The organism is Mariniflexile fucanivorans (genome assembly GCF_004341235.1).
Classification (GTDB): Bacteria; Bacteroidota; Bacteroidia; order Flavobacteriales; family Flavobacteriaceae; genus Mariniflexile; species Mariniflexile fucanivorans.
This window is the reverse complement of record NZ_SLUP01000002.1, coordinates 576,714-634,384: the sequence shown is the minus strand read 5'-3', so window position 1 is coordinate 634,384 and position 57,671 is coordinate 576,714. Positions and strand designations below refer to the sequence as shown.

Below are 57,671 nucleotides of genomic sequence, written 5' to 3'. Positions count from 1 at the left end.
CTTCACCCCAAACTGGTTTCCAAGTGTCATCAAAAGTGCTAGTTTCTGTGTTTGAAATTGTAAAATCATCCAATAACGACTTTTTATCATTTTTCAGTTCTAAACCTAAATTGCTGGTTTTTATAACAGGGTTGCTTTTGAAATGCAATTGATAAGTTGGTGTGCCATCACTTTTAAGCGAAAATTGCATGGTTAATTCACCATTTGGTGATTTTAATTCTTGTGCAAAAACGCCATGAAAAGCAAGAAGCAAAACGGTTAGAATACTTAAGAATGATTTCATTTTTTTAGTTTTTATTGATTTAAAAATACGATTTATATGTTAAATTATTAAATGGCTATCAATCGTTTTTTTTGAAGCTGTATCGTTTTGTTATCAACATTAATTTCCAATTCGGTATCAGTTTCCAATTCAAAAGTGGTATATTTTTGAGTTACTGTAACCTTTAAAATATGGTTTCTAAAATTAATTTTAAATGAATAGGTTTTCCATTTTTTAGGTATTTGCGGATTGAATGTTAATTTATTATTTATAACACGCATACCACCAAAACCTTCAACAATGCTCATCCAAGTTCCTGCCATGGAAGTAATGTGCAACCCTTCATGAACTTCATGGTTGTAATCATCCAAATCTAAACGAGAGGTTCTTAAATAGAAGGTGTAAGCTTGTTCCATTCTGCCCAATTTTGCCGCTTGAATGCTGTGTACACAAGGCGATAACGAGCTTTCATGAACTGTAAAAGGTTCATAAAAATCGAAATGGCGTTCTAATTCTTCAGTTGTAAATTGGTCTTCAAAAAAGTACAGACCTTGTAAGGTGTCGGCTTGTTTTATATACGGTGAACGTAAAATTCTGTCCCAACTCCATTTTTGATTGATGGGGCGTTGTGAAGGCGCTAAATTGGCTACCGTTATTAATTCTTTATCTAAAAAACCATCTTGTTGTAAATATACTTGATGCTTTTCTGAATAGGGGAAATACATCCCATCTGCAACGGCTTTCCATTGCGTTATTTCAGCTTTAGATAATTTTGTTTTATTCATGATTCGGGTGTAATCTGATGGATACTCCGATTCAATTTTAGTTATATTTTCCAATGCATAATTAATACACCATTTTGCTAAATAATTAGTATAAAAATTATTGTTGATATTGTTTTCATACTCATTTGGTCCGGTAACCCCTAAAATTACATATTTGTTTTTATCGGTCGAAAACGTAGCACGTTGTTCCCAAAAACGAGCAATTCCTATCAAAACTTCCAAACCTTTTTCTGGAATATAACTGTAATCGCCAGTAAAACGGAAGTAATTGTAAATCGCAAATGCTATGGCACCATTTCTATGGATTTCCTCAAAGGTAATTTCCCATTCATTATGGCTTTCCTCCCCGTTCATGGTGACCATGGGGTACAAAGCAGCACCATTTTTAAAACCTAATTTTTCAGCATTTTCAATAGCTTTTTCTAAATGATTGTAACGGTATTCTAAAAGACTTTTAGCAACGTGTTGGTCTTTAGTTGCCATGTAAAAAGGGATGCAATAGGCTTCGGTATCCCAATAAGTGCTTCCTCCATATTTTTCACCTGTAAAACCTTTTGGACCAATATTTAAACGCGAATCTTTTCCTAGATAGGTTTGATTCAACTGAAAAATATTAAAACGAATCCCTTGTTGTGCTTTTACGTCCCCTTCAATAGTGATGTCTGCCATGTCCCAAATGTTTGCCCAAGCTTGTTTTTGGGTTTGCAATAAGTCATGAAAGCCTAAATCGGTAGCTTTTTTTAAAGCTTTTTTTGCAGCTGAAACTAATTCGGTTTTATCGTGGTATCTATCCACAGTATAACCACCAAATTTGTGAATGCTTAATATGTCTCCTTTTTTTACTTCTTGTGAATAGGTAAAAGATACAAAATTTTCAGTTTTTTCTGAAACGGGTTGTATAGATAAAGCTTTATCATTTAAAAATAGTTGAGACTCCATGAACGTACACGTATGAAACTCCGTTTTCATGGTTTTAGCTTGAATGAAAGCCTGACGGTTTTCGAGATTCACATCCAAGGTATTCCAAAATTTATCATCCCAATTAGTGTCTTTATTGGTTATGGCACTACTTAAGTAGGGTTGAAAAATGATGGTAGCATCATTGTTTACGGGTTTTACACTGTATTGAATGGCGCCAACTTCATCGAGTTCTAAACTTAGAAAGCGTATTGCTTCAACTTCAATCTCAATATTATTCTGAAGTGTTGCTGAAAAACTTCTAGACAACCATCCTTCTTTCATATTAAGTTCCCTTCTGAAATTTCCCACTTTTTTACAGGTAAACAAATCGAGAGCTTCGCCATTTACCGTTACGTTAATACCTATCCAACTAGGTGCGTTTAGTACTTTGGCAAAATACTCCGGATAACCGTTTTTCCACCAACCTACACGGGTTTTGTCTGGGTAGTAAACCCCAGCAATATAACTACCCTGAAACGTTTTTCCAGAATAGTGCTCTTCAAAATTGGCACGTTGCCCCATGGCACCATTACCGATACTAAAAAGACTTTCGGAAGATTCAACGCGCGACGCATCAAAACCTTCTTCTATAACTGACCAATTATTTGGTATGATATAATCTTGATTCATTTTATAATCTTTTTTTAAATACTGAATTTGCTAAAGAAATCTTCAGGTATTTCTGTTAAGTTATTGAAGTTGAAATCGGCAGCTTTAAGCGTTTCTTTATCGCCAATACCAACGGAAGTCATTCCAGCGATATTAGCAGCTTCCACACCAGCAATGGCATCTTCAAAAACAATACATTTTTCTGGCGATAGGTTTAGTTTTTTTGCACCTATTAAAAACACTTCGGGGTCTGGTTTTGCTTTTGAAACATCATTACCATCAACAATGCCATAAAAACGATGGTATAAGTTTACTTGCTTTAAAATTAATTCGGCATTTTTACTAGCAGATCCTAGCACATAATGAATACCTAAAGCATCTAGAGTGTTTAATAGTTTTTCAGCTCCTGGTAAAATTTCATTGGCATTCATTTTTGTGATGTAGCCCAAATAATCTTCATTTTTACTGATAAGCATTTTTTGTTTTTCGGTTTCCGATACGGTAACCTTACCAATACCTAGCAAAATTTCTAAAGATCGAACTCTACTTACACCTTTCAGCAATTCGTTATTGGCTTCGGTAAATTCAAAACCCAAAGCATCGGCAAGTTTTTTCCATGCCAGATAATGATATTTTGCTGTGTCTACAATAACACCGTCTAAATCGAATATTACTCCTATTGTATTCATTAATTATGATTTTATTACGTCGTCAACATCTTTTACTTTTGATACTAACATGGCAGCTATTAAAAAACTAACGCCACTTGTTAGTAATGCGAAAATGGCCTGGTTACCATAAGCGTATTTAACTAATGGGCCACCTATTAGCGCATTAATTATTTGTGGGATTACTATAAAAAAATTGAAAATTCCCATATAAACTCCCATTTTTTTAGGTGAAATAGAACCTGCTAAAATAGCATAAGGCATGGCTAGAATGCTAGCCCAAGCGATACCAACGCCTACCATTGAAACTATCAACCAGTTTTTGTCTGGCATAATATAAATGGAGAGTAAGCCTAAACCACCAATAACCAAAGATGTAGCATGGGTACGTTTTCTGCCTAATTTTTTAGCGATATAAGGCAATGCAAACGCATAAAATGCAGATACCAAATTGTAGACGCCAAATAGAATGCCTATCCAATCACCTGCATCTTGATACATCATGCTACTGCTATCTGTATAAGGCAATCCATAAATATGTTGCGCTATGGCAGGAGTTGCAAAAACCCACATACCAAAAAGACCAAACCAAGAAAAGAATTGCACCCAACTTAATTGGCGCATGGTAGATGGCATTTTTTTAAAGTCTTCAAAAATATCTAATAAACTTGATTTTTCTGTTTCATCAATATTAGAAATATCTGTATGAGCATGGTCATTTTCAAAACTAGCTAATTCGGCTGGCGAGTATTCTTTAGTTCCAACAATGGTTACCAAAATCGAAATGATTAAAATTACCGCACCAATAATAAAAGATAGAATTAAGTTGGTTGGTACTATGCCTGCGGAAGTTTCGTTTGATACTCCAAACCAATTGTGTAAAGCATAAGGTAACCATGAGCCAATAACGGCACCAAAACCTATTAAAGCTGTTTGTACGCTAAAGCCTAGTGTCCGTTGGTCTGTACGAAGATTATCACCCACCAAAGCACGAAAGGGTTCCATGGCAATGTTAAAAGAGGCATCCATAATCATGAGCATGCCAGCACCTACCCAAAGTGCGGGTAAAAAGGCAATAAAAATATCTGCCTGTGGCATTAAAACCAAACCAATAGAAGCTAAAATAGCACCAATTAAAAAATAAGGCTTTCTTCTTCCAAAACGACCCCAAGTTTTATCACTATAATAGCCTATAATAGGTTGAACAATTAAACCCATTAAGGGCGCAATTATCCAAAACCATGATAGTTCATGAACATCGGCTCCAAAGATTTGAAGAATTCTACTTGCGTTGGCATTTTGTAGGGCGAAACCCATTTGTATTCCCAAGAATCCGAAACTCATGTTCCAAATTTCCCAGAAACTTAACTTACGCTTTTCCATTAAATAGTATGTTAAAATTAATACTATTTGATAAGCGGTAAACTTATCAAAACTTATTCGTGAGAAGTGAAAATATAAGTTTTGATTTCAGCAAAGATATAAAAGTTTTTAATTCAACCTAAATAAAAATTTTATTTAGTAGAGTCCCTTTCAATAAGTTCGGTTTCAATTATAACTGTTTTGAAGTTTTCATTGCGCTCTGTTTCCTCAATATAATCAATGCTTTCGCTTTCTTCAAGTTCTAATCTATCAATTAATAAATCGGCCGCTTTTTCACCTATTTTTTGTCCGTGTTGGCTAACGGTTGTTAAGCTAGGCGTGGCATGTTTTGATAAAACACCGTCTGTAAAACCAATCACTTGAATATCGTCTGGAATTTTAAACCCAAGTTTACGAGCTACTTTCATGGCAGTTACAGCGTATAATTCGTTAACGGCAAAAACACCGTCTATTTTTTTGTTGCTTTTAAAGAATTTTTCAATTTCATTTTCCAAGACATCTAAATGGCCTTCAACGTCTAGACTATCATCAATTTTCAAAATTAAGTTTGCATCAGCATTTATTTTACCATCCTCCAAAGCTTCTAAATATCCTTGAGTTCTAAGTCTTCCAACACTTACATAATCCATAGTGGTAATGAGCCCTATGTTTTTGCAACCCGTTGATAGTAATTTGTTTACGGCTTTTAATGAGCCTTTAAAATCATCAACAATAACTTTGTCACAATCTACTTCATTCACCACTCTATCAAATAAAACAATGGGCATGCCTTGGTTGATAGTGGCATTAAAATGGTGATAATCTTGTTTCAGTAATGTTTCTTTTGAAATAGATAAAATAAACCCATCAATACTACCACCAGCGAGCATTTCCATGTTTATGATTTCTTTGGTGAACGATTCGTTTGAAAGCCCTACAATAACGTTGTATCCACGTTTGTTGGCAACCAATTCAATACCTCTAATAACGGTAGAAAAAAAATGGTGCACAATTTCTGGAATAATAATTCCAATGGTTTTTGTTTTCCTGTTTTTTAAGCTTAAGGCTATGTTATTAGGTCTGTAGTTATAGAGTTTTGCAAATGCTTGAATTTTTTGAGTGGTATCTTCACTAATTTCTTTGCTACCACTTAAGGCTTTAGAAACTGTTGAAATTGAGACATCCAATTCTTTTGCAATTTGTTTTAAGGTTATTTTTCGTTTCATTATAAAAAGTAGTCGTTGGTGAAGAGTGCATAAATATAAAAATCTTTATTTATAAAAAGGTTATAATTCAAAGCAATAAGGAAAAATTCTAGACATCAATTTTTGTATTCTTTAAAATCTCAAACGTTTTCGTAATTCCGTTAATTTTATGTATTTAATAAAATATGGTCGTTTTTATGAAAAGTTGTCAACACGAAAACGTTTTCGTTGTTTATTTCGTAATATCAGATTATTTCTTTACACAAAATTTGCATAATTTTAACATCGAGAAGTGAAAATATAACGAAACTAATTTACAGATTAATTTAACAAAATTATATGAAAACAACTATTAATAGTGTACTGTTTCTCCTGTTTTTTGCCCCTGCTTTTATGTTTGGGCAAAACACCATAACAGGAACAGTAACAGAACAAGCAACTTCAATTCCGCTGCCAGGAGTTAATGTTGTTATTAAAGGCACCACCACAGGAACAGCGACCGATTTTGACGGACAATATCAAATACAGGTTAAAAAAGGAGATGTATTATCATTTTCTTATTTAGGTTACTTACCTATGGAGATTACCTATAATGGGCAAAGTACTTTAAACGTACAGTTAAAAGAAGATGCAGCTCAGTTAGATGAGATTGTTGTAATTGGATACGGAACAGTGAAAAAAGAAGACTTAACAGGTTCTGTTAATGTAATATCTTCAAAAGATTTTAATCGAGGTGCCGTAGTTTCTCCCGATCAATTACTTCAAGGTAAAGCAGGAGGTGTAAGAATAACTACTGCAGGAGGTCAACCCGATGCAGCTCCTAATATTAGAATTAGAGGAGGTTCTTCACTTTCAGGAAATAATGCACCTTTAATCGTAATTGATGGTGTGCCCTTAGATAATGGAGGTATTGCTGGGGTAGGCAACCCATTAAGCCTTATAAACCCTAACGATATTGAGAGCTTTAGTGTTCTTAAAGATGCCTCTGCAACAGCTATTTATGGTTCTAGGGCATCAAATGGTGTATTGATAATTACTACCAAAAAAGGAACATCTGGTGAAGCTAAATTTAATTTTTCAGCTAGAACTTCATTAAGCAATGTTAGTAGCAACCAGCAAGTTCAGGTAATGAATGGCGATGAGTTTGTAAGATTTGCCCAAACGTACTTTCCAAATAATTTGGATGCTTTGGGTGTGCCGGTGGGTAGTGTACAAACATCACAAGCAGTTTCGCAAATAATAAGTACGCCAAATGGAGATAGAGCCATATATAATACAGATTGGCAAGATGTTATTTATAGAACGGCTGTTACAAAAGATTATAATTTTGGAGCTAGTGCCAATTTATTGAAAAAAATTCCTTTTAGAGGTTCTATAGGTTATAACAATACAGAAGGCGTGGTTAAAACAAATGATTACGAAAGAATTACTGCTTCTTTAAGATTATCACCAAAATTGTTTGATGATCATTTAAAAATAGATATTAATGCTAAAGGAACTATCGTAGATAAAAATTCTATAGATGAAGGAGCTGCCTTAGGAGGTGCTATTTCAATGGATCCAACAAAACCTATTTACGATGCTAATTCTATTTTTGGAGGCTTTTATCAACAGTTACAGGCATCTGATAATCCAAATGATCCCAATGCAAAAATTGGTGCGGGTAACCCTTTAGGTGTGTTACTTCAAAGAACTCGCCCTGAAAAGGTAAACCGTATATTAGGTAATGTAGAATTGGACTACAAGTTCCATTTTTTACCAGAATTACGTGCCGTAGTAAATTTAGGTCTTGAAGCTTCAAGAGCAGAAATTGAAGAAGCTTATTCTGAAAATGCGATTAACGCTTATACCCGTGTGCCTGATACAAGTGTTCCAAATGGCACTTATATTTTCAATGATGGAAAAAGTTTTGGTGAAAGACAACATGTTACCAATACCACCATGGATACTTATTTGGTTTACCGCAAAGAATTGGAGAACCATTTTATCAATAATTTTGATGTTCAAGGAGGTTATTCTTATCAGAATTTTAAGAATGATGGTAATAAAGACGAATATATAACCGATCCGGTAAGTGGGATAAGAATACCAAATATAGACCCTCTTAATGTTAATAATAGATATTTTAACGAACTTAACTTGCAGTCGTTTTTTGGACGTGCCAATATTAATTTAGCTAATAAATACTTATTAACAGCTTCATTTAGAGCAGATGCTTCTTCATTTTTTACAGAAGAAAATCGTTGGGGCTACTTTCCATCGGCCGCTTTAGCTTGGAAACTTAAAGAAGAGAGCTTTTTAAAAGAAGTTAACTTTGTAAACGACTTTAAAATAAGAATAGGTTGGGGGGAAACTGGACAACAAGATATTTCTGGTCAGGTAGGTTTTTATCCTTCAATTCCTTTATTTGAAATAGGTTCACCACAAAGTCAATACATTAGTGGTGTAAATTTATACAATGCAAAAGAATTTAATCCAGATTTAACTTGGGAAAAAACAACCACCTATAATGCGGGTGTTGATTTCGACTTCTTTAAAAACAATTTTGTTTCAGGATCTTTTGATATTTTTAAAAGAGAAACCACAGATTTACTAGTGCTTACTAATGTTCCACCAGGTCAGGCGTTGAGCGATCAAGTAATTCAAAATGTAGGTGCGACAGATAGTAAAGGTTTTGAGTTAAACCTAAACTTAAATCCTGTTAAAAATGATAATTTCAACTTATCACTAAACGGAAATTTATCATATAACTATACAGAAGTTACCGATTTGAAAGGCGCTGAACAAATTAATGCAAAAGATGGTGGATTAGCTTTTGGAACAGGAAATATTTTATTGAGACATGCTTTAGGGCAACAAGCCGGATCTGCATGGGTACTTAAACAAGTGTATGATGCTAGCGGAAACCCTGTTCTAGGATCGTTCGTAGATTTGAATGACGATGGCAGAATTACCGAAGCTGATAGATATTATGAACCCATTCAACCTAATTGGACTTTCGGATTTGGTTTCAACATGAATTATAAAAACTGGGATTTTAGTGCTAGTTTCAGAGGACAGTTCGATGGTAAAATTTATAACTCAAGAAGATTGACCCACGGTGCTATAGAAAATGCATTGTCGCTTGATGGTAACTCATTTAATAACACTCTAAATTTCTATACAGGCGAAGCAAACCTAGTGTTTACAGATATTGTAGATCCAGTTCAATATTCAGATTACTTTTTAGAAAACGCATCTTTCTTACGTTGCGAGAATATTGTAATTGGGCATACATTAAACAACGTTATAAAAAAAGCATCATTAAAAATATATGGGGCGGTTAACAATCCATTCTTAATTACAAATTACTCAGGACAGGATCCTGAAAATTTCTCAGGAATTGACAACAACTTTTATCCGAGAGCAACGATATATAACTTAGGTGTAAACATTGATTTTTAAACTATGGAAATTATGAAAAATAAAATTTTAAAATTACTATTTGGTTTGATAGTAATCTTTACTGCTAATGTTAGTTGTACAGCAGATCTAGATACAAAGCCAATAACAGAACTATCGCTAGATGAGCTTTTGGCACAAGACCCACAGGCAGTTGAAGGTATTTTGTCAAGACTATATGGTTCATTTGCGCTTTCAGGTGCCGATGGATCAGGTAGTTCAGATATTAGTGACGACGCAGGTGAATCTCCATTCCTTAGAGGAATTATAAACCTACAGGATTTTTCGGCTGATGCTATGAAGAATCGTTGGGGAGATAATGGGTTAGACCAATTAACGACTACTAGCGACTGGACGCCAGATAATAAATTCTTTAGATATCTATACAACAGAATATTCTTTACTATTCCACAATGTAATAACTTACTTTCTATATTGCCTAACGTGGAGGTTGAGAATAAAGATGTTATTATTTCGGAAGTTAGATTTATCAGGGCTTTGGCTAACTACTATTTAATTGATGTATTTGGAAAAGGCGTTTTGGCAACCGAAGAAAATTTTGGACAAACCGATCCCTTACCAGAAGCTTCACGTCAAGAATTATTCGACTTTGTTGAATCTGAATTATTAGCTATTGAACCATTATTACCAAATACAAATACTTATGGACGGGCAACTAAAGGTGCTGCTCAAATGCTTTTGGCAAAATTATATTTAAATGCTGAAGTGTATACCGGCACCGCAAAATATGCTGAAGCTGCAACTTACGCTAATAAAGTAATTACTGAAGGGCCTTATAGTTTAGATACAAATTTTGTTGGCCTATTTTCAGCGGATAATAATACATCAACTGAAATCATTTTTCCTTTAATAGCCGATGCACAAGTAAGTCAAAGTTTTGGAAATACTACCTATATAATTAATGGTAGTTTAAATTCGGATACGATGCCACTATCTCAATTTGGGGCAACTGAAGGTTGGGGTGGTCATAGATCTTCTAAAGCTTGGTACGGTCTTTATGGAAATTTAAGTACCTCTCCAGATGTTAGGGCCAGTTTGTTTTGGATTAGTGGGCACAATTATGAAATGAATGATTATAGAGAATGGACAGATGGTTATCCATCAATTAAATTTAGAAATACAAATTTAACAGGAACCTCTTTGCCTTCTAGTTTTGCGAGTACAGATTTTCCTTTGTTCAGACTTGCAGACGCTTACTTAATGTATGCAGAATGCGCCATTAGAAATGCTGCCGGAACAGATATGGGTATAGCAGAAGATTATGTGAATGACGTTAGAGAACGGTCTAATGCTACCAGCATAAGTCAATCTGATTTAACATTAAATTTTATATTGGATGAACGTGCGCGCGAGCTTAACCTAGAAGGGCACAGACGAACCGATTTGATTCGTTTTGGCAAGTTTACTGGCGGGTCTTATTTATGGCCATGGAAAGGTGGTGTTAAAGATGGAACATCTATTCCATCATATTATAACTTATTTCCTATTCCATCATCTGCTTTACAGGCTAACCCGAATTTAAATCAAAACCCAGGGTATTAATAAAAAATAGATAAAAATGAAAAATTTAAAAAACATATTTATATCAATGCTATCAGCATTTGTATTAATGCTGGGTAGTTCTTGTACGGATGATAATGAGAAATTTATAGTTTCTGATACAGATCCTATTGTTCTGTCCGATTTACCAATTACAGATATCGAACTTGATGCTGTAAACATAAATAACCCAGCAGTTACCTTCAATTGGACGGAAGCAGATTATGGACAACAAGTCCCTGTTTCATATCAGGTTGAGGTCGCTTCCGATGAATTATTTACGAATTCTACAGTTTTAACAACCGTGAGTAGTGGCAACATGGTAACAATTTCTGTAACAGAAATGAATTCCGCTTCAGGAAAAGTAGGTTTACCTCCTTTTGCATGGAATAAATTATATGTAAGAGTGACCTCATCGGTAGGTACAGAAAATGGTTTAGCAGTGCCTTCAAACAGCATAAGTTTTAATGTTTATCCTTATTTTAATTATATTTTTAATGATTATTATTTGGTAGGAAATGGTACAGCACCTGGTTGGAATAACAATAGTAACAACCCAGCATTGTTTAGAGATGGAGATAATGCTAACCTTTACCACTACACCGGGTATTTTGCTAACGCTACTGCCGATTTTAATGAAGGAAGGTTCAAAATTATTGAATCTAGAGGTTCATGGCAACCACAATGGGGTGTTAAAGAAAATGAAGGGGATGATATTATAAAAGCTACCGGCGATATGGCGGGAAACCCTGCGACACAAACCGGTGATCCTGGACGCTTTGGTGTAGCAACAAGTGGTTATTATGCCTTTACCTTTAATTTCTCTACAAAAAAATACACGATGGCTGCTTTTGATGCATCTGGAGCAAGCAATTTTACGGGTATAGAAATTCAAGGATCCTCAATTGCAGCTACAGTAGCTATGACCAAATCTACTTTTGATGGTCATATCTGGTATTTAAATAGCGTACGTTTAAAATCAGGTAATTTACAATTCAAAACCAATACAGGATCTGTTTGGGCTGGAAGTACTGAGTTTTCTGGACAAGCCACTTTAGATGGTGGAAATATTCCTGTTGTAGTTGAAGACGATTACGAAGTTTGGTTTAACGATCTTGATGGCAGGTATATTTTGATTCCATTGAATTTATAATCATTAAAAAAGATAGATATGAATTTATATATAAAAAAAATAAGTTTCCTATTTCTTTCACTTGCATTTATTTTTACTGCTTGTGAAACCGAGGACAATTTAATAATAACATCTGCAGATCCTGCATTTGTTTTACAGGAACCAGGTATTAGCACTGTGTTTTTAAACTTCGCTTTGCCGAATAATCCTGCTTTTACTATTTCGTGGAATGATGATGTAACTGGAAGTACATCTTACACAGTTGAAATGGCTACAGATACCGATTTTACAACACCTATTGTTTTAGGTACAACGGAAGCTAAGAACTTCACCATGTCGGTTGCCGATTTTAATCAATCGTTAAATACTACAGATATAAAATCGTACACTAGTACTGCTGTTTATATGCGGGTTGTTGCGGGTAGTGTTCCTTCAAACTTTATTTTGTTTCAAGTATCAAAATTCCCCATAACAGCACCAATTATAACAAGTCCAGATAATTCCTTTACAGCTATTTTGCAGGATGCAACTGCTGGTGAAACTGCGTTAACATTAACTTGGAATGATCCTGAAATTGGTGATAACAGTAATATTACCATAGATTATGAAGTAGAAATGGCTCTTGCTGGAACAGATTTTGCATCTGCCATAGCGATAGGTACAACCACGGAAACTACATTTTCAATTAGCCACGAGGCACTTAACGATTTGGTTATTGCTAGTGGTGGCGCAGCAGATGTTGCTTCAAGCTTTGACTTTAGGGTTAAGGCTATTGTAAACTCGGCAGCAGGTGAATTAACTAGAACTTCAGATAAAATAACCATTTCACTTACCGCTTATAAAGTTGCAATACCAGACAATTTATACATGGTTGGTCAACACAATGGTTGGAACAATGGCGACCCTACGCAACAATTTTATAACAATGGAAGCGGTATATTTTCAAGAGTTCAGGCATTTAGCGTTAATGATGAATTTAAAATGATTCCGGTTTCTGGTTCTTGGGATAATGATTACGGTGAAGATCCTGCAAACCCAGGTAAAATTCTTCAAGATGGAGAACAAAACATTAAAATAACCGAAGCTGGTAATTATGTGGTAATTGTAAACTTTAATACATTAAGTTTTAAAATAGCTAAAATTGATAACCTATATATGGTAGGGGCTCACAATGGATGGAATAACGCAGATGCAACTCAAAAATTTAACACCACAGGAAATGGCGTATTTACAAAATTACAAGCTTTTGATGCAGATGCAGAGTTTAAACTCCTGCCAGTATCAGGCTCTTGGGATGGAGATTGGGGAGAAAGTAAAACTACAGCTAACAGTTTAGTACAAGATGATGAGCAAAATATTAAAGTTGCAACAGCAGGGACCTATATGGTAACTATCGATTTTAATACCTTAACATATTCATTATTAGAAGTGCCTCAAAACTTATATTTAGTAGGCTCACCTAATGGATGGAATAATGCTACCGCACCTGCTTTTACTAAAGTGTCTGAAGGGTTATTTACTTTAAGTCAAGCATTAGTAGCGACTGATGAATTCAAATTCCTTCCTGTACAAGGCTCTTGGGATAATGATTGGGGAGCAAGTAAAAAGTATAATGGCATGATTGTAAGAGATGATGAAAACAATGTAGCATCTCCTGGAACTGGCACCTATACGATAACGGTAGATTTCAATAAAGGAACCTATACGGTAAATTAAGTTATTTAGATTATATTAAAAAAGGCTGATTTACATCAGCCTTTTTTGTCAAAAAAAAACAAATAGATCATGAAAAAAATTACATTTATAGTATTCTTATTTTTATCGTTATCTGCACTTTCACAAACGGTCACGTATAGCGTTAATCCAACAACTTTTAATGAAACGGATGCGATCACTATTACGTTTAATGGAAATAGCATTAACGAAGCAACTTGGGGAGTAAGTGATAATGCACTTTATTTATGGGCTTGGTCTTATGATTTAAATGATGCTAATTCTCTTGATTGTCCAACTAATGGGGCTTGGGGAAGTTCTAATGAAGCCAATAAGCTAACTTACAATTCTGGCTCAGATACTTATAGCATCACGTTTGTTCCAACAACGTTCTATGCAAGAACTAATATTGGACGCATAGGGTTTTTAATAAAAACGAAAACTGGTAATGGACAAAGTCAAGATATTTATTCTGAAGTTGGTTCATTTCAAGTAAACTTAACCAATCCTGTTGAAAATAGTTCAACGTTATTAGCATCTGGTGGCAGCTTAAACATTACAGCCACAAACACCAATGGGAACGCTAGTTATAACTTAAAGTCCAATGGCGTTAGTATAAATACGAATGCTGCAACTTCCAATTACGCATTTAATCACACAAACATTACTTCCAATCAAAATTATGAATTGGAAATTACTCAAAATGCTACAACCATAGTAAAGAAATTTTCAGTAGTTGTTAATCCAAGCGTTATATATGAAGTACTTCCTACAGGCTTAGTAGAAGGAATCAATTACAATGCTACCGATGCCACTAAAGCCACCTTGGTTATTAATGCACCTTTTAAAGATTATATATATGTAGCAGGAAGTTTCAATAATTGGCAACCAACTTCGGGGTACGCCATGAAAAAAGATCCTTCTAGCAACAAGTTTTGGTTAGAATTAACAGGATTAACATCTGGTAAAATTGAAACCTATCAATATTGGGTGGTAGATCAAACCCCTATTTCCAATTCACCTAGTTTGGTAAAAACGGCCGACCCTTATTCTACGCTTGTTTTATCGCCTTATGATGATCCATATATTCCTAGTGCCACGTATCCTAATTTGCCCACATATCCAATAGGGCAGGAGCGTGAAGTTACTGTGCTTCAAACAGGGCAAACAAATTATTCGTGGCAAGTCACAAATTTTTCAAAACCTAAAAAAGAGGATTTAATTATTTATGAAGTGCTTATTAGAGATTTTGATGCCGATAGAAATTTTCAGGATATAATTGATAAAATAAGTTACTTCAAAAACTTAAACATCAATGCTATTGAATTGATGCCTATTATGGAATTTGAAGGTAATGAAAGTTGGGGTTACAATACATCATTCCACATGGCGCTTGATAAGTTTTATGGAACCTCAGATAAGTTTAAAGAATTGGTAGATGTATGTCACCAAAATGGTATTGCCGTTATTTTAGATGTTGCTTTAAATCATGCTTTTGGAAGAAATCCCATGGTTAGAATGTGGATGAGCGACGCTGATAAAGACGGTTGGGGTAGTCCATCTACCGAAAACCCATATTTCAATACGACTGCAAAACACAGTTATAATGTAGGTGAAGATTTTAATCATCAAAGCACTTATACTCAAAACTATGTAAAACGTGTTGTAAATCATTGGATTTCAGAATATAAAATTGATGGTTTCCGTTGGGATTTAACTAAAGGTTTTACTCAAAACTGTACCTCTACAAATGAAACTTGTACAAATTCATACCAACAAGATCGTGTGGATGTATTAAAAGCGTATGCAGATTATTCTTGGAGTTTAGATGAAACACACTATGTTATTTTTGAGCATTTAGGTCCGGACAATGAAGAGCAACAATGGGCAAATTACAGAATTACCGATGCCATTCCAAAAGGTGTGATGATGTGGAGCGAAATGTGGACACCTTATAAAAACCTAGCGCAAGGACAGTCTGGAAATATTAATTTTGACAGAATGGGGAATACAGCGCACGGTTTTACAGCAAAACGTACTTTAGGATACCCAGAAAGCCATGATAAAGACCGTATTATGTATGAAATGACTCAATTTGGTGTCACTACCAATCCATCACATAATGTGAGGGATTTGAATACGGCGCTATCAAGAATGTCGGCTCTTGGCGCTGTAACCATACCGATTCCAGGACCTAAAATGTTGTGGCATTTCGCCGATTTAGGAATGGAAAATTCTATTTGGACCTGTGATAATGGCGTTGTTAATACAGATTACGATGGTAATAATGATGGAGATTGTAAATTATCTACTAAACCACAACCACAATGGGTAAACAATTGGTTGGGAGATGCTAATAGAAATAAAATTTATAGTGATTGGTCCAGATTAAATGCATTAAAAATTAACGAGCCTGTTTTTGAAGGTAATTATTCTATCAGTTCAGGAACGCAAACACCTAGAATAAGTATTTATACAGGTAATGAAAATACGTCTGATACAAACCTTAAAAATGTGATAATCATCGCTAATTTTTCTGTGACGAGTCAAAATGTAAATCCCAATTTCCCCTATACGGGCACTTGGTACGATTTAATGGATGCTACTGGAAATACAACAATTAATGGTGCTACAACTTCTGTGACCTTGAGTCCTGGAGCATTTAAAATGTATGGAAATCAAAAATCATTAACATTGAGCAACCAATATTTTGAAACTGCTTCAGATTTGGTATTATACCCAAATCCAGCAAAATCATTTTTTCAATTAAATGAATCTGTAAAAACAGTCACCATTTATGATTATACAGGAAAAGAAATTTCAAGGTTTAATGGCAATTTTGAAAAATATCACGAATTTAATATTTCAAATATAAACCAAGGATTCTATGTAGTAAAAATTGAAGGTGTTTTTGGTTATGAAACCAAGCGTTTAATAATTGATTAATTATGAATAACATAAAGCCTTATTTTACTTAATATTATAAAGAGCTATAACAGATAAAAAGCCCATAAGCATAATGTTTATGGGCTTTTGGTTAATTGCTTAAAGATAAAAAGAAGGTGGCCTTCATTTGCTATTATAAAGTAAAAATCAAATTTATGGTTTAGTTCACCTATTGGATTAATTCATAATATTTGATGTTAATTGGTTAGTTTTTGTGTTAAAATATTAATAACTTTCGCAAAAGAATTTGTGTTCATTAAGTATATAATGCCATTCGTCTATACTTTTCTACCATTCATCGATACTTAATGCCTTACTAGCGAAATGAAAAAGTAATTTTGAGTAATTAAAATTATATTTGGAAATGACTTAAATTTCTAAATAATGACAAATATTCTTAAGATACTACTTATTGAAGATGATATGATTGAAATAATGAAACTAAACAGAACAGTTTCGTCACTTAAACTCAATCATAAAATTATTGAAGCAAACAATGGAGAAGATGCTTTAAAAATTTTAGAAAAAAAAGAAGACTTACCTGACATTATTTTATTAGATTTAAACATGCCAAAAATAAATGGCATTGAATTTTTAAGTATCCTTAAAAAAGATGAGGTTTTAAAATATATACCTACTATTATTTTAACAACATCTAGTAATCAAAAAGATTTATTAGAATGTTATAAAATTGGCATAGCGGGTTATGTATTGAAACCACTTAAATATGAAGAGTATGTTTCTAAAATTGAAAAACTTTTAGCATACTGGAGCATAAATGAACTAAAAAAAATATAATGAAAGGTATTGTTTTTACTGAGTTTTTAGATTTAGTTGAAGCTAAATTTGGTTTGGAAATGGTTGATAAAATTATCAATCAATCAAATCTAGAATCAAATGGTGCTTATACGGCAGTAGGAACGTATGAATTTTCAGAAATGCTTCAATTGCTTCAACACTTAAGTGAAAATACAGGAATTTCAATAGATGATTTATTATTAGTTTACGCCGAACATTTTTTTAGTGTTTTAAAAAAAAGCTATCCAGGGCTATTTGTAACTTATACAGACCCTATAGAAATGCTGTCTTCCATAGAGAATCATATTCATGTTGAGGTTAGAAAAATTTATCCAGACGCAGAATTGCCAACCTTTGAAGTAGTTGAGAAAAGTAAAAATTCAATAACTTTAATTTATAAATCAAGTAGGGCGATGCATCATTTCGGACTTGGTTTAATGAATAAAACCTTTGAACACTTTAATGCTACCGCAACTATTCTACTTGAAAAACTAAAAAAAGACGGAACAGAAGTTAAGTTTATAATTACCAAAAATTAATGAGTCAAGAAAAAATTGACATATTGCAACGGGCACTTGACCGCGAAAAAGCGGCTAGAAAGCAGGCAGAATCCATTCTAGAGCAAAAAGCGGCTCAATTATACGAAACAAATCAAAGGCTTGAAAAATCGTATTCAGAACTCGAAATGCTGCTTACCAAAAAAGACTCTCAATTACAAGGCGTTTTTGAAAATATAGTTGACGCCTATTTAATTATGGATTTATTTGGTAATATTTTAAAAATGAACGATGCTGCGTTAAGATTGTTTGGTTTTGAAAACGATAAGGTAGATTTTAACCTAATGAAAATGGTTAGCCCTAATGATTATGAAAGAGTGGCAAATTCTTTTAAGGAATTATTAAATGATGGGGTATTAACCAATTTTGAAATAAAAATCACAACCAATGATAATATTGAAAAACTAATTCATATAAATGCCAGTATTATCTACGATAATGGAATTGCTGTAGCAGCACAGGGCATTATAAGAGATATTACCAAAAATAAAGAAGCGGAAGAAAAGCTAATAGAGTCTGAAAATAGATTAGCTACCTTAATTCTTAATCTAGATAGTGGTGTGGTTCTTGAAGACGAAAATCGAAAAATTATACTTACGAATAAAAAATTTACCGAGCTTTTTAATATTGATGCGTCTCCAACAGAATTGATTGGAATGGATTGTAAAGAGGCCTCAGAGCAAAACAGCGTTTTATTTAAAAACCCAGATGCTTTTTTATCTAGAATGAGGGAAATAGAGCATAAAAAGCAAACGGTTCTAGCCGATGAACTAGAAATGATTGATGGAAAAGTTTTAGAAAGAAACTATATGCCAATTGTTATAGATCAACAATCTAAAGGGTTTTTATGGACGTTTAAAGATATTACAACCAACATATCTTATGAAAGAACTTTAAAAGCCGAAAAACAGAAATATTATAATATTATTTCTAACATAAATTTAGGACTTTTAGAACTAGATCTTGACGACAAAATTTTGATGGTAAATAAAAGTTTTGCTGCCATGACGGGTTATTCTGAAAAAGAACTTATTGGTGTAAAGGGTAAAGAATTGCTACCTATTAATGATGATAGGGAACTTATGGCGGAGCAAGCTAAAAATCGTAAAAAAGGCAGAACAGATTCGTATGAATTAAGAATAAATAATAAAAAAGGAGAATTAAGACATTGGCTTATTAGTGGCGCGCCAAATTATGATTTGGAAGGAAAAATTATTGGCTCCATTGGTGTAAATTTAGATATTACAGAATTTAAAAACCTTGAAATTCAAAAAGAAAGTCTTTTAAAGGAATTAGAAAAAAGCAATAACGATTTACAAGAATATGCCCATATTGTGTCGCACGATTTAAAATCACCTTTACGCAGTATTAATGCCTTATTTAGTTGGCTTAAAGAAGATAATGCGAGCAAATTGGATGGCGTAAGCATTCAAACTATTGATTTGATTGAAAAGACTTTAGAAAAAATGGATCAATTAATAACCGATATTTTAGATTATTCTAGTGTAGGTTCAGATGATGGCGAAAAAATTGAAATTCATACAAACGATTTACTTATTGATTTAGTTAAAGTATTATATATACCAGAGCATATTTCCGTAGAAATTGCTAGTACACTACCTATCATTTTTGGCCATAAAACAAAGTTGCAGCAGTTGTTCCAAAATTTGATAAGCAATTCTGTTAAGTTTATCGATAAAGAAAAAGGCATCATAAATATTGCGGCAGAAGATCAAGGTGAATATTATCAATTCTCAGTGCATGATAACGGTATGGGAATAGAAAAGCAGTTCCACGATAAAATATTTAAAGTATTTCATTCACTTAAAAAAAGTAAAGATTCATCGGGTATTGGCTTATCCATAGTTCAAAAAATAGTTGAATTACATCAAGGAAAAATTTGGCTAGAAAGTGAGCCAGGTATAGGAACAACATTTTTTTTCACCTTAAAAAAATAGATGGATGAACACGGTACAATTAATAAAATTTAAAGATAAAGATTGGAAGTATTTAACTCCTGAAAAAAAATTAAATGCTCCCTTAGTTTTGGTTTTTGGAGATCGATTTTTTTTAGAAGATGTAAACATCTATAAAGATATAAAAAAAATATTTCCTAAAGGACATATTGTATTTGCTTCAACAGGAGGAAACGTAATAGGTAATTCCGTAGAGAACAATTGCATCTCTATTACAGCAATTGAATTTGAGCGTAGTACATTCAAAGTAGAAAAAATAAATCTTTCTGATACAAATTTAGATAGCTTTAAAGCAGGATCTAATCTAGTTAAGAAATTAAAAGGAAAGGATTTAAAATATATTTTAGTTTTATCAAACGGTAGTTTTGTTAATGGTAGTGAGTTGGCAAATGGAATGAATGATACTGTTGATAGTAATGTGTTAATTACAGGAGGTTTAAGCGCAGATGATAACAGGTTTGAAAGAACATTAGTTTCATACAACGAAAACCCTAAAGATGGAGAAATAGTTGCTATAGGATTTTATGGTGATTCTTTTGAGGTGACATCATCTGTAGATGGCGGATGGACAGCATTTGGTCCAGAACGTATTGTAACAAAATCTAAATCAAATTTTTTGTATGAGCTAGATAACAAACCAGCTTTAGATTTGTACAAACGCTATTTAGGCGATAAATCATCAGAATTGCCAGGAGTGGCTTTATATTATCCACTCCAAATTAAATCTGAAAAAGAAGAACAATCCAAAATAAGAACCATCTTAAATATTAATGATGAGTACAATGCTATGATACTTGCAGGTGATATACCTCTAAATTCAAAAGCACAACTCATGATGACCAATGTAGATAGTTTAGTAAGAGCATCAGAAACAGCAACCAAACAAGCTTTAGATCAAATGGTTAGTAAACCACAACTTGCTTTATTAGTAAGTTGTATAGGCAGAAAACTTATATTAGACCAACGCACTATAGAAGAAGTTGAAGAAGCTAAAAAAGTTTTGCCAAACGGAATTACCATGTGTGGATTTTATTCATATGGAGAAATTGCACCATATCATGAAGAAAATATGTGTCAGTTACATAATCAAACCATGGCAGTAACCCTAATAAGTGAATAATGAACTCATTATTAAAACATCAAATTAGTAAATATTTGAGCAATGGAACAAACTCAGAGAAAGATTTGATGGCATTTATTGATGCCGTTAATAGAGCTTACGATAATTTTGATGAACAATATAAAATGCAACAGAGAGCAATCTCTGTTAATTCAGATGAGTTATCTGAATCTAATGAAAAATTAAGGCAAGAAACACTTGTACAAAGAAACCTAATAGACAAATTAAATAAATTAATAGAAAGTATAAGAGTTCAAGATGAATCTGGAAGTAAAAAAATAAGTCCAAAAGATTTAGATGGTGTTAAATTATCAGAATTTATTGATAAACAAACAGAAGAACTCATCGAGATGAATAAGCAAAGAGAACAGCTTATGATTGAATTGGAAACGCAAAACGAAGAATTGAGCGATTATGCCTATTTAGTATCTCACGACTTAAAATCACCACTACGAACTATAGATGCCTTATCTGCTTGGTTAAAAGAAGACGCTGCAGGAAACCAAAAAGGCAATGTGTCTGAAAGTTTAAATTTAATAAGAGGTAATGTTGAAAAAATGGATAATTTAATTAGTGGCATTTTAAATTATTCAACAATCAATAAAAACCAAACTACAACATACGATTTAGATTTAAATGAAATTATTAATGACATATTAATTTCTGTTAAAATACCCGAGCACATCAAAGTTAATCTCCCTTCCAGTCTGCCAATAATAAAGGGCGATAAATTTAGGGTTAAACAATTGTTTCAAAACTTAATAGATAATGCAATTAAATACAATAATAAAGAACAGGGTTTACTAGAAATTGGATTTTTAGAACAACCAACTCATTGGAAATTTTATGTAAAAGATAATGGTATAGGTATTGAAAAAGCTTATTTTGATAAAATATTCAAACCATTTCAAAAACTAGAAAACAACTCCAATGCTACAGGGATAGGATTGTCTATTGCAAAAAAAATTGTATCAGCCTTTGAAGGAAAAATTTGGTTAGAATCTGAAATTGGAAAAGGAACTGTATTTTATTTTACAATAAAAAAATAACGATGGAAAAACCAAACTTAAATTATATAAAACAATTCTCTAATGGTGAAAAATCATTTGAAGATAAACTGCTATCAATTATTAAATTAGAGTTCCCAGCAGAAAAAGAAGTATACTACCAAAATTTAAAATCGAACAATTTTAAACTAGCTTCAGAAAATGTGCACAAACTTAAACATAAAATTAGTATTTTAGGGCTTGAAAAAAGTTATGCTGTTGCAGTTGTATTTGAAAATAATTTATTGGAAGGTAATACAGACCTTAGTGAAGAATTCGAATCTATATTAAATAACATAACTAATTATTTATCTACAGTATAATTAGTATATATGAATTGTATTATTATTGATGATGAGGCTACAGCCAGAGCTATAATTTTTCAATTGTGTTCAACTATAAAAGGACTTCAAGTTCTTGAAGAATTTCCCAATGCAATTCAGGCTATAAAATTTTTAAACCAAAACGATGTCGATTTAATCTTCTTAGACATTCACATGCCAGATTTTAATGGTTTCGATTTTATTCAAACTTTAAAAAATCCTCCAAAAATTATTCTAATAACTTCAGATTCTAAGTTAGCCATTGAAGCCTATGAGTACGATTGTATTATAGATTATTTAGTGAAACCCATTTCATTGCCACGTTTTGAAAAAGCAATTCAAAAAGCTGAAAAAATAGATATTAAAAATGTTCCAGACACTATTACAGATGATAAAGATGTTTCTGCATCAGGAAATGATTTGTATATAAATATTGATAGAAGATTAATAAAAATTGATATTCCAAGTATCTGTTTGGTGGAGGCCAAAGGCGATTATATTTTAGTTAAAACCGAAGAAAAAAATTACACAGTTCATTCTACACTAAAAAAAATTGAAGATAAATTACCAGAGAGTCTATTTTTAAAAGTGCATCGTTCCTATATAATCAATATTAAAAAAATTATTGATATTAAAGATAATAGTGTGCTTGTTAAAAAAGATATAGTTCCGGTAAGTCGCTCAAATAGACCTGAATTAATGAAGCGTCTTAATTTATTATAGTAAAACTAAACTTCTAAAAATCTATTATTTCAAAAGATTGTAATTAAATTCTTTAATAATTTCAAAAAAATATACATATTAACTGATTTTTTTTGTATTACATCGATATTATAGAAAAAAAATGTTACATTTGAAAAATAAATTCTTTTAAAAAATTGGCTTGACAAAACATGATAAATCTTAACCAATTTGGAATTAGTTGTTTAAAATCAGTTAGTTTTTTTTAAAAATTTAGATGCAAATTAACCCCTAAAATCTATAAAGAATGAAAATCGTAATTGTTGGAAGTGGATATGTAGGCCTAGTTACGGGCGCATGTTTTTCCGAAGTGGGTATTAATGTCACCTGTGTTGATATTGATAAGAAGAAAATTGATAACCTTAACAATGGAATTATTCCTATCTATGAGCCTGGTTTAGAAAATATGATTACCAGGAATATGGATAAAGGTCGATTAAGTTTTACAACCAATATTAAGGAAGCTTTAAAAGATGCCGAAGTATTGTTTATTTCTGTAGGAACACCGCCAGATGAAGATGGTAGTGCAGACCTTAAATACGTTGTTGCCGTGGCAAGAGATTGTGGTAAGCACATGAACGATTATATGCTTATTGTAACTAAAAGTACGGTGCCTGTAGGAACATCAAAAAAAGTGAAGCAGGCGGTTCAAGAAGAATTAGACAAACGAAATGCTAATATAGAATTTGATGTAGCTTCAAATCCTGAATTTTTAAAGGAAGGAGCTGCTATTAACGACTTTTTAAAACCAGATAGAATTGTTGTAGGGCTAGATAGCCAAAGAGCCGAAGATTTAATGAAAAGTTTATACAAACCTTTCACATTAAACGGGCACCCCGTTATTTTTATGGATATTGTTTCTGCTGAAATGACAAAATATGCAGCTAATGCTATGTTGGCTACAAAAATTAGTTTTATAAACGACATCGCAAACTTATGCGAAATTGTTGGAGCCGATATTAACAAAGTAAGAAAGGGCATAGGATCTGATTCTAGAATTGGTACCAAATTTATATACCCAGGAATTGGTTATGGTGGTTCATGCTTTCCTAAAGATGTTCAAGCTTTAATAAGAACAGCTAGCGAAAATAATTACGATTTAAAGGTGCTTCAAGCTGTTGAGGCAGTTAACAAACTACAAAAATTAGTGTTATTCAACAAAATCAATAATTATTTTGATGGCGATTTAAAAGGCAAAACCATTGGTGTTTGGGGGCTTTCATTTAAACCTCAAACAGATGATATGCGTGAAGCTCCGTCCTTAAGTATTATTAACAACTTACTGGAAGCTGGCGCCGTTGTTAAGGCTTACGATCCTGTTGCAATCCCTGAGGCTAAACACCATTTTGGAGATACTATATCTTATTTTGAAGATCAATATGAAGCTTTAATTGATGCAGATTGTTTGGCTATACTTACAGAATGGCCAGAGTTTAAAATCCCGAGCTTTAAAATCATGACTAAATTATTAAATAAACCAACCATTTTTGATGGTCGAAATATTTATGATAGAGAAGAAATGAAAAAAGAAGGTTTTGAATATTACTGTATAGGAGTTAATACCAACGAAAATAAAGGAGTGCTTGTATAAAGCTTATTTTATTTAGGGCAGTAAGAAAACTTTAATACTTACTGCAATGGTTTTGTTGGTTCTTATTTAAACGAACATTTTTTAACGAAAATATGTCCATGGCTTAATTAAAGGCATTACAAAACTTATGGCTTTAAGAGACGGATTTATAACCATGTTATTATTTGGAACCCTAACGAGTATACAATTCTTAAATAGCCCTAAATAGTAAAGAGGTTACAGGTTTTAAATCAAAAAACTAGATACAAACTTTTACCGTTAGATATATTTTAAATAATGATAATCAGGTGTTTATCTTAATAATAATGAACTAAACAGGTAATCTAAGGTACATATTGATAAAGAATAATTAAAAATCAAATAGAAGATAATGAATACAAAAGCTTCAGATAATTGAAGCTGTTACAATGTAAATTGCTAGAGTATATTTAATAAAAAATTATTCTGTTTTTCTCTCACATTTTCAGAATAACCATGGGTTTATTGTCTTATAAAGCAATATTCCCTATAAAATATTTTTGTAATATCTAAAAATTAAAAAAATGAAGAAAAAAATATTAGTTGTAGATGACGAAATAAGTATTTGTCTTTTACTAGAGAATTTCCTTTCCAAAAACTATGAGGTTGTTTCAATTCACGACGCCTTAGAAGCCTTAAAATGGCTTGAAGATAATATTCCCGATTTAATTATTAGTGATATCCAAATGTCTAATATGGACGGGTTTGAGTTTTTAACCAAACTACGCCAAAGAGGTTTTACCAAACACACACCTTTTATTATGCTATCTGGTCATTCAGAAAGTAAAGAGCGCATTAAGTGCTATAGGCTTGGTGCACAAGACTATCTTACAAAACCATTTAACCCCGAAGAACTTGATGAATTGGTAAAGAAAAACCTAAACCCCATTCACTATGCCATTGAATGGTAATTATTCAAAATACACCTAATAAAAGTTAATTATGAGCCCAAATCTTAACATCTTATATATTGGTAGTACAGAAGATTACTTTAACATAGAAGAGGATAAAAAAAATTGGTCAATCACACCAATTCAAAATAGTGCTAAAGCAACCAATTATTTAAAATCGAACCCAAAGCCCGATGCTATTATATGCGATTATAATTTACCGGGTAATAATGGCATATTTTTTTATGATTGGTTAAGAACACATCATGAATTTGATGTGATTCCGTTTGTATTGTTATCTAAAGAATTTAATGTAGAAGTTTATAAGCAAGCCTTCAAAAAACATATTGACGATTTTTATGTAGCTTCTGTAACAAATGCAAAAGATATTATAAGTAGAATAGAATTTCTTTGTAACTATAAATTACCAACAAGTACTAAAAAAGAACCAGTATTAAATGAAGAAGTTTATAAAATGCCTATATCAAAACGTTTTTTTGATATAGCCGTTGCATCTTCAGTACTTCTAGTCGCATCTCCTTTTTTATTGCTTATCATTCTTGCCATCCGTTTAGAATCTAAAGGAAAAGTGTATTACATATCTAAACGTGTAGGAAGAAAAACGTTCGATTTTTACAAGTTAAGATCCATGCGTACGGGATCGGATGAACTTCTAAAAAAATTAGCTTTAGAAAAAAATCAGTACAAAAAAGAGGAAACAAAAACTCAAGATAATCCGTTAGGTATTCCTTGTCCAAGATGTAGTAAGTTGCCAGAAGGTGAAACTTGCTCGCCATTAATGTACATAGATACGCACCAAATATGCGATTATTGGTTTAATGTTCAAAAAATAGAAGCTGCGAAAAACAATTCAACATTTGTAAAAATTGTGGATGATCCAAGAGTTACCAAAGTTGGGAAATTTATAAGAAACACAAGTATTGATGAATTACCGCAGTTAATAAATGTGATTAAAGGCGATATGTCCATTGTTGGCAACAGACCGTTGCCAGTGTATGAGGCCGAAATGCTTACAGCCGATGCCTTATCAAAACGTTTTTTAGCACCTCCAGGAATCACAGGTTTATGGCAAGTGGAGCTACGAGGTAAAGGCGGAAAAATGTCTGAAGAAGAAAGAATGCGACTAGATAGTGAATATGCAGAGCATTTTAAAGGAGATAATTTCTCGTTTTGGTACGATATTAAACTCATTTTAAGAACCATTCCGGCGCTTCTTCAAAAAGGTTCTGTTTAATTTTAAAGTTTATATGCCCCAAAAAGTATGACTAAATTTTTTAAAATAATATCAATTATTAGTTTCATTGTTGTGTTTTTTAACAATGCTCAAGCGCAAACAGAAGAACTCAATTCTGGTAGATTGAATGGTGATGAATTTAACTTTCCGCCACTTAAAACTGTTATAGATTCTGTGTTGAAACGTAGTGGCATGCTTAACTTTAGAAAGCATCATATAGGGGTTATGGAATCTACCCTAAAATCTGAACGCATCTATTGGACTAAAAATTTTGGAATACAAGCGGAATCAAAATATGGAAACATTAATAGTTTTTCGACCGATAGTGACGGTGCCATTAGCTCTTCTGCTTTAGTAACAACTGAACAGCTTAACTACAGTGTTGGACTTTATTTAAAGTTTCCGGTATTTGATTATTTGAATAGAAAACACCAAGTTAAACTAGCTAGATTGGAACTTGATGAGGCTAGGAGTATGGCAGATTTTCAAGAAGAGGAAATAAGACAAACGGTTATAAGAATGTATCAGGATTTACTTTTAAAACAAAAAATACTTCGAATAAAATCGAAAAGCCTAGGTGATGGTAGAGTGAATATGGAAATGGTTGAAAAAGAATTTAGAAACGGTGTTGTAGCAATTTCAGAGTATGTTAGGATAACTGGAATGGCTTCTAATATGGAGGCAGATTATGAATTGGCTAAATCTGAATTTATTACCGCCAAACAACTGTTAGAAGACTTAGCTGGATTTGTGTTTGATTTAAACCATTCAAATTAAAGGAAATGACAATAATTGATTTTGTAAGACTTGTTTTAAAGCATTTGATGCTATTAATAATGGTGCCAATTTTATTGGCGTCCATGGTTATACTACTTACAATGAATCCTTCATTTGAGTATTCTTCCCAAACTATTTTATATACTGGGCTAGCTACGGGTTCATCCATTGAAATGGATAAAACTTTTAACTATCAAGCAACAAATACTGCCTTTGATAATTTAATTAATATTATTCTTTCAAGAGAGACTCAAGAGGAAGTGGCCATTAGGTTATTAGCACAACATTTAATGTTGAAAGAGGCAAACCCTAAATACATTTCGAAACCTTACTTTGATGAATTTAAAAAGAAAATTCCGAAAGATTTATATAATTATGTAGAAACTGGTAACAGTGCAGATGTTGCTCCTGTAGAATTAAATGATTATGAAAACACATTATTTCCTAAAGAAATAAATAGAAATGACTACGAGAAAACTGTACAAAATTTAACTGCTTTAATGAAAAGTAGTAGCGATAATTTTGTTTATGAATTACTTAATTATGACGATGATAAACATTATTCCCTAAAAGCTATTTCAAAAATAAATGCGATTAGAATTTCAAGTAGCGATTTAATAAAATTAACATATACATCGAATGATCCCGGTATTTGCCAGCAAACACTTGCTATTTACAACCGAGTTTGCATAAATAATTATAAATATGTAAAAGAAAACCGATCGGACGCTGTTGTTAAATATTTTCAAGGTGAACTGGAAAAAGCTAGAGAAAATTTAAAAGAAGCAGAAGACAAACTTCTTGAATTTAATAAAAGCTCCAATATTATAAATTACTACGAACAAAGTAAGGCCGTCGCCGTTGTAAAAGAAGATATGGAGGTTAATTTTAAGAAAAAAAAGGCTGACTTAGCAGGTCTTGAAGCTGCAACAAAACGATTAGAAGAAAAATTAAAAATACAAGATATAATTCAAGAAAAGAGTAACAATATTCTTGATAAAAAGAAGGAATTAGGCGATTTAAATTTTAAAATAGCATTAACGCAAGCAGAAATAGAATCAAACAATAACGAAGCGTCTTTTTCTAAAATAGCAGAATTAAAAAATCGATCAGAAAGTCTAAATAAAGACATAAAAATAGGTGTTGATGAATTGTACACTTATCAAAATACAATAGATGGAATGCCAGTTTCTAAAGTGCTTCCAGATTGGATGAATAATGTAATTGAATCTGAAAATCTAAAAGCTACAATTGAAATAATGGGTGGTCAAAATAATGATTTTCAAGAAAAATATGCAAAATATGCTCCAGCTGGAGCCACAATAAAAAGGATTGAGAGAGAAATTTCGGTATCAGAACAAGGGTATTTAGAAATTCTACATGGACTAAATTTAGCGAAGCTTAAATTACAAGACAATGAAATGTCATCAAATTTAAAAGCTATTGATATGCCTTTTTATCCGTTATCTCCAAACCCAACAAAACGTAGCATATTAATAATTGCAGCAGCATTTTTAGGAGGTATTTTAACATTGGCTATTATTTTTGTAATGGAGTATTTTGATGATACCTTAAGAAATTCTACCAGAGCCAGTAAAAAAATAGGATTACCATCTTTAGGTATGATACCTAAAATGATATTAGACCCAGGAAGTATCAATTTACCTTTCATCCAAAATAGATTAATTGAGATAATTACTCAAAATATTCTGCTGTTTTTTGGTAATCAGGTTTCAGAAAAAAAGGTTAAGACCATTGTGGTATTTAGTACTCAAAAAATGGAAGGTAAATCAGTAATAGCTGGAAATATTGCCAAAACATTAAAACAAGAAGGTAAAAATTTATTGCTACTTAATTATGATGGTGTACAAGAACCATTAAAACAGCAAGCTAAACTACCAATTATAAATAAAATTTTAGGGTATTCAGATCCGCGAATAGATTTTAATAATCCTTTTTTAGCACATGCATCCACATATTTAGATAGCACAGAATATGCTAATTATAAGTTAGACAATACGTTTTATAATGCTAAAAGCTATTCTGATATTATTCATAAAAACAATATTTCATTAAGTAATGAGCCAGATTTTGTAATTATAGAATTACCTGCTTTAATTTATCACAATTACCCTACTGAGTTAATTACCCAATCAGATTTAGGAATTCTTGTATGCCGCTCTAACAGAGTTTGGTCTGAATCTGATAAGACTGCCATGAGTAATTTATTAAATACTTCGGCTTCTAAAATCAACATTGTTGTGAATGGAGTTAATATAAATGAAATTGAATCTGTTTTAGGTGAGCTACCAAAAAAGCGCACCAAATTCAGAAAAAAAATAAAAGCAATGTTCAGGTTTCAATTTTTATCTAAAAACCAAATATAAAAGCAATCAATGAAAACGTTTAAAAAAATAATACGCGAAGATAATTTCCTGTCCTTAACAGGCAATGTCGTTATTGCTATTTTAGGCATTGGTGGTTTTGCTTTTTTAGCTAGAAGTTTATCTTTAAACGTTTTTGGTGAATGGGTATTATTTATAACAGGAGGTTCTTTTGTTGAAATGTTTCGCTTTGGTATTACCAATACGGGTTTAATTCGGTTTCTATCGGGCGCAGATGAAGATTCCAGAACAAAACTAATAGGATCTAACGCTTTAATAGGTTTAGGTGCTACTGTTGTAATAGCCATTATTTTAGTGTGTTGCAACACTTTTTTTAATGATGCTATTAGTAATTCTGGTTATCATTTATTCTTTAAATGGTATCCATTATTGGCGTTTTTAAATCTTCCTTGGAACAATGCGCTTGTAGTTTTACAGGCAGATAGAAAATACGGAAAAATATTAATTGTAAAATCCATTAACAGCGGCCTGTTTTTTTTAGTGGTTTTAATTAATTTCCTTTTTATGGAATTAACTTTAAATCAGTTGGTTATTGCTTTAATTGTTATAAATGCGTTTACATCGTTAATAACTATAGTTTTAGGATGGGACGGTACAAAACACATCACCAAAGCAAGTGCAGTAACCAATAAAACACTACTGGATTTTGGGAAATATACCACTTTTACACTTATAGGTACTAATTTATTAAGAAGTGCAGATACTTTAATTATTAGTTTAAGCCCTTTAGGAAATGCTGCTGTGGCACTTTACAGTATTCCTTTAAAACTTACCGAATTACAACAAATCCCATTGCGAAGTTTTGTTGCTACGGCATTTCCAAAAATGTCTAAAGCAAGTGTTCAAGGAAAAATTAGTGAGGTTAGAGACTTATTTTACACTTATTCTGGAGCACTTACTTATTTATTTGTAGCGATGAGTTTATTCACTTTTGTTTTTGCTGAATTTTTAGTGTTGATTCTGTCTGGTGAACAATATTTAAAAGTAGATCCCATTACAGGTTTTAACGCTGTTGATATTGTTCGAGTATTTTCTATTTACGGTCTTTTATTACCAATTGATAGAATGACGGGTATTGGGCTTGATAGTATAAATAAACCAAATATTAACGCCGTAAAAGTGTTTGTTATGGTTGCTGCCAATATTATAGGCGATATTATAGCCATTTTTATATTCAAATCTTTAATTCTTGTAGCCGTTGCATCTATACTGTTCACATTAATTGGCATATGGATGGGCATGTACTTTTTAAATAAAGAATTAACCTTGTCTTACAAAGAAATTTTTTCTAGCGGAATAAATTTCTATTCGAACATTATTAATAAAGTAACTAACAAGCGTTTTACTGAATCTTATAAAAATCAATAAAAAACCAATTGAATACAAACGATAATAATATAAACCCTTTTGATAAGATATCTGGTTCTGCAGGCATTGCAAAGCCTAAGGCTATTATATTATTGCTTATAGGATTAGTAGTTATCGCATTAATGCTTAAAAAATTAGAAGTGGCAGGAGCAGGTATATTGTTTGCACTTTTATTTGGGGCAGTCTATTTATATCTTTTATTCAAAAACCCCGTTATTGGCTTTTATACTGCAATTGGTCTTAATTTTGTACTACTTGGTATGGCACGCTATATTCAAGGTTTACCACTAGGCTTTGGTATAGATGGTATTATGGTTATAACTTTTTTAGCGATCATTTTTTCTAGATTTAAAGAAAGGGTCGATTGGTCTCCAGCTAATAAGGATATAACAATTTTAGCAGGTATTTGGTTGGGATATTGCATATTTCAAATCGTAAATCCTGAAGCAAGAATGATAGAACCATGGATTGCCGGTAGAGGTATAGGTTTTTATTTTTTCTTCTTTATCATTCTTACGTTTATGCTTATCAATACGAACCAAAAATTAGATACATTTCTATATGTTTGGGGCGTGTTCTCTATACTTGCAACATTGAAAGGAACGGTGCAGATGATTTTTGGAGTTGATTATGCAGAACAAGCTTGGTTGGATAATGGTGGGGCAGAAACACATATATTATTTGGTAAACTCAGGGTGTTTTCATTTTTTAGTGATGCAGGACAATTTGGTGGAAATCAAGGATATGCAGGAGTTGTGTTTTTTATATACTCTATGGCAAAAAAAGGGTTTACTAAAATTTTCTTTCTTACCGTTAGTATATTGGGTATTTATGGAATGATGATATCGGGCACCAGAGGATCTATAGCTGTACCATTAGCAGGTTTTATGACATTTTTTATTCTAAGAAAAAATGTTAGAGTACTTAGCACAGGTGTTATATTTCTTGCCTTAATTTTTATATTTTTTAAGTTCACGTTGATTGCTAATGGGAATGATCAAATAAGAAGAATGCGAAGCGCTTTTGACCCCAATGAACCCTCCTTAATGGTTAGAAAAGCCAACCAACAAATACTTAAAGGATATCTTGCCTCTAGACCTTTTGGAGGTGGTATTGGACATGCAGGAGATAAGGCACAGCGTTTTTTACCCAATGCATTTCTATCTAATGTTGCTACAGATAGTTGGTACGTTTTAATATGGGCAGAATTAGGAATTATTGGTTTAACATTTCATTTATTTATTTTGTTTTATGTTATAGGGAAAGCATCTTATAAAGTGATGTTTAAAATTCGAGATCCTATAACAAAATTTAAAATGAGTGCCCTAATTTCAGGAATGGCAGGAGTTATGTTGGCTTCATATGGTAATGCCATATTAGGCGGTATGCCTACAGCCTTATTAATATATGCATCTATGGCAATTATGTCGAATCCAGAAATTTTTGAAAACCCCAATATAGAAGAAACGCCAGAATTAATTAAGGCATAAAAAGTATAGTGAACAAATAGTTATAACCCCAAAACCTTAAACCTTAACACTATGAATTACAGAAATATAAAAGATTTAAACAATGTCATACTTCAAAGATTAAGTATCATTCCTCGTGATTTCGATCTCATAGTTGGTGTTCCACGAAGTGGAATGCTTCCTGCGAATTTATTGGCATTATACCTTAATAAGCCTTATACCGATATTCACTCATTTTTAAACGGACACATATACAAATCGGGTGCTAGGAGTCAGTTTTTTGATTCAGGTGAACATAAAAAAGTACTAGTTGTTGACGATAGTATTGCTTCGGGTTCTGCTATGATAGAAGTAAAAGAAAGTTTAAAACACCTTGAAGATAAGTTCGATATTAAATATTGTGCCATTTATGTTATTCCTGGTAAAGAAAAAATGGTTGATTATTATTTTGAAAATGTACCATTACCACGCTATTTTCAATGGAACATCCTTAACCATACCACGCTTGAAAAAGCATGTTTTGATATTGATGGTGTTTTATGTGCAGACCCATTGCCAGAACAAAATGATGATGGCGAAAAGTACATCGATTTCATTTTAAATGCACCACCATTATTTATTCCTGGAAGTAAAATAGGCACTATTGTAACGTCTCGTTTAGAAAAGTATCGTAAAGAAACCGAAACTTGGTTAGCGGCCAATAATATTAAATATAACGATTTGGTTATGCTCGATTTGCCCAATATGGAAGCAAGACAGCGTGCTAATAATCATGGCGACCATAAAGCGAAAGCTTACATGGCTAAACCGTATGTATTGTTTATTGAAAGTGAATTAAATCAAGCTATTGAAATTAACAGACTATCAAAAAAACCAGTTTTGTGTACTGCAAATTTTGAAATGATTTTTGAATCGGAATCCTTCATGTACAATCTAAAAAGCGGTAAACATTTACCTTTTTTAAGAAAATATGGATTAAAGATAAGAGACAAAATAAGAAAGTTAAAATAAGAATTATAACGAAGCCCAACCCCAAATCCTTTTAATCATGCTACTATTTAACATCCTACAAATTGTAATACTAAGCCTTTTAGGTTTAGCAACTTTATACATTTTAATATTTTCAATAGCGAGTCTTTTTTACAAACAAAAAAAGTATTCAGATAATGGAAATATAAAAAAAATGGCGGTGCTTATTCCTGGCTATAAGGAAGATGAGGTTATTGTAGAAGTAGCAAATGCAGCTTTAAAGCAAGAGTATCCTTCAAATTTATATGATGTTGTTATTATAGCAGATTCATTTAAACAAGAAACCTTAAATACTTTAAAAGCATTACCAATAAAATTAATTGAGGTAAGTTTTGAAAAAAGCACCAAATCAAAGGCTTTAAACAAAGCAATGGCTGCACTTGAAAATGCGTATGATATTGCGGTGGTTTTAGATGCAGATAATGTGATGGCTCCCGATTTTTTAAAGAAAATTAATGCTGCTTTCGAGCATGATTTTATTGCGGTACAAGGGCATCGTACTGCAAAAAACACAAACAATTCTTGGGCAATTCTTGATGCGATTAGTGAAGAAATAAATAATAATATATTTAGAAAAGGGCATCGTGTTTTGGGGCTTTCATCTGCTATTATAGGTTCAGGAATGGCTTTTAGATATAATTATTTTAAAACCCTTATGGCAACCGTTACAGCTGTTGGTGGTTTTGATAAAGAAATTGAGTTAAAAATGCTTAAAGAAGGTCGTAAAATAGTGTATCTAGATGATGCTATTGTTTACGATGAAAAAATTCAAAAATCTGAAGTATTTGGTAATCAACGTCGTAGATGGTTGTCTGCACAAATTCATTATTTCAAAAAAGACATTTTAAACGCTTTTAAACATTTAGTACTTAAAGGCAATGTAGATTATTTTGATAAAGCCATCCAATTTATTCAACCACCCAGAATATTATTATTAGGTGCTGTTATACTATTTAGTGTTGGTTTTGTGGTAGCAAACTACTTTATAAATAATGAAGTTTCATACTCAAATTACTGGATTAGTTTATTGATAGCTTGTGTGTTGTCTTTTGTTTTTTCGGTTCCAAAATCATTTTACAATTTAAAAACCTTAAATGCGCTGGCTAATTTGCCTAAAGGTATGTTTATGATGCTGTTGTCTTTATTAAAAATTAAAGGTGCGAATAAAACATTTATACATACGCAACATACATCAAGCACTAAAAACACGCACTAAAAATTTTAAGCAACTGCTATTTTAAATATATAATTATGAAAATAGGTATAGAAGGACAACGACTTTTTAGGAAAAAAAAGCATGGAATGGATATGGTTGCATTGGAGCTTATTAAAAATCTTCAGCTTATAGATCATAAAAATGAGTACTTTATTTTTGTGAAACCAGATGAAGACTCTTCTGTTCTTAAAGAAACTTCAAACTTTAAAATTATTCAGCTAGAAGGTGGTCCATACCCAACTTGGGAGCAGATAGCATTACCAAAAGCGGCAAAAAAATATGGTTGCGATGTTTTGCATTGCACTAGTAATACGGCACCATTTTTTACGAATATTCCGTTAATTACCATTCTTCACGATATTATTTATATGGAAAGTAGTTATTCAAAAATACTTACAAGTAGCGCGAGTACCTATCAAAAATTCGGAAATATATATAGAAAATTAGTCGTGCCACGTGTTGTGAAAAACAGCAAAAAGGTAATTACAGTTTCCCATTTTGAAAAAAACAGAATTGGTGAGTTTTTTGGTATTGATAACAACAATAAACTAGATGCTATTTATAATGGCGTAAGCGAGCATTTTAAACCAATAGCCAATAAAGAAGAGCTTAAAAGAGTTAAGGATCAATATCATTTACCCGATAATTTTTTCTTTTTCTTAGGAAATACAGATCCAAAAAAGAATACAAAAGGAACTTTAAAAGCATTTTCAGATTTTTTAAAACAATCAAAATCGAATCATAAATTGGTGATGCTCGATTACGATAAAACCGAGTTAAATAAGCTTTTAGTAGAAATTGAAGATACAAATCTTATTAACCATATTGTTTTAACAGGCTATGTTGTAAATACCGATTTGCCAGCTATTTACTCGCAATGCGATGTGTTTTTATACCCATCGTTAAGAGAAAGTTTTGGTATTCCAATGCTGGAAGCTATGGCTTGTGGCGTTCCGGTTATTACATCAAACACATCATCAATGCCAGAAGTTGCTGGTGAAGCTGCACATATAATCGACCCTTTTAATCCAAATGAAATAACAAAAGCAATCATTAAAATATTAAATGATGATGTTTATAGAATTTCACTTTGTGAAAAAGGTTTAGAGCGAAGTAAACAGTTTTCTTGGAAACAAATGGCAACCGATTATTTAAAGCTTTATGAATTAATTGAAGCCGAACATTCTAAAAAAATAAAAGCATGATACAAGGTAGAGACATTATAGTTGTAGGTATACAGGCGTGGGATATAGAAATTGGCAGTAACTGTAAAAACATTGCTTTAGAGTTTTCTAAAAACAATCGTGTTTTGTATGTGAATCCGCCCATGGTTAGGTCGGTTATGCGAAAACAAAAACATAAAGAAACCATTCAAAAAAGAATCCGAATTAAAAATGGTGAAGAAGATAATTTAGTTGAAATAAGTAAAAATCTTTGGAATTTATACCCAAAAAACATGGTGGAGTCCATTAACTGGATGCCAATTCACGCTATTTTCAAACTTTTAAATAAAAAAAATGCCAACGTATTTGCAAAGGATATAAAAGCAGGCGCAGATAGGTTGAATTTCAATAACATTATTATTTTTAACGACAGTTCTATGTTTTTAGGACTTCATTTAAAAGCACTTTTACAGCCAAAAACCTATGCGTATTATATGCGCGATTATCTTGTAAAAGTACCGTATTGGCAAAAACATGGTGAGCGTATAGAGCCTCAAGTTGTAAAAAATGCCGATGTGGTTTTAACTAATTCTGAGTTTTTTGAAGCGTTTTGTCGTCAATACAATCCCAATAGCTATATGGTTGGTCAAGGTTGCGATGTGTCTCATTTTAGTGACGAAAATAATGCCATTCCTATTCCAGCAGAATTTAAAAATATTCCACATCCAGTTATTGGTTATGTAGGTTCTTTAACAAGTTTAAGATTGGATATCGGTTTGTTAGAATTTATGGCGAAAGAAAGAAAAGATTGGAGTATAGTTTTAGTTGGGCCTGAAGATGAAGATTTTAAAAACTCATATTTACACAAGTTGTCCAATGTTTATTTTCTTGGAAGCAAGAACAGTCAGGATCTTCCAAATTATGTAAAAGGTTTTGATGTGGCTATGAATCCGCAGTTAACCAACAATTTAACCATAGGGAATTATCCTCGAAAAATTGATGAGTATTTAGCGATGGGAAAACCAATTATCGCTACTAAAACCAAAGCTATGGATATGTTTAAGGAGCATGTTTATTTGGGTTCAACAAAAGAAGATTACATCAGTTTAACTGAAAAGGCCTTAGCAGAAAATAGCAATGAACTTTCAGAAAAACGAGCCAATTTCGCAAAAAGCCATACTTGGGAAAATAATGTGAATGCCATTTACAAAGCCATTGAAAAAGTAACTAACAAAGTATGATATGGGATTAAAAGAAAAAATAAAATCGAATGAAGGTTTAAAAAAACTGGTTCATTGGTCTATTCTAATTCCAAAACAAACCAGACCAAGATTATGGATAAAATGGTTTGTAAACCCATTTTATCATAAAAAAGGTAAAGGTGCTATTGTAAGATTCCGTACAAGAATGGATGTAGTGCCATGGAATAAATTTGAATTAGGAATAGATTCTACCATCGAAGATTTTTCAGCTATAAACAATGGTGTTGGCCCCGTTATAATTGGAGATAGAACTAAAATTGGTTTAAGTAATACCATTATTGGACCTGTAACTATTGGAAATGATATTCGTTTGGCGCAAAACATTACCCTTTCAGGATTAAATCATAATTACGAAGATGTATCTCGCCCTATCCATGTGCAAGGTGTTTCTACATCTGCTATAACTATTGAAGATGGAACTTGGATTGGTGCAAACGTTGTTGTTTTGGCAGGTGTAACCATTGGTAAAAATTGTGTAATAGCCGCAGGAAGTGTGGTAACCAAAGATATACCATCCTATTCGGTTGCTGTTGGTAATCCTGCACGCGTTTTAAAACAATATAACCCCGATACCAAGGTTTGGGAAAAGGTAAATAAAGTATAATATTTTAACGTGTTCGAATTATGAAAAAAGATCAAACTGTAGAAACACTTCGAGGCGCTGTCATTTTGTTGGTGGTTATAGGTCATGTTATTGGTTCTGGTTCAGATGGAGGCATGAAAGTTAGTGACGATTCATTTTTTCGATATTTCTACGACACCTTTATAGACCCAATACAAATGCCACTTTTCACGATTCTAGCAGGTTGGGTTTACAGTTTAAGGCCTCCCGTTTACGGTAGTGTTAAAAAATTTATTTCAAAAAAAGTATCACGTCTTCTTATCCCAATGTTAGTAGTTGGTGCTTGTTATTTTTTACTCCAATATTTTACACCAGGAACAAATAATAAAGGAGAATTAACTGCTATTTGGAAGTTAGTGTTTTTTCCATACACCTTATTCTGGTACTTGTATTCATTGTTTATAGTGTTCATAATTGTAGCTTTAATTGATGCGTTTAATAAGATGAATTCAATAACAAATTGGATATTAATTTTTTGTATTTCTGTACTAGCATTATTATTAAGAGATGTGTTTATTCCTTTTGAAGTGCCAAATTACTTGAGCTATAAAGGCACACTTTACCTATTGCCTTCTTTTATTTTAGGCGTAGGTTTAAACAGATTTAAAGAAGTCTTCCAAAGTAAAAAAGTGTTATATGCTTCCATTATTTTATTAGTTGGTTGTGTTATTATTCAGCAGTTATCTTGGTTTAAGGTGATTGATTATGTGGTGCATAAAGATAATATCGTTGGGCTAACTATTGGTTTTACGGCAACTATGGTGTTGCTAAGTTCAAAAATTGAAATAAACTGGTTAGTATGGGTTGGTGGTTTTGCATATTCAATTTATTTATTCCATGCATTTGGAACAGCAGGCGGAAGGATTTTACCTCAAAAATTACATAGCGTTAATATTCGCAATGTCACTAACAGCAGGTATTTTGCTACCCATTTTAGCTGAAAAAATTCTAAATAAATTTAAAATAACAAGGGTTTTGTTTTTAGGAAGCCGATAAATAATTATAAAAAATAAGAGATATGATGGTTTTAAAAATAGTATTCTGGATATTATTATTTATAATAGTTTATACATACGTTGGTTATGGTATTTTGTTATTCTTAATTATCAAAATAAGAAGAGCTTTCAATATTGGAAAAAAAGCAGAAATAGATACGTCTTACGAACCCGAAGTTACTTTATTTATTGCAGCATATAATGAGAAAGATTATGTGCATGCCAAAATGAAAAATACATTGGCTCTAGAATATCCTAAGGAAAAACTAAACATTGTTTGGGTTACAGATGGTTCAGATGATGGTACGCCCAATCTATTAAAAGATTATCCAAATACAACCGTTCATCATTTAGACGAGCGTAATGGTAAAATTGGCGCCATGAACCGTGGTATGCAATTTGTAAAAACACCTATCGTCATTTTTAGTGATGCGAACACAAATCTTGGTAAAGAGTCAATACGGCGTATTGTAAATTTATTTAGTAGCCCAAAAGTAGGTTGTGTTTCTGGTGAAAAACGCATAATTGATAAGGAAAGCGATGTGGCATCGGGTGCTGGTGAAGGTTTATATTGGAAATATGAATCGGCTCTAAAAAAATGGGATGCCGAACTATATTCCGTAGTAGGTGCAGCGGGTGAATTGTTTGCTATTAGAACAGCACTTTACCGCCATGTTGAAAAAGACACTTTGTTAGACGATTTTATGGTGTCATTACGAGTTGCACAAGATGGTTATACCATTCAATACGATCCGGAAGCTTACGCTATAGAATCAGCTTCAGCTAATGTGAAAGAAGAATTGAAACGAAAAATACGAATTTCCGCAGGTGGTATTCAATCGGTTGTTAGGCTACGTTCATTATTAAACATTTTTAAATACGGAACGCTTTCTTTTCAATACATATCGCACCGTGTATTACGCTGGACTTTAACACCTCTTAGTTTATTGCTCTTAATTCCAGTATCATTTTTATTGGCTTTAAATGAAGGGCTTTTAAATTTTGGTCTTTATTCTCTATTATTTTGGCTGCAAATACTTTTTTATGTAGCAGCATTAACGGGTTGGTTTTTAGAAAATAAATCAATAAAAGTAAAATTGTTATTCGTGCCCTATTATTTTTTTATTATGAATTTATCAGTTGTGTTAGGGTTTTTTAGGTATATGAAAAAATCGCAATCGGTAAACTGGGAGCGTGCACAACGTGCTATTTAATTTTAAAAGAATAAGGAAATAAAACACTTCAAAATTATGAACAGAAGAAAAGCCTTAGGCAGCATTTTAGGACTTACAGGTATTGGCATCGTTTCTTATGTTGGTTTAAAATATGTTTCAGGAAACTCGGCATCCAATAAGGGGCAGCTTCCTAAATATTTAAATTTAATCGCAGAATTAGTAGACGTTATAATTCCGCCCACCGAAACCCCTGGAGCTAAAGAAGCCAAAGTTCAAGATTACATTGTTGATTTTATGGAATCGTGCGCTTCAAACAAAGAGTATAATAATTTTTTCAACGGGTTGAATGATCTTCAGGAAACTTGTTTAAATACTTACGATGCCTCTTTTGAGAATTGTACCATGGAACAGAAAATGGTACTACTAGAAGATTTGGATAATAACTCAGGTTCAAACAGTCTATTTTCAAAAATCAATAACAAACTAAGAGGGCGTTCTTTCTTCAATTTATTAAAAACATTAACTATTGAAGGTTATTGCACTTCAGAACTCGGCACCACGGTACATTTAAATTATGCACCAGTTCCTGGTAAATACGAAGCTATTACAACAATAAATACAAATCAAAAAGCTTGGGCTACAAGATAATGATACTATGAAAAACCAAACAGAAAAAAACACTTTTGATGCTATAGTTGTAGGCTCTGGAATAAGTGGTGGTTGGGCTGCAAAAGAGCTTACCGAAGGGGGATTAAAAACACTCGTTTTAGAAAGAGGACGTAACGTAGAGCATATTGTAGACTATACAACAGCTTTTAAAAATCCTTGGGATTTTAAACATAGAACGCATTTAACTAATGAAGAATTAGATGAAAGACCCGTTCAAAGTAGCCATTGTAATGCTGCCGATATGCATTTTTATGTTAAAGATAGTGAGCATCCGTATGTTCAGGTTAATCCATTTAAATGGATTCGTGGCTATCAAGTGGGGGGGCGTTCACTTACGTGGGGGAGACAAAGTTATCGTTTCTCAGATTTAGATTTTGAAGCCAATAAAAAAGATGGCCATGGTGTAGATTGGCCAATACGATATAACGATTTAAAAGAATGGTACGATTATGTGGAAGATTATGTGGGCATTAGCGGCAGTTTAGAATCTCTGCCTCATTTGCCAGATGGTGTTTTTTTACCACCAATACCAATGAATGCTATCGAGAAATATTTAAAAGAAAGTGTAAGTAAGCAATATTCCGATAGGCTTATTATTAACGGTCGAGTAGCAAACCTCACAGAACGGAAGAAGGGTAGAGGCCAGTGTATGTACTGTAATTTGTGCAGTAGAGGTTGTCCTTTTTCAGGCTATTTTAGTAGTAATTCTTCAACCTTGCTCGATGCTTATAACTCAGGTAATTTAACGTTAAGAGAAAATTCGGTTGTAAAAGAAGTTATTTATGATGAAACCAAAAAAGAAGCCGTTGGAGTTAAAATAATTGATGCGATTACTAAAGAAGAAATTAGCTATTACGCTAAAATAATTTTCCTAAATGCCTCGGCAATTGCAACAGCTGCAATATTGTTAAACTCTGTTTCCGAATCGTTTCCAAATGGGTTAGGGAACTCTAGCCAGCAAGTTGGTCACAATTTAATGGATCATGTGGTAAACGAGGGGACTTATGGTACTTTTGATGGTTTACAAGATAAGTATTATGAAGGCAGATCGCCAGGAACTATTTTTATACCAAGATTTCAAAATTTAAATAACGAAACTAAAAACACCGATTTTGTTCGAGGTTACGGCATTCAAGGAAAAGGTGAAAGAGAAAATTGGGAAACGAAAGCTACAACTGGTTTTGGAGCTTCGTTAAAAGCACAATTACAAACTCCTGGTGAATGGAAAATTTCACTTGGCGGTCGTGGTGAGGTACTTCCTAATTATGAAAATAAAATTTCATTAGATTATCAAAATCGAGATTCATGGGGTTTACCCATCGTTAAAGTTCATTTTGAATACGGTTCCAACGAATTAGCAATGATGGAGCATATGACTAAAACGAGCGAAGAAATGTTGGTAAAAGCAGGTTTTAAAAATGTTGGTAGTTACCGTAACAGTCCACCACCAGGATCGGCAGTACACGAAATGGGAACGGCACGCATGGGGCATGACCCTAAAACCTCGGTTTTAAATAAACACAATCAAATGCATGATGTTAAAAATGTATTTATAACCGACGGAAGTTGCATGACATCTTCAGCAAGTCAAAACCCATCCTTAACTTATATGGCAATTACGGCAAGAGCATGCAAATTTGCTATTGATCAATTTCATTCAAATCCATCATGAAAAAAATTAAAATAGCATCGTTTTTATTTGTTTTACTTGCTGCTTCTGCAATCATTGCATTATTAGTGGTTAGAAGTCCTTCGTACACTATTAAAACAAATGGCAAATTGTATATTGTTAATAAACTTAGTAGTGATATTACGGTTTTCGATTTATTTAAAGGTGAAGAAATAACCAGATTACCTATTAAAATAGAACCCCATGAAGCTGTTACGTTAAGCGACCAAAAAAATATTGTCGTTACTAATTATGGTGACGCTACGGTTGATGGTAAAAGTGTTACCGTAATTAATGCAAAAAATAACACCATAGAAAAAGAGATAGCGCTTGATGAAAGTTTAAGGCCTCATGGCATTATGGCGTTTCCCAACTCAAATACTGTGGGGGTTGTTACAGATAGTGGAAACCATTTATTGGTTGTTAATGTAGAAACTGGCATCATTGAAAAGAAAATACCTGTTGGGCAAAAAGTGAGTCATTTATTGGTGCTTCACCCTAAAAAACCGTGGGTTTATGTAACCAATATGGTTTCAAGTTCGGTAAGTGTTATAGATATTGATTTGGGTAAAGTAATTAAAATTATTCCCTGTGGTTTAGGAACGGAAGGGATTGATATAACGCCCGATGGCTCGGAAGTTTGGGTATCAAATAATAAAGCAAATACGGTGAATGTTATTAGTACAGTTACAAATGAGGTGACACATACTTTAGCTGCTGGAAATCAATCATTAAGATTGAAATTTTCTATTGATGGTACTTATTGTTTGGTTACTAATGCTTTAGATGGTACTATTTCAGTTTACAATCAAAAATCAAAAAAACAAATTAAAATAATTGATATTCCAGGAAAAAAACATTTATTTGAAAAAATTTTATATCATACACCTCGTCCTGTTGGTATTTTAATGCATCCTAATGGGTTGTATGCTTTTGTTTCAAATTCAAATGCAAATAAAATTGAAGTTATTGATATGAAAACCTTAGCATTGGTTAGTACCATTGGAGCTGGAAAAATTCCTGATGGATTAACTATTGTTGAGTAGCACTATAACGGCTATTATTATATTATTTTGAAATGTTTAAGAAGCGTATAAAATATTTATTTCTATCATTTGGAGTCATCTTCCTTTTATTCAGGTTATCAATTTATGTTTTTAGATTACCATCTTACACTATAAGTACCACAGGTAAATTATATGTTGTAAATAAGGGGAGTAGAGATGTTCAGGTCATTGATTTGTCTAATGGAAAAGAAATAGCCGAAATTCCAATCGATATGTTGTCGTATGAAGCAATTACCACAGCAGATGAACGTAGAATTGTTGCTACAAATTATGAATCTGATGGAGGGTTCGCCGTTAAAATTTTAAATACCAAAAACAACGAAGTTGAAAAAACTATTGGTTTAGAAGGATATAAAGTTAATGGTATTATAGCTCTTCCAGAAGCCAATAAGGTGGCTTTAGTTGATTATCATAATGATGATTTATTAGTACTTAATGTTGAAACCGATAGCATTGAAAAACAAATATCTACCAAGCAAAAAAAGAGTCATCTTTTGGTGCATCATCCCAACCAAGCAATTGTTTATGTAACCAATATTGATTCGGGTTCAATTAGTGTTATCGATTTAAACTTAAATAAGGTGATTAAAATTATTAATTGCGGATTGGGTAGAAAAGGCATTGCTATTACACCCGATGGTTCAGAATTATGGGTTACAAACACAAAACTGAATACAATTTCTATTATAAATACTAACACTTACGAAGTTATTGAAACTTTAAATTCAGGGAATGAAGCCATAAAATTAAATTTTTCAATAGACGGAAAATATTGTTTTATTGTAAATTCTACTGAAGGTGTTGTTTCTGTTTTCAATCAAAAATCTAAGAAAAAGATTAAAACCATTCATCTTCATGGAAAAGGATCGATCCTTGAAAGAGTACTTTACCATACACCACGACCCGTTAACATTTTAATGCATCCCAATGGGTTGTATGCTTTTGTTACCAATTCAAATGCTAATAAAATTGAAGTTATAGACATGAAAACCTTAACATTGGTTAGCACTATAGGAACGGGAAAAATTCCAGATGGATTAGCCTTTGTTGAATAAAAAAACTATTAATTTACTCACCAATAATAATCAATATTTCGGTTGTTATATTGCCAATTCCGTATTTGAAGGTTATAATTGCACTTAATTATTTTGAATTTACCAATGGGTGCATTTTTCTCTAGTCACTTCCATGGACGAAATTAAACAGTTTTAATACTTATCACTTTTATTCTTGTAGTATTATTATCACTAGTCCAATTTACCAAGTATTTATATTGCTATAGTTTAGTTTTTTTTAAAAAGATTAACAGTATTATGAACGTAAGTTCATTATATTTGCTTAAAATTTGATTGATGACACGCCCAAAAAAGAAGAGAAAAGTTAATAATCCACCAAAAATGCAAGGTTTTAAACCATTTGGTATTGCATTTTGCGATACGGAGCATGTTATTATGCAATACGAGGAATTCGAAACGATTAAATTAGTTATATATGATGACCTATCGCAAGATGTGGCGGCAGATAAAATGGAGGTTTCCAGACCTACGCTTACTAGGATTTATAATAGTGCTTTAAAGAAAATTGGGCAGGCCTTTGTTGAAGGTAAATCACTTTTAATTGATGGTGGCGAATTTGAGTTTGATAAAGATTGGTACAAATGCAAGCGGTGTTTCAAATTAGTCACAGGGGTTGAAAATAGTATAAAATGTGGTGATTGTTCTACTTCTGATAAAGAGGAATTAATTAATCTGAATGATTAAAGCCAAATTCAGTTTAAAAAAGAATTTAAATAAGGTTTTAAGATTAAATTTAAAATAATGAAAAAAATTGCGGTACCAATAACAAGAGATAACCAGATAGAAACACATTTTGGGCATAGTCAGTTTTATGAAATTTACACGTTTTCCAATACTAATGAAATTTTAGACTTGCAATTGTTAGAATCGAAAAATGGATGCTTCTGCGAATCAAATATCATTAGCCTTTTAGCAAAGGGAGGGGTTTCATTTATGCTATCGGACAGCATGGGCTATAAAGCAGTTGATAAATTAAAAAAAGCAGGTATTAATGTGGTGAGAGGGTGCTCGGGCGATTCTGCTGATGTTATTTTGAAGTTCATAGAAGGAAAAATTTCCGATAGCGGTATTAGTTGTTTAAAACATAGCCAAAACCATAAAAATAATCTTTGTCATCATTCATCAAATTAACAAATGCAAGCATGTTTCCTTTCGGCATTTATATTTTTTATATGTTTGAATTCATTAAGAAAAAAATTAATCAATGATTGATACAAATACAAATATTTTAATAGGAGAGCGGGTTAAACTTCCAACAAAATATGGTCACTTCGAACTTATTCCCTTTCAGGAAAAATTAAACGGTATCGAACATATCGCATTAATTAAAGGGAATTTTGTGCCAAATACGACTGTTTTAACACGAATTCACTCAGCTTGTGCTACCGGAGATTTATTTGGCTCGTTAAAATGCGATTGTGGAGATCAATTAATAGCAGCTATGAAATTAATTGAGAGCGAAGGAAACGGAATAATAGTATATTTGCAACAAGAAGGAAGAGGTATTGGGCTTATGAATAAAATGAAGGCCTATAAGCTCCAAGAAGAAGGTATGGATACGATACAGGCAAATGTACATTTAGGTTTTGCGCCAGATGAAAGAGACTATAATATAGCTGCTGAAATGCTTAGTGTTTTAGGCATAAAAAAGATAAAGTTGTTAACCAATAATCCAGACAAAATTATTAGATTGGAAAAAAATGGAATTGAGGTTGTAAAACGTATACCTATCATTATACCATCAAATCCTTATAATAAGTACTATTTAAATACAAAAGAAGTCCAAATGGGACATCAACTTAGTGAAGAAAAGCAGAAATTATAACAAATATTAAACCTGACCATTGGATTTTAATCCAATAATACCTAATTAAAAAACTTCGTTCAACTGAACGTTTTTAAATTATAATACCTATGACGAATAATATTCTTATTGAAGATCAATATAAAAGAACAAGTTTATTTGAAAAAGAAAATGTGAATTATTTGGTTCGTGTTTTAAAGAGATTTAATACCGTACCTAAAATAAACAACATAAATATTATTACTTCAACAAGTGTGCCCGATGCTTTTAAAATTGTTCCAAACAAATCTATTATTATTGGAACTTCATTTTTAAACCAACCCGTTTTAGCTTTAGTTTATTTGCGTTATGGTATTGAGTGGCAGCTGTGGTATAAGGCTTTAAGTAGCGAAAAAAATGATACTGTTTTGTGTGATATAGCTGCGCTTGAAGTAACTAAAATATTTTATAAATTATTGCCTCAAGATGATAAAGAAAAATTAGAGCCTCTTAATTATTTTTTATTGAATTTAATCAAAAATGATGAAGGTTTAAACACGGAATCATTATCGAAATATGAACCACTGCAAGATTTTCATGGGCTAAAAAGCATTACCAAAAGCTTTAAAGAATCATGGAAACCTATTATTGAAAACTTAGCAAAACCTACCGAATATTTATTAATGGACGGTGGCGATCTTCGATTGAATATAGATGAAATTAATTTGTTGAATAAATATGGTTGCAGGCCATTTCCAAGACCCGAAGCATTTACTTTTGCGTCATCTACGGCAACAAGCGTTTCCAATTTTGCGTTCGACAAAACAGACAAAGTTAGAAGTATATTAATAAGAAATAGCTTAAAAAACGGTTTCAAAGATGCCACTCTTGAGTTTTCTGAATTACTAAAAAACAACCTCAAAAAAATATTCAAATTAAATGATGAGTGTCAAATAATTTTTTCCCCATCGGGTACCGATTCAGCACTTCAAATAGCGGCAATCACTCAAATTATTTCCGATAAAAATATTACGCATGTTTTAGTCGCTTCAGATGAAACTGGAAGTGGTGTGCCTGCTGCGTTAAAAGGATGTCATTTTGAAAATAATACCGCCTTAAATCATCCTGTTAAAAAAGGCGATAAAATTGAGGGCTTCCGTGATATCGATTTAATTAAAATTCCTTTTAGAGATGAAAACGGTGCATTAAAATCTACTGCCAAATTAGATGAAGAAGTATTTAATGCCATATCAAAAACCAACGAATTAGGCAGGCATGTGGTTTTGCATACCATGGATCAATCAAAACTAGGCTATCAATCGCCAAGTGAAAAATTAATGCAAAATTTAAACTCAATCAAAAATTTATCACTACAAGTTATTGTAGATGCAGCACAACTTAGGTTGGATCCTGCTGATATTCAAAATTATTTAAATAAAGGCTATATAGTAAGTATTACAGGAAGTAAATACTTTACAGGACCTCCATACTCTGGAGCCTTAATTTTGCCAAAAAGCGTTAGTAAATTAATCCATTCGGTAAAAAATTCATTACCAAAAGGGTTGACAAAATATTATAACCATTCCGATTGGCCAACCTCTTGGTTCTGTTCAAATGATTTGTCCGATGGTTATAATTATGGTTCTTATATGCGTTGGAATGCTGCTATAGTTGAAATGGACAGATATTTCAGAACCCCAATTTTATATAGAAATATGGGTATTGAAATGTTCTGCAATTTTGTTGATGATTCCATTAAAGAAGCTACTTTTCTAGAACCTATTTATGGGGATGAAACAAAAACAAATAGTTATAATAGTAAAGAATTTGGAATACGTAATATTCGTACCATTTTCCCTTTCTTTATCATTAAGAACAATGAAGCATTATCGGTTGATAAAGTAAAAAAACTTTACACATTGTTGAATTCTGATTTGTCAGATCAATTTAAAGATGCTCCCTTAGAAATCATTAGGCTTGCTGCTCAAAAATGCCATATTGGACAAGCAGTTAATGTTAAATATGGAAATGATATTGAAAGTGCTATTTTAAGAATTAGTTTGGGTGCAAGAGTTATCTCAGAAAGTTGGGTTAACAGAGATATAAGCCTCTATTTCAGAAATATAGAAACACAAATGAATCAAATTACTGTAATTATTAAAAAGATAGAATTGATTCTTAGTAATCCAGAATTGTTGGATTAGTACAAGATTATATAAAAAACAACTAAATAGATTCTACCTTCTACATACTAGAACGTAGAATCTATTTTATTAAATCTATTGTAGTAGGTTGAAACTAGCCATAAGTTTTTTCTTTGTTATTGTATATTTGTCATGTATCACATAAAAATCAGCAATATGTGATTTAGCATAAATATAAAAAGAATGATCCAAAGCGATGGAAATCTTTTTTCATAAGCTCTTTTATTTTTTAAATTTACTAGTTTTGTTTAGTTCCGCTAAAAAATTATAAACTTTGAGAATGCAATACAAGTCTGTTTTTGTTTTAATGTTTTTAATGTCTTTTTTTAGCCGTGTGCATGCGCAATACACACCCTTTTTTCAAAATTTTTCATTGTCTGAATATAATGCTGGAAATCAAAATTGGGGTGTTTCAAGATCCGAGAACGGCATGCTCTATGCTGCAAATAATAATGGTTTATTAGAATATGACGGTCTTAAATGGGATTTTATGGAACTCCCAAACAAAACGGTCATCCGATCTGTTTTAGCGTATAAAGAACGAATATACACAGGATCTTACGAAGAATTTGGTTATTGGAAAAAAGATGCCAAGGGAGTATTAATTTATAATTCCTTAAGTAATTTAATTCAAGAACAGATTTCTCCAAATGAAGAAATTTGGCAAATTTTACCATTTAAAGAAGGTATTGTTTTTAGGTCTTTTTTAAACATTTACATATATAAATTGAATGGTGAAATAAAGAAGATTAAGCCCAAATCCATAGTTATTTCTTGTAATGTAGTTGATGGTAAGTTATATGTAGCAACGCTTCATAATGGTATTTTTGAATTGAAAAACGATGAATTGGTCTTAAAAATAATGGATAAGACCATAGAGAATACTAAAGTCTTATTCATAACTAACTATAATGGAAAGTTACTTTTAATAACATCTCTAAAAGGTTGTTTTATTTATGAAAACTATACGCTCAAGCCAATAGATTTTGAAATCAATAATTTAATTAAACAACATTTATTAAACGGTTTTTCTGTTCTTAAAAATGGAAACATGGCTTTTGGAACTATTAAAGATGGGATATATTTTACAAATAAAGCAGGTAAGGTTATTTCGCATGTAAATAAAGAAAATGGCCTTATAAACAACACCATATTAAGCCAATGTTTAGATAAAGATAACAAACTATGGCTAGGGTTGGATAATGGTATTGCAAGTGTTGATTTAAATAACCATAATTACTTTTTTAACGATGTTTCCGGAAGGTTAGGGGCTGTTTACGATGTAATTGAATATAAAGGCATTGTTTATTTAGGGAGTAATACAGGGCTATTTTATATAGATAAAGAAAATAAACTACAGTTTATTAAAGGCTCTCAAGGACAAGTTTGGAACTTAAAGGAAATTGAGGGCGAGTTGTTTTGCGGACATAATGAAGGTACCTTTTTGGTTAAAGATTTTTCACTTAAGCCCTTATCTTCTGTAACAGGTGGTTGGGTTATAAAAAAAGTGCCTGAGCAAAATAATTTATACATTCAAGGTACATATACAGGTCTGGTTAAATTTAAAAAAGAAAACAATATATGGTTTTCTAAACATTTAGGAGAAACCACGATGCCAATTAAACATTTGGTTTTTGAAGATCAATATACCGCTTGGGCAGCTCATGCATACAAAGGCTTATATAAAATTAAGTTTGATAAAAATTACGATACCATAACACATATAGAAAACTACAATAAAAAAGGAGTCTTCTCTGATTTTAATGTGAGGGTTTATAAAATAAAAAGTGATATATGCTTTCAAACCAATGACGGTTGGTTAAGGTATCAACCAATATTAGACAGTATAGTTCCATACGATTTGTTAAATAAAAATTTTGGTAGAAGTTCTTATATAATTTCTGAAGACGATATCGATCAGTTGGTTTTAAAAGGGGCGAACGATGCTATTAATTTTAAATCTTTAATTGATGATAAAAAAGAAATATCGCTATCAAATAATTATTATAAAAACAGACTGATAGTTGGGAATGAAAATGTATCTAAAATAAACGATTCAACCTTTGCGCTCAATTTAAATAACGGATTTATGTTGGTAGACAGCAAGTCCTATTCTAAAGCAGTGTTAGATAAACCAATAATAGACCACATTGAAATAGATAAACAATTAATAGAAATTAAACCAAATAAACCAGTATCAATCAAGTTAAATAGCAGTTTTGGCGTCTCTATTTCATCACCAAAATCCAATAATCATTTTTTCGAATACACCATTTCAGAATTAGATTCAAATAAATGGCAAAAGTTGGATAAAAATAAATTAGAGCTTTCCAGTCTTAAAGATGGTACTTATACTATTTCGTTTAGAACAAGTAATTATTTGGGAAAAACATCCGAACCAACAAAAATTCAAATAAAAGTATTGCCTCCTTGGTATAAAGATACTATTGGTATGCTTCTTTATCTTGTGCTTGCAGTAATTGGTTTAGGTTTATTTTATTACTTCAATCAACAAAAAGTTAAAAGAGAACAGCGTTTGTTAAAAATTAAATATGCTAAGGAGCAACAAGAAATTGTTAGGGAGAAAGGTTTAGAAAATGAAAAGAGAATAGTTCAATTAAAAAATGAATCTTTAAGAAATGAAATTAAATTAAAGAGTAAACAATTGGCCAATACAGCTATGGCACTGGTTAAGAAGAATGAGACTTTACAAGATATTAAAAAGGAGTTATCGGTCAATAAGGATAGCTTTGATAATCAATACGCCTTTAAAAAGATTCTTAAAAAAGTTGACAGTTCTATTGCGCATAAGGATGAATGGAAAGTTTTTGAACATAACTTTAATCAAGTTCATGAAGACTTTTTCAAGATACTTAAAACCAAACATGTCACTTTAACTCCAAAAGATTTAAAAATTTGTGCATACATCAAAATGAACCTTTCAAATAAAGAAATTGCACCTTTAATGAATGTATCTGTAAGAGGCTTAGAGACACACAGATATAGATTAAAAAAGAAATTGGATTTAGAAAATGATATTTCTGTGTCTGATTATTTGATAAATCTTTAAAAATTACTTCAAAAAATACGTTTTTCATAATTATTTTTACGTCATTACTACGTCATACAGCGTTTTCGTTTGGTGTTTTACTCACTTTTTTATTAAATTAACTTACGTCAAATAAAGCTATTTAGAACTTTTGGTACCTTATGGCGTATTTAAAGTGTAAGCGTATTTTGTTTAAAATATAAAATTGGTTTTATCTTGTACCTAACTAAATATTAAACTAAAACTATATGAAAGCGAAAATTATTTTACTATTATTTTTTCTATTTTCAGTTAGTGGCTTTACTCAAAACATTACAGTTTCGGGAGTAGTTACTAGCTCAGAAGATAATATGCCAGTCCCTGGTGTTAATGTTATCGTTAAAGGAACAACTCGGGGAGTTAGTACAGATTTTGATGGTAATTATTCCATAGAGGTTAAAGCTGGCGAAATTTTGGAGTTTAGCTCTGTGGGGCTTAAAACAGTTAATATAACTGTTGGAACCCAAAAAACCATCAACGTTGCTATGAATACAGATATAGCTTCGTTAGATGAAATTGTGGTTATCGGTTACGGTTCACAAAAGAAAGCCGATTTAACAGGGTCTATTACAACCATTAAAGCAGAAGACATTACAAGAACACCCTCTAGTGCTGCCATGCAGTCACTACAAGGAAAAGTTGCAGGTCTTCAAGTAGTTAGTAGTGGTGCACCTGGTACTTCTCCTACTATTAGAGTTCGTGGTCTTGGGTCGTACAGTGGCGACGCTTCTAATCCACTTTATGTTGTAGATGGTACGTTTTATGACGATATCGATTTTTTAAATAGTGAAGATATTGAAACCATTTCAGTACTTAAGGATGCCTCAGCATCTGCCATTTATGGAGTAAGAGCTGCTAATGGGGTAGTGCTTATTCAAACCAAGTCTGGAAAAGTAAATCAAAAACCTCAAATTACTTATAATGGTTATCAAGGTGTTCAGATAGCACAAAACATAGTTAAATTAGCAAACTCTGAACAATTTTCTACATTAGCTAGAGAGTCTGGTTCTGCAGCCGAAGCGAGTTTTATAGATAATGCGATGCAACGTTATGGTCGTAGTCGAGTTAATCCTAATATCCCCGATGTAAATACAGATTGGTATGATTTGATTTTACGCCATGCCCAAATACAAAACCATAGTTTAGGTGTTACTGGAGGAACTGAAAGTGTTACCTATTCATTGGGTTTAAGCCAATTTGAACAGGAAGGTATTCTTAGAATGAAAAATGACTACGAGCGTTTTAATATTAGAACAAAATTAAACGCAAATATTAGTGATCGTTTAAAGGTTGGTGTTTCTGCGCTTTTTAGTAATGCAACTAGATACCGCCCAGAGGAAGGCGCATTTAGCTCCGCATATTTTGCGGTACCCATAATGCCTGTTCTCGATCTATCAAAAACGGATGCCTATCCAAGACCTTATGCAAACGCTAATGATTTGGGCTATAGGGGTACTCAAAACCCATTTCCGTTAATGGAAAATACTGAAAACAGGAATAAAACAAGAAATACTTTAATGACCTTTGATATTGAGTATGAACTTATACCTGATAACCTAACTTTTAAAACAGCGTATTCTCATAATTTTGAAACGCTTGAAGTTAGAGATGTACGACTCCCTTATTTTTTTGGTGTTGGAAATGCATTTAGAGAAAATGCCGAATTAGTTAAGAAAAACGAAACGTTTTCTGAACAAACTTGGGATAATACACTAACTTATAATAATGATTTTGGAAAACACAATTTAACAGTTTTGGCAGGTACATCGTTTAGAGATCGATCTTTTGAACAATTAGAAGCCAAAGGATTAAACTTTCCAAATGGACCTGGAATTGGTGACGAATCTTATTATTTAGATTTAGCAAAAACTATTGATATAAGCGGCGTTGGTGATAATGGCGTTCGACAATATTTCTTTTCTTATTTTGGACGTGTGGCATATAATTATGATAATAAATATTTATTGTATGGTACATTTCGTGCAGATGGCACCAGTAAATATCAAGAAAAATGGGGTTATTTCCCTACTGTAGGTGCTGGTTGGGTTGTTTCTGAGGAATCCTTTATGAAAAATAATGGTATTTTCGATTTTTTGAAATTAAGAGCAAGTTGGGGTGAATTAGGAAATGCCAATGTTAATGCCAGTACTGGAGGTATAACTTCCGAGGAAGTAAATGCTGCATTTGGCGATGTTTTATATCCAGGATTGGTTACCAATAGTGACTTTGAAGCTTTAAAATGGGAAGTGACAGCAGAAACAAACTTTGGGCTTACCGCTAAATTATTCGATAATCATTTATCCATTGAATCTGATTACTTTACAAGAGAAACCAGAGATGCCATCATTCCTGTTTCAAGACTGTTAGTGCCGGGTGAAACACGCCAAAACGTAGGTGTTATAAGAAACTCAGGATTTGAGATAGCTTTAGATTGGAATAAACGCGTATCAGAAGATTTCAGTTATAGCATTGGAGCCAATTTTTCAACCTTAAAAAATGAAATATTGGATTTAGCAGGACAAGATAATTTAACCTCTGGTGGTGATACCGCACAACGTTCTGTTGTAGGCGGTGCTATAAATTCTTTTTATGGACTGGAAGTAGCAGGAGTCTATCAAACAGCTGCAGAAATTACTGCCGACCCTTTAGCACAGGAAGCCATAGGGCGTGGATTGGTGATACTACCAGGAGATTTTAAATTTGTAAATCAAAATGGAGACACGACACTGGATGCTCAGGATCGCGTAGATTTAGGCTCTTATTTACCAACTTATAATTTTGGATTTAATTTTGGACTTAACTATAAGGCCTGGGATTTTTCAATGAATGTTATTGGTCAAGGGGGCAACGTAATAGCAAACATGAAACGATTTGCCATTCGTCAAACCTCAGATCCTAATATCGATAGAGATTTTGCGGTGAATCGTTGGCATGGTGAAGGAACTTCAAACACCTATCCTTCAGCAAGAGGTATAAGAAATCCTTGGAGCAATCAGTTTTTGAATAGTTTCTTTGTTGAAAAAGGAGATTTTGTACGATTACAAAACGTAACAATAGGGTACACACTACCAGAATTAAAAGGAAAATTCAATCCTGATATTCGATTTTATCTAACGGCTGAAAGACCATTATCATTCTTTAAATACAATGGCTTTACGCCTGAGGTTGGGGATGGAAGAGATGATCAAACGTATCCTATTCCAGGAGTATATACGTTAGGTGTAAATATTAAAATTTAAAAAAAATAGCTATGATACATTTAAAAACAAATAAATTTCTTGTGCTATTAGCCGTAATCGGTATGATGCTCACAGGATGCTCTACAGAGCTAGACCAACCCGAACTTAATAATAATTTTGCTGGTGGTACCGATTTTTCAAAAACCTCCGATATGATTTTTCCACTCATTGGTGTCTATCAATCAGTGGGCGATAGAGGATGGGAACAACCGTTAGTGGTTTCCACCAGAGGCGATGATGTTAATGCTGCCGGAGATCAACAAGGTCTTAAAAATCAAGATCGCTATGTATACGATAACTCCTTTTTTGGGTCTAGAACCTTATGGGAAACGTATTATGGTGATATAATTAAAGCCCATACAGGTATGGAACAAATTGGGAGATACATGGAATTGGCAGATGCTAATGGCGTTGCGTTAGGAAATCAATACGTAGCTGAAGCAAAAGTACTTCGGGCTATATTGCTTTTTCAATTGTCGCAAGTATATGGCTCTGTGTTTATTCCAACATCCTCAAATCTAAATGATTTTGCAAATGTAACGTCTGTCCCTACAAAAGATGAAGTTATGCAACATCTATCAGACCAGATGGATGAAGCTATTCCATTTTTATTGGATAAACGTCCCAATGAGCGCACCGATTTAAAAGGCGGTGTTACAAAATACACAGCACTACACATTAAAGCTTTAGCAAACCAAGAACTTAAAAATTATCAAGCGGTAGCAGATGCTGCTGGGCAAATTATTAGTTCAGGAAAATTTAGCTTAATGGACGATTATTACCAATTATTTAAAACCCCAGGGAAGTTAAGTAATGAAAGTCTTTATGAATTTCAGTATTCCGATTTTGGACAAGGTACTGGTATCAGAGTAAGCCATCTTTATGCACCTTATGGTCCTAATGGTTGGACACCTGCTGTTGCCGGCGCAAGTGCGGGGTGGGGCTTTTTTGAACCTACTCTAAAATATGTAACGTTTATGTTGAATAGAAATGATAGAAAACGTTTGGAAACCACCGTGTTATTTACACAAAATGGTATAAACGACATTATAGCAACAACCAGCTATACAGCGGCAACCTTACCATCTTTTGTGTCTCCAACCACGCGAGATGGAGATGTTCTAAAAGATAATGCCAGAGCTAAATTTTGTAGTGGAAAACACTATTTACCAAGTAATCAATTAATTACAGGACGTACTGACTATGGAAGTAATAAAAATTATATTGTGTATCGTTATGCCGAAACGCTTTTAATGTATGCAGAAGCGTTATCTCACGGGGCAACAAATTCTGCTATGACCAAAGATGACGCAGTTAATTTAGTGCGAACAAGAGCAGGTCTTGCTCCTTTAAGTGGTGTTACCTTAGATCAAATCGTAGATGAAAAATATGCTGAACTAGCCATGGAATGGGGCAAACGATTTTTTGATATGGTGAGGTTGGAAAGATATGAAGAGTTAAGTTTTGAAGGTAGAACCTTTACTAAAGATAAAGCGTTTGTAACGTATCATCAAGATCAAATTGACGAATTCCCTATATTGGCGAATGTTCCTAGATAATTAATTTAAAATATTAATAAACAGATATATATGAAAACATTAAATAAATATTTTATTGGAATCTTTGCGTTATTTTTTGCATTATCTTCTTGCAACGAAGGCATCGATCCAATAACAGCGGTCGATCCTGGACCAGATGCTGGAGCACCAGTTGTAAATATAATTAAGCCATTAAATGGTTTTGAAATACAAGTTCCAGAGCCCATAACTTCGGTAAGTATCCAGATTAATGCCCAAGATGATATAGAATTGTCTTTAATTACAATAAAATTAGACGGTGCAGAAATTGCAAGTTATAGTGATTTTCTAGATTACAGAATTGTGAATCAAGAAATGGTTTATGATAATGTAACTACAGGAGATCACATTTTAACCGTAGAAGCAACTGACATTGTTGGCAATATAACCATTTCAACAGTAAACTTTAGTAAAGTACCACCTTATACGCCTCTTTTTAATGGTGAAACTTTTTATATGAACTTTGACGGTAGCTACACAAATTTGTTAACGCTAACCGATGCAACAGAAGTTGGGTCACCAGGATTTAGTAGTATTCCTAAAGTTGGAAGTGGAGCCTATAAAGGTGCAGCGAACTCCTACTTGACCTACCCTGCTGCAGGTTTAGCTCAAGGCAAAGAATTTAGTGCCACATTCTGGTTGAAAATCGATGCGTCAGATACTAGAGCAGGAATAATTAATATGGCCCCAGCGTTACCTGCAGGTCCTTCAGATAAGCCTAGTGGGTTCGGATTGATCCGTGAAGGCAGTGCCACCTCTCAGAAATTTGTACTACTAGTGGGTAATGGCACAAATGCAACATGGGTGAACCCAGGTGCACCTGCTACAATTGATCCAACCCTAGAAGAGTGGGTACACTT

Annotated in this window: 43 protein-coding genes (2 of these 43 cut by a window edge); 38 read left to right on the top strand and 5 right to left on the bottom strand. The window is 32.6% G+C overall.

What is annotated here, in order from left to right:
* The 5 genes from EV196_RS06120 to EV196_RS06100 form a co-directional block, all read right to left on the bottom strand.
* Positions 1–283 carry the start of a glycoside hydrolase family 97 protein gene (locus EV196_RS06120; protein ID WP_132216184.1) on the bottom strand. It extends 1,832 nt beyond the left edge of the window, so the window shows 283 of its 2,115 coding nt (coding positions 1–283); its start codon is at positions 281–283; the stop codon falls past the left edge of the window.
* A gap of 47 nt (positions 284–330) precedes the next feature.
* A complete protein-coding gene (locus EV196_RS06115; protein WP_132216181.1) occupies positions 331–2,637 on the bottom strand; it encodes a glycoside hydrolase family 65 protein in 2,307 nt (768 codons plus the stop codon).
* Between the two features lie 14 nt (positions 2,638–2,651).
* The gene (gene pgmB, locus EV196_RS06110) at positions 2,652–3,305 is read right to left on the bottom strand and encodes a beta-phosphoglucomutase (RefSeq protein ID WP_132216178.1); all 654 of its coding nucleotides are present in this window, start codon (positions 3,303–3,305) and stop codon (positions 2,652–2,654) included.
* Between the two features lie 3 nt (positions 3,306–3,308).
* Entirely contained in the window at positions 3,309–4,667 is a 1,359-nt protein-coding gene (locus EV196_RS06105) for an MFS transporter (RefSeq protein ID WP_132216175.1), read from the bottom strand.
* 131 nt (positions 4,668–4,798) lie between these two features.
* Positions 4,799–5,872 carry a LacI family DNA-binding transcriptional regulator gene (locus EV196_RS06100; protein WP_132216172.1) on the bottom strand — a complete coding sequence of 358 codons (1,074 nt, stop codon included), beginning with the start codon at positions 5,870–5,872 and terminating at the stop codon, positions 4,799–4,801.
* Positions 5,873–6,190: 318 nt separating this feature from the next.
* On the opposite strand from EV196_RS06100, the gene EV196_RS06095 reads away from it, so the two are divergent.
* The 38 genes from EV196_RS06095 to EV196_RS05910 form a co-directional block, all read left to right on the top strand.
* Positions 6,191–9,295 (top strand): SusC/RagA family TonB-linked outer membrane protein, encoded by a 3,105-nt coding sequence (locus tag EV196_RS06095; protein WP_132216169.1) that lies wholly within the window; start codon positions 6,191–6,193, stop codon positions 9,293–9,295.
* 12 nt (positions 9,296–9,307) lie between these two features.
* Complete coding sequence (locus EV196_RS06090; RefSeq protein ID WP_165876111.1) at positions 9,308–10,855, top strand: RagB/SusD family nutrient uptake outer membrane protein; 1,548 nt, start codon at positions 9,308–9,310, stop codon at positions 10,853–10,855.
* A gap of 16 nt (positions 10,856–10,871) precedes the next feature.
* A complete protein-coding gene (locus tag EV196_RS06085) occupies positions 10,872–12,005 on the top strand; it encodes a SusE domain-containing protein (protein ID WP_132216163.1) in 1,134 nt (377 codons plus the stop codon).
* A gap of 18 nt (positions 12,006–12,023) precedes the next feature.
* Positions 12,024–13,700, top strand: coding sequence for a SusE domain-containing protein (locus EV196_RS06080; RefSeq protein WP_132216160.1), 1,677 nt, complete (start codon positions 12,024–12,026; stop codon positions 13,698–13,700).
* 69 nt (positions 13,701–13,769) lie between these two features.
* Positions 13,770–16,643: an alpha-amylase family glycosyl hydrolase gene (locus EV196_RS06075; RefSeq protein WP_132216157.1), complete on the top strand. Its 2,874-nt coding sequence runs from the start codon at positions 13,770–13,772 to the stop codon at positions 16,641–16,643.
* A gap of 384 nt (positions 16,644–17,027) precedes the next feature.
* Complete coding sequence (locus EV196_RS06070) at positions 17,028–17,441, top strand: response regulator (RefSeq protein WP_132216154.1); 414 nt, start codon at positions 17,028–17,030, stop codon at positions 17,439–17,441.
* Positions 17,441–17,980 (top strand): heme NO-binding domain-containing protein, encoded by a 540-nt coding sequence (locus EV196_RS06065; RefSeq protein ID WP_132216151.1) that lies wholly within the window; start codon positions 17,441–17,443, stop codon positions 17,978–17,980. Before EV196_RS06070 ends, EV196_RS06065 begins: the two co-directional genes overlap by 1 nt.
* The gene (locus EV196_RS06060) at positions 17,980–19,956 is read left to right on the top strand and encodes a PAS domain S-box protein (RefSeq protein ID WP_132216148.1); all 1,977 of its coding nucleotides are present in this window, start codon (positions 17,980–17,982) and stop codon (positions 19,954–19,956) included. The genes EV196_RS06065 and EV196_RS06060 overlap by 1 nt, the downstream gene beginning before the upstream one ends.
* A gap of 4 nt (positions 19,957–19,960) precedes the next feature.
* Positions 19,961–21,094 (top strand): FIST signal transduction protein, encoded by a 1,134-nt coding sequence (locus EV196_RS06055; RefSeq protein WP_132216145.1) that lies wholly within the window; start codon positions 19,961–19,963, stop codon positions 21,092–21,094.
* A complete protein-coding gene (locus tag EV196_RS06050; protein ID WP_132216143.1) occupies positions 21,094–22,143 on the top strand; it encodes a sensor histidine kinase in 1,050 nt (349 codons plus the stop codon). The genes EV196_RS06055 and EV196_RS06050 overlap by 1 nt, the downstream gene beginning before the upstream one ends.
* A gap of 2 nt (positions 22,144–22,145) precedes the next feature.
* On the top strand, positions 22,146–22,463 hold the full coding sequence (locus tag EV196_RS06045; RefSeq protein ID WP_132216140.1) for an Hpt domain-containing protein: 318 nt from the start codon (positions 22,146–22,148) through the stop codon (positions 22,461–22,463).
* Positions 22,464–22,472: 9 nt separating this feature from the next.
* Positions 22,473–23,186, top strand: a complete 714-nt coding sequence (locus EV196_RS06040) for a LytR/AlgR family response regulator transcription factor (RefSeq protein ID WP_132216137.1) — start codon at positions 22,473–22,475, stop codon at positions 23,184–23,186.
* Positions 23,187–23,451: 265 nt separating this feature from the next.
* Positions 23,452–24,795, top strand: coding sequence for a UDP-glucose dehydrogenase family protein (locus EV196_RS06035; protein WP_132216134.1), 1,344 nt, complete (start codon positions 23,452–23,454; stop codon positions 24,793–24,795).
* 542 nt (positions 24,796–25,337) lie between these two features.
* Positions 25,338–25,724 (top strand): response regulator, encoded by a 387-nt coding sequence (locus EV196_RS06030; protein WP_132216131.1) that lies wholly within the window; start codon positions 25,338–25,340, stop codon positions 25,722–25,724.
* A 31-nt stretch (positions 25,725–25,755) separates the two neighbouring features.
* Complete coding sequence (locus EV196_RS20280; RefSeq protein WP_132216128.1) at positions 25,756–26,958, top strand: sugar transferase; 1,203 nt, start codon at positions 25,756–25,758, stop codon at positions 26,956–26,958.
* 27 nt (positions 26,959–26,985) lie between these two features.
* A complete protein-coding gene (locus EV196_RS06020) occupies positions 26,986–27,735 on the top strand; it encodes a TolC family protein (protein ID WP_132216125.1) in 750 nt (249 codons plus the stop codon).
* A gap of 5 nt (positions 27,736–27,740) precedes the next feature.
* A complete protein-coding gene (locus EV196_RS06015) occupies positions 27,741–30,122 on the top strand; it encodes an exopolysaccharide transport family protein (RefSeq protein ID WP_132216122.1) in 2,382 nt (793 codons plus the stop codon).
* A 9-nt stretch (positions 30,123–30,131) separates the two neighbouring features.
* Positions 30,132–31,508 (top strand): lipopolysaccharide biosynthesis protein, encoded by a 1,377-nt coding sequence (locus tag EV196_RS06010; protein ID WP_132216119.1) that lies wholly within the window; start codon positions 30,132–30,134, stop codon positions 31,506–31,508.
* 8 nt (positions 31,509–31,516) lie between these two features.
* Positions 31,517–32,998, top strand: coding sequence for an O-antigen ligase family protein (locus EV196_RS06005; RefSeq protein WP_132216116.1), 1,482 nt, complete (start codon positions 31,517–31,519; stop codon positions 32,996–32,998).
* Between the two features lie 51 nt (positions 32,999–33,049).
* Positions 33,050–33,988: a phosphoribosyltransferase family protein gene (locus EV196_RS06000; protein WP_132216113.1), complete on the top strand. Its 939-nt coding sequence runs from the start codon at positions 33,050–33,052 to the stop codon at positions 33,986–33,988.
* A gap of 37 nt (positions 33,989–34,025) precedes the next feature.
* Positions 34,026–35,222 (top strand): glycosyltransferase, encoded by a 1,197-nt coding sequence (locus EV196_RS05995; protein WP_207902821.1) that lies wholly within the window; start codon positions 34,026–34,028, stop codon positions 35,220–35,222.
* A 35-nt stretch (positions 35,223–35,257) separates the two neighbouring features.
* A complete protein-coding gene (locus tag EV196_RS05990; protein ID WP_132216111.1) occupies positions 35,258–36,427 on the top strand; it encodes a glycosyltransferase family 4 protein in 1,170 nt (389 codons plus the stop codon).
* Positions 36,424–37,626, top strand: coding sequence for a glycosyltransferase (locus tag EV196_RS05985; protein WP_132216108.1), 1,203 nt, complete (start codon positions 36,424–36,426; stop codon positions 37,624–37,626). The genes EV196_RS05990 and EV196_RS05985 overlap by 4 nt, the downstream gene beginning before the upstream one ends.
* A gap of 1 nt (position 37,627) precedes the next feature.
* Complete coding sequence (locus EV196_RS05980) at positions 37,628–38,251, top strand: acyltransferase (RefSeq protein WP_132216105.1); 624 nt, start codon at positions 37,628–37,630, stop codon at positions 38,249–38,251.
* 20 nt (positions 38,252–38,271) lie between these two features.
* Positions 38,272–39,210, top strand: a complete 939-nt coding sequence (locus tag EV196_RS05975) for an acyltransferase family protein (protein WP_132216102.1) — start codon at positions 38,272–38,274, stop codon at positions 39,208–39,210.
* Between the two features lie 77 nt (positions 39,211–39,287).
* On the top strand, positions 39,288–40,478 hold the full coding sequence (locus tag EV196_RS05970; RefSeq protein ID WP_132216099.1) for a glycosyltransferase family 2 protein: 1,191 nt from the start codon (positions 39,288–39,290) through the stop codon (positions 40,476–40,478).
* A gap of 36 nt (positions 40,479–40,514) precedes the next feature.
* Positions 40,515–41,087: a gluconate 2-dehydrogenase subunit 3 family protein gene (locus tag EV196_RS05965; protein WP_132216096.1), complete on the top strand. Its 573-nt coding sequence runs from the start codon at positions 40,515–40,517 to the stop codon at positions 41,085–41,087.
* Between the two features lie 7 nt (positions 41,088–41,094).
* On the top strand, positions 41,095–42,780 hold the full coding sequence (locus EV196_RS05960; RefSeq protein WP_132216093.1) for a GMC oxidoreductase: 1,686 nt from the start codon (positions 41,095–41,097) through the stop codon (positions 42,778–42,780).
* The gene (locus EV196_RS05955; RefSeq protein WP_132216090.1) at positions 42,777–43,823 is read left to right on the top strand and encodes a cytochrome D1 domain-containing protein; all 1,047 of its coding nucleotides are present in this window, start codon (positions 42,777–42,779) and stop codon (positions 43,821–43,823) included. The genes EV196_RS05960 and EV196_RS05955 overlap by 4 nt, the downstream gene beginning before the upstream one ends.
* 32 nt (positions 43,824–43,855) lie before the next feature.
* The gene (locus EV196_RS05950) at positions 43,856–44,899 is read left to right on the top strand and encodes a YncE family protein (RefSeq protein ID WP_132216087.1); all 1,044 of its coding nucleotides are present in this window, start codon (positions 43,856–43,858) and stop codon (positions 44,897–44,899) included.
* A 297-nt stretch (positions 44,900–45,196) separates the two neighbouring features.
* On the top strand, positions 45,197–45,604 hold the full coding sequence (locus EV196_RS05945) for a DUF134 domain-containing protein (protein ID WP_132216084.1): 408 nt from the start codon (positions 45,197–45,199) through the stop codon (positions 45,602–45,604).
* Positions 45,605–45,661: 57 nt separating this feature from the next.
* Positions 45,662–46,051 (top strand): NifB/NifX family molybdenum-iron cluster-binding protein, encoded by a 390-nt coding sequence (locus EV196_RS05940; RefSeq protein ID WP_132216081.1) that lies wholly within the window; start codon positions 45,662–45,664, stop codon positions 46,049–46,051.
* Between the two features lie 73 nt (positions 46,052–46,124).
* Positions 46,125–46,745 (top strand): GTP cyclohydrolase II, encoded by a 621-nt coding sequence (ribA, locus tag EV196_RS05935; RefSeq protein ID WP_132216078.1) that lies wholly within the window; start codon positions 46,125–46,127, stop codon positions 46,743–46,745.
* 89 nt (positions 46,746–46,834) lie between these two features.
* Entirely contained in the window at positions 46,835–48,907 is a 2,073-nt protein-coding gene (locus tag EV196_RS05930; protein WP_132216075.1) for a hypothetical protein, read from the top strand.
* A gap of 280 nt (positions 48,908–49,187) precedes the next feature.
* Positions 49,188–51,977 carry a helix-turn-helix and ligand-binding sensor domain-containing protein gene (locus EV196_RS05925; RefSeq protein ID WP_132216072.1) on the top strand — a complete coding sequence of 930 codons (2,790 nt, stop codon included), beginning with the start codon at positions 49,188–49,190 and terminating at the stop codon, positions 51,975–51,977.
* Between the two features lie 227 nt (positions 51,978–52,204).
* Positions 52,205–55,234 (top strand): SusC/RagA family TonB-linked outer membrane protein, encoded by a 3,030-nt coding sequence (locus EV196_RS05920; RefSeq protein WP_132216069.1) that lies wholly within the window; start codon positions 52,205–52,207, stop codon positions 55,232–55,234.
* Positions 55,235–55,245: 11 nt separating this feature from the next.
* Entirely contained in the window at positions 55,246–56,793 is a 1,548-nt protein-coding gene (locus EV196_RS05915; protein ID WP_132216066.1) for a RagB/SusD family nutrient uptake outer membrane protein, read from the top strand.
* Between the two features lie 30 nt (positions 56,794–56,823).
* On the top strand, positions 56,824–57,671 hold the 5' portion of the coding sequence (locus tag EV196_RS05910; protein WP_132216063.1) for a LamG domain-containing protein. The gene runs 880 nt beyond the window's last position; 848 of the gene's 1,728 nt are visible here — the first part of the coding sequence; the start codon lies at positions 56,824–56,826; its stop codon lies off the right edge, out of view.

Coding starts and splice junctions, on each gene's coding strand:
- EV196_RS06045 (WP_132216140.1), top strand. CDS start 22,146: ATGGAAAAACCAAACTTAAATTATATAAAACAATTCTCTAATGGTGAA.
- EV196_RS06100 (WP_132216172.1), bottom strand. CDS start 5,872: ATGAAACGAAAAATAACCTTAAAACAAATTGCAAAAGAATTGGATGTC.
- EV196_RS06050 (WP_132216143.1), top strand. CDS start 21,094: ATGAACTCATTATTAAAACATCAAATTAGTAAATATTTGAGCAATGGA.
- EV196_RS06095 (WP_132216169.1), top strand. CDS start 6,191: ATGAAAACAACTATTAATAGTGTACTGTTTCTCCTGTTTTTTGCCCCT.
- EV196_RS05930 (WP_132216075.1), top strand. CDS start 46,835: ATGACGAATAATATTCTTATTGAAGATCAATATAAAAGAACAAGTTTA.
- EV196_RS05980 (WP_132216105.1), top strand. CDS start 37,628: ATGGGATTAAAAGAAAAAATAAAATCGAATGAAGGTTTAAAAAAACTG.
- EV196_RS05985 (WP_132216108.1), top strand. CDS start 36,424: ATGATACAAGGTAGAGACATTATAGTTGTAGGTATACAGGCGTGGGAT.
- EV196_RS06090 (WP_165876111.1), top strand. CDS start 9,308: ATGAAAAATAAAATTTTAAAATTACTATTTGGTTTGATAGTAATCTTT.
- EV196_RS06060 (WP_132216148.1), top strand. CDS start 17,980: ATGAGTCAAGAAAAAATTGACATATTGCAACGGGCACTTGACCGCGAA.
- EV196_RS06020 (WP_132216125.1), top strand. CDS start 26,986: ATGACTAAATTTTTTAAAATAATATCAATTATTAGTTTCATTGTTGTG.
- EV196_RS06015 (WP_132216122.1), top strand. CDS start 27,741: ATGACAATAATTGATTTTGTAAGACTTGTTTTAAAGCATTTGATGCTA.
- EV196_RS20280 (WP_132216128.1), top strand. CDS start 25,756: ATGAGCCCAAATCTTAACATCTTATATATTGGTAGTACAGAAGATTAC.
- EV196_RS06075 (WP_132216157.1), top strand. CDS start 13,770: ATGAAAAAAATTACATTTATAGTATTCTTATTTTTATCGTTATCTGCA.
- EV196_RS06010 (WP_132216119.1), top strand. CDS start 30,132: ATGAAAACGTTTAAAAAAATAATACGCGAAGATAATTTCCTGTCCTTA.
- EV196_RS06035 (WP_132216134.1), top strand. CDS start 23,452: ATGAAAATCGTAATTGTTGGAAGTGGATATGTAGGCCTAGTTACGGGC.
- EV196_RS05960 (WP_132216093.1), top strand. CDS start 41,095: ATGAAAAACCAAACAGAAAAAAACACTTTTGATGCTATAGTTGTAGGC.
- EV196_RS05925 (WP_132216072.1), top strand. CDS start 49,188: ATGCAATACAAGTCTGTTTTTGTTTTAATGTTTTTAATGTCTTTTTTT.
- EV196_RS05915 (WP_132216066.1), top strand. CDS start 55,246: ATGATACATTTAAAAACAAATAAATTTCTTGTGCTATTAGCCGTAATC.
- EV196_RS05920 (WP_132216069.1), top strand. CDS start 52,205: ATGAAAGCGAAAATTATTTTACTATTATTTTTTCTATTTTCAGTTAGT.
- EV196_RS06070 (WP_132216154.1), top strand. CDS start 17,028: ATGACAAATATTCTTAAGATACTACTTATTGAAGATGATATGATTGAA.
- EV196_RS06030 (WP_132216131.1), top strand. CDS start 25,338: ATGAAGAAAAAAATATTAGTTGTAGATGACGAAATAAGTATTTGTCTT.
- EV196_RS06000 (WP_132216113.1), top strand. CDS start 33,050: ATGAATTACAGAAATATAAAAGATTTAAACAATGTCATACTTCAAAGA.
- EV196_RS06065 (WP_132216151.1), top strand. CDS start 17,441: ATGAAAGGTATTGTTTTTACTGAGTTTTTAGATTTAGTTGAAGCTAAA.
- EV196_RS06055 (WP_132216145.1), top strand. CDS start 19,961: ATGAACACGGTACAATTAATAAAATTTAAAGATAAAGATTGGAAGTAT.
- EV196_RS05965 (WP_132216096.1), top strand. CDS start 40,515: ATGAACAGAAGAAAAGCCTTAGGCAGCATTTTAGGACTTACAGGTATT.
- EV196_RS05975 (WP_132216102.1), top strand. CDS start 38,272: ATGAAAAAAGATCAAACTGTAGAAACACTTCGAGGCGCTGTCATTTTG.
- EV196_RS06115 (WP_132216181.1), bottom strand. CDS start 2,637: ATGAATCAAGATTATATCATACCAAATAATTGGTCAGTTATAGAAGAA.
- EV196_RS05945 (WP_132216084.1), top strand. CDS start 45,197: ATGACACGCCCAAAAAAGAAGAGAAAAGTTAATAATCCACCAAAAATG.
- pgmB (WP_132216178.1), bottom strand. CDS start 3,305: ATGAATACAATAGGAGTAATATTCGATTTAGACGGTGTTATTGTAGAC.
- EV196_RS06085 (WP_132216163.1), top strand. CDS start 10,872: ATGAAAAATTTAAAAAACATATTTATATCAATGCTATCAGCATTTGTA.
- EV196_RS05990 (WP_132216111.1), top strand. CDS start 35,258: ATGAAAATAGGTATAGAAGGACAACGACTTTTTAGGAAAAAAAAGCAT.
- EV196_RS05970 (WP_132216099.1), top strand. CDS start 39,288: ATGATGGTTTTAAAAATAGTATTCTGGATATTATTATTTATAATAGTT.
- EV196_RS05955 (WP_132216090.1), top strand. CDS start 42,777: ATGAAAAAAATTAAAATAGCATCGTTTTTATTTGTTTTACTTGCTGCT.
- EV196_RS06080 (WP_132216160.1), top strand. CDS start 12,024: ATGAATTTATATATAAAAAAAATAAGTTTCCTATTTCTTTCACTTGCA.
- EV196_RS06040 (WP_132216137.1), top strand. CDS start 22,473: ATGAATTGTATTATTATTGATGATGAGGCTACAGCCAGAGCTATAATT.
- EV196_RS05950 (WP_132216087.1), top strand. CDS start 43,856: ATGTTTAAGAAGCGTATAAAATATTTATTTCTATCATTTGGAGTCATC.
- EV196_RS05940 (WP_132216081.1), top strand. CDS start 45,662: ATGAAAAAAATTGCGGTACCAATAACAAGAGATAACCAGATAGAAACA.
- EV196_RS05995 (WP_207902821.1), top strand. CDS start 34,026: ATGCTACTATTTAACATCCTACAAATTGTAATACTAAGCCTTTTAGGT.
- ribA (WP_132216078.1), top strand. CDS start 46,125: ATGATTGATACAAATACAAATATTTTAATAGGAGAGCGGGTTAAACTT.
- EV196_RS06105 (WP_132216175.1), bottom strand. CDS start 4,667: ATGGAAAAGCGTAAGTTAAGTTTCTGGGAAATTTGGAACATGAGTTTC.